The sequence below is a fragment of the Streptomyces sp. NPDC048415 genome, from assembly GCF_040651675.1.
Taxonomy (GTDB): domain Bacteria; phylum Actinomycetota; class Actinomycetes; order Streptomycetales; family Streptomycetaceae; genus Streptomyces.
The window spans coordinates 1-51,590 of record NZ_JBEZKJ010000060.1; the positions used below are offsets into that span (position 1 = coordinate 1).

A 51,590-nucleotide genomic window follows, 5' to 3' on the forward strand; every position below is an offset into this window, starting at 1 on the left:
ACAAACGCGACTACATCTTCAACGGCACCCTGGCCGTCACGGCGATCGTCATCTGGCTCCGCGACACCGTCCAAGAGCCATCAGAAACGGCCTAGGCCTTCACGCGTTCCCCAGATGCCGCGGACCTCTCGATGGCGGCGATCACCTCGTGGCGCCGGACGGCGTCGGCGAAGTCCGGCACGGTGTGTGTCCCGTTGTCGATGTCTGCCGCGAACGCGGCGTAGGCACGCCCGACGTTGTAGGCGGGGGTTCCTTGCAGGCCGGTGAGCGCGGGCCATTTCTGTGTCAGCGCCGCCGGGGTAGCAAGCTCGGCGGGCTCGCTGGGCCCGTGTGCTCCCGCGACGGTCAGGGGAAAGATCTGGGGGTGTGCGGCGTCGGCGGTGATCCGCAGTGTTCCCTCGGTTCCGTTGATCTCCCACAGGAACCCGGTACCGCCGGCCACTGCCTCACGGATGTGGATGCTGGCGGTCGCGCCGGACGTGAGGCTGCCGATGACCGCGACGTGGTCGGCCGCCGTTTTCACGATCTGCTCCCCGGTCTCCTCGATGGTGATCAGCGGCCTGCGAAGATCCGATACGGCCGACAGCTCGGCGAACTCACCCAGTACGTGGTTGAGGATGTCCAGGCTGTGACCGACGGAAATCGTGAGCAGGTTGGCCCCGTTCACCTTGTCGAGCGTGTAGGCGTTGGGCCGGCCCACCACGTCGCCCGGCATCGACAGCCCGACCATGGTCGTTGACAGGACCTCGCCGACATAGCCGTCGCGCAGCAATTCCTGGACGAACTCGATCGCCGGGGCCTGGCGGGCCTGCAACCCGACGACCGTGGGCACCCCCTGCTCGGCGGCGAGCGCGGCCATTGCTCGCGCGTCGTCGAGGTCGCGGCCAAGTGGCCACTCGCAGTAGACGGCCTTGCCCGCGGCGAGTGCGGCGGCGACGAGCTGTCGATGGTGCGGGACCTTGACCGTGACCGCGACCACGTCGATGTCTGGTTGAGTCACCAGCTGCTCGTGGTCTGCGAACACCGCGCTGACCCCGAACACGTCGCCTGCCGCACGCGCGGATTCCGCGCGCTGAGTGCCCGGATCTCGTAATTCGGCAGCGCGCGCAGTGCCGGGATGTGGGCGGTGGCGGCCCAGCCTCGGGCAGGGCTGACCCCGATGATCCCGACACCGAGCGTCGATTCAGGTACGGCCCGGGCTGATGTCACTGGGAACCTCCTGATGAGGGTTTGTACACGGGGTATCAGAGGCGAAGTTCTGCAAGGCGGCGGTGACGGCCGACAGGTCGAGCTCGCTGAGGTGGTTCATCATCTGCCGCCGCACGCTGGCCAGATGAGTGGGCCAGGCGCGTCGGAGCCGGGCGAGGCCGGCGTCGGTGAGAACGGCGTTCAAGCCACGGCGATCGGACGAGTCTCGCTGTCGCACTACGAGACCCTGGGCATCCAGGCGACTCACGATCCGCGACATGCCGCTGAGCGAGAGCGCACAGGCGGAGGCCAGATCGCTCATCCGCAGGCTTCGTCCGGGCGCCTCGGACAGGTGCATCAGCGCGGTGTACTCGCTCAGCGACATGTTCTGTCCGACGAGCAGGTCGGCGTCCAAGGCGCGAGGAACGGTGAGGGCCGCCCGCGACCACGCTCGCAGGAAGGCCTCCTCCTCCACTGCGCATTCCACGGAGAACCAGTCTCTCTACGACAACAGCCGGGGAGTCACTGACGTGCAATCGCGGGTCACACTGCCTGTGCTTCCCGCACGTGAGTGATCCGGCGCGCCAGCAGGCGGTAGAGCGTTTCGTACTCTTCGGCCATATGCGAGGTGTCGAACTGCTCGAGCACGCGTCTGCGGCAGGCACGAGGGGACAGTCCGTCGGCGGACCGGACGGCGTCAGCAAGTTGTTCGGGGCGGTCACAGATATGTCCAGTGACGCCGTCCTGCACGATCTCGGGGACCGATCCGCGGCGTAGCGCCACGACGGGCGTGCCGCATGCCATGGCTTCGATCATCACCATGCCGAATGGTTCTTCCCAGCAGATCGGGAACAGCAGACAGCGGGCGTGGGCGAGGAGGTCGAGTTTGAGGTGGCGATCGGCTTCCCCGACCCACTGGGCGTCCTCGCCGAGCCGCGGTGCGACCTCCTTGTCGAAGTAGGTCTGCTCGGCGGGGTCGTTGCACGTGCCGGCGATGATGATGGGTCTGCCCGCCCCGCGGGCGGCGTCGATGGCGAGATGCACCCCCTTGTCTGCGGCGATGCGACCGAGGAAGAGGACGCTGTCGTCCTTGTGCTCGTGGAAGGGGAAACTGGTGGTGCGGATGGCGTTGTGGATCTGGCCGTACCACGGGAGGTGGGGGGCCTGCTCCTGCTGGCTGCGTGAGATCGCGACCATGTGCACGGTCTGCCCGAGGGCCCGGTAGTAGTCACCGCTTTCGCCGGACACCGGCCCGTGGGCGGTGACAACCGTGGGAGCGTGGCGTTGGGGAGCCTGCAAGGGGCCGGCGGTGCTGTGGTCGTGAACGATGTCGGGGTGGAGGAAGCGGAGCATCTCCGCCGCCCGGGCGGCGTGCAGGACCTCCGGTCCGGCCCTGCCGAGACGTTCGGTACCTGCCGGTGTCGGGTCGGTGGCGAGGAACCGCCCTCGGGTGCCGTTGGTGCCGACGCCGATGACGGTCACCTGGTTCCCCCGTTCCACCAGGCCATCGACGAGGGCCGCACACATCGCCTCGATTCCTCCGTAGGCGTCGGGCGGGAGCTCGTACCAGGGAGTTGCGATCATGGCGATGTCCAAGGGCCGGTTTCCGGGCATGTCGTCACCTTCCAGGCTCTGCGGCGTCGGGCGGTTGCTGGTGGCTGAATGCGGCTGTCAGCGGGCGACGGGCCTGGTAGATGACTTCCACGTCGTCGTCCAGGCCGTCGAGGCGGATGGTTTCACCATCGAGCCGCAGATCGACGCGACCGCCGGCGAGCGGAAGGTTGTGGATGTGCAGGTCTCCATAGCGCTGGGGCCAGGCCGGGCAGACCCAGACCTGGCGGTGTGACATCCAGGGGTCTATCCGCAGCAGTGCCCGTATGAGCTGGACGGGGGTGGCCGCTGCCCAGGCCTGTGGGGAGCAGGATGTGGGAAACGGCAGCGGCGTGTCGTACTCGGTGCGGTCGAAACCGCAGAACAGTTCGGGAAGTCTGCCCCCGAACGCTTCGGCGGCGTCCAGGATCCCGGTCGCCACTCGCTGGGCCTGCTCCACGAAGCCGTAGCGCATGAGGCCGGTGGCCACCAGCGCGTTGTCGTGGGGCCAGATTGATCCGTTGTGATAGCTCATGGGGTTGTAGGCGCCCATGGTGGAGGCCAGGGTGCGCACGCCCCAGCCGGTGAACATTTCCGGTGACAGAAGGCGCTCCGCGACCTGTACGGCCTTGTCGTCGTCGACGATGCCCGTCCACAGGCACTGGCCCATGTTGGACGTCAGCGCATCGATGGGCCGTTTGTCCCGGTCGAGGCCGATGGCGAACCAGCCGCGGTCGGGGAGCCAGAACCGGTCGTTGAACGCTTGCTTGAGGGCGGCCGCCCGCTCCGCCCAGTGGTTGGCCGCCTGCATGTCGCCGGCTTCGTGGGCGAAGTGCGAACGGACAACGTACGCGGCGTACACGTACGCCTGTACTTCGCAAAGGGCGATGGGAGGCTCCGCCAATCGGCCGTCGGCGAAGTTGACGCCATCGAAGGAGTCCTTCCAGCCCTGATTGAGCAGCCCGTCGTCCGTCTTGCGCTGGTACTCCACGAAGCCGTCGCCGTCCCGGTCGCCGTACTTCACGATCCACTCCAGTGCGCGATCGGCGTTGGGGAGCAGAGCGTCGACCGCCTCGGGCGCGATGCCCCAGCGCCGTAGCTCGCCCAGCATCACCACGAACAGCGGTGTCGCGTCGGCCGTGCCGTAGTAGACGCTGCCGCCGCCGCGGGCGAGCGGGAAGTCCAGTCCGAAGCGGGTCTCGTGCAGGATCCGCCCGGGCTCTTCCTCCGTACGTGGATCGGTCTTGGTGCCCTGCGCGCGGGCCAGCGTCTGCAACGTCCCCAGGGCGAGATTCTGGTCCAGCGGCAGCGCCATGTACGAGGACAGCAGTGAGTCACGGCCGAACAAGGCCATGAACCACGGGGCACCGGCCGCGACGGCCACGTTCTCCGGATGCTGGGGGTCGAAGATGCGCAGAGCACCCAAGTCCTCAAGGCTGCGACGCAGAGTGCGGTGCAGCTCCGGGTCCTCGATCTCCGCGATCCGCGGGGCGGCCTCTCGCCAGGCCCGCATGCGCAGTGCAGGGGGAGACTCGCCCACCTCCGAGCCCACCGGGAAGGTTCCGGTGATCTGCTGGCCGTCGACACTGGGCTCGACCAGCACGGTTGTGCGCCACTCACCGCGCGGCTCCAGACGGACCTGAAAATACAGGCCGTCCTGCCGCGCCTCAGCGCCCCCGGCCTCCACCCGTACCCCCCGGTGTGCCTGTCCGGAGCGGAGGTCGAGGCTCAGGGCGGAGCCCTCATGTCTGGACGTCACCGCGCCGCGGCTTCTGACCCGGCTCTCCTTCACCTCGAACAGGTCAGCGAAGTCCGCCTCGACCTGGAGGGAAAGTGTCGCTGATACGGGCCGGTTGCCGAGATTGCGTAGGTGCAGGTCCTCGCGCATCCCCTCGCCGACATAGCGTCGGCGCTCCAGCAGCAGTTCGGTCTGCGAGCCGCGTGGCGGAACGCGGGCGACGAATGTCGTGCTGTACGGGTCGCGGGACAGAACCGTCAGCTGATAAGGGAGCCGGCCGTCCACCCGTAGGCGCCACCCGGAGATGATGCGGGTGTCCCGGAAGAACAGTCCCTGCGGGGATCCGGCGTCCATGTCGCCGGAGGTCGCCGAGACGCAGAACGTCGGCCCCTCGACCAAGGTCACCGTGGCTGCCGCGTGCACGGCCGGTTCGGTTTCGACGATCGTGCCGAGTGCCTCACTCATGCTTCCTCCCTCGGCCGAGGGGGCTCTCCATGGGCTCACAGACGTGGTTTGATCTCGAAGCGCGGTCCCATGTCCGGCATGTCGGATCCGGCGAGTTCGGTGACCATACGGTGGACCTCCATCAAGTCATGCAGCAGCGCTCGGGTGTCCTCCGGGGACAGACCAGCCGTCCGGGCGATCTCGTCCAAATAGACGGCTTCGCCGCCGTTTCCCTCCTGCGCAGCGGCCAGCGCACTGAGCACTTTCTCGTGCTCAGCGGTGTACTCGGAGCTTTCCCGGTCGGTGAACGTACGCTCCGGTCCCCGGGCCGCCGGATCCTTGACCTCCGCCTCGGCCAGGTCACCGACTCGCCACTGCTGCTTGCCCCGGTGCAGGCCTCCGATCTTCTCCTCATGTGTCAAGGAGTCCCGGTCGGGCAGGTGTGACCGTTGCTTGGACGCCCCGGTGGTCACCTGCCGGGCGCTGGGGGCCTCACCTGCCTCACGTGCCTCGCGAGCCGCCGCCCGGCGTTGTTCCTCGTCGCCTTCCACCTTCTTGCGCACCATGACGCCCTCCTGTCGTCATCACTTGTCACCGGTCAGTTGTCCAGCTCTTCCTCGATGGGAGGCTTCGGAACATCTCGCAGGTGCTGGGACTGCCCTGGCCTGCCACCTTTGCGGGCCTGTTCTGCGCGCTGGGCCGGGCTCAGGTCCAGGTCCGAGGCGGGGTCCACCCGAACCGAACGGGCCACCTGCTCCCGGTTGTCGTACTCCTCGGGCGGGATGCCGCGCAGCGCCGTGATCACCTCTTCGGAAGCGCCCGCCCGACGTGCCGCGTCGATCAGTTCCTGTTTGCCGGCAGGGAAGTCGACGTCATCCAGGGCCGCGACTACCTCACGGGCGCTAGTTGCTTGAGCCATGGCTCCTTCTTTCTGTGCGTCCGCGCCGCGTTCAGCCTGGTGAGCCGGCGAGTTGCTGAAACTCCTGCGGAAGCTGTGACATCACGTGCCGGAACTCTCCGCCGCTGACCGCATCCCTGATGGTGCTCAGTTCGGCCCGGACGCCTTCCTCCGCCTCCTGGGCACTGACGTCGGCGCGTTGGCTCACTCTGCTGATGAACTCGTCGACGCCGAACGGCTCGGCCTCCGGTGTCGGGGAGGTGAGTGGTTCCTTCAGCGGCTTGGGCAGTTCCGAGGCGAGATCCTGGGCCTCGCCCCGGGTGAGCCGTTCCGCCAGGGTCGCAAGCGTCGCGCGTGTCAGGTCCTCCGCTTTGTCCGGTGGGACGTCGGAGCGCTGGGACACGGTGTCGATGAATGTTTCGTAGTCCATGACTGGCCTTCTTCCCTGGTGCGTCTGCCATTCGTGTCTGGCCGCGCCCTTGAGGAGTGTCGCCAAGGGCCGGCCGGGTGTGTGGTGTATGGGGTGGCCTCCAAGGGGCGGATGTGGGGCGCGCCGGTATCGGCGTGCGCGGCTTGGAAACGCCGTCACAGGGCGGCGATCGAGCGGTAGAGCGCTGCCTGCTGCCTCAGCTGGCGGTCGTCGAGGAAGTATTCGAGGACGCGCCGCCGGGCTCCGGCACCGAGAGAGGTGGCCCGGCGGGGGTCGTCCACCAGGCCGGCGGTCTGAGCTGCGAAAGCGACGGGGTCCGTGGGGTCGCCGAGCAGGATGCCGTGGACGCCGTGATGGATCTGGTCGCGGATGCCGCCCACCGCGCTGGCGACGACGGGGCGGCCCTTCCACATGGCCTCGGTCACGGTGAGGCCGAAGCCCTCCGCGAGGCTCTTTTGGGTGATGACGGCGGCCTGGCGCTGCAGAGCGTTCACCATCACCGCGTTCTCTTCCGCGTCGGCCAGCGGCAGACAGGCGAGGTGTATGCGCGAACGGGCGCGGACGGGGAGGCGGTGCCACAGGTCGACGCACTGTCCGAACACGCGGCTGCCCTCCGGGTCGTCGCTCACCTCGCTGATGTCCGGGCCCACCAGGGCCAGATGAACCGGCGCCAGCGATTGACCTGCGGCGGCGAAGGCCGCCATCACGCCGGCCATGTCCTTCAGCGGATCCCACCGGGAGATCTGCACCACCAGGGGAGCGTCGGGGGGCGGAGGCGAGACGCTGTACAGGAGAGCGGGATCACGCCGCACGGCACCTGTGGAGCCGTCAGCGCGCCGGTAGAGGGCCGGAGCGCTCGTTCGTTCTCTGGCGCGCAGGCCGATGCGGCTCACGATCGCCGCAGCGGCCTGCGGCTCCAGCGGCCGATTCTTGGCGGACAGCGGATCGATGGACGGCTGGATGACGGCTACCGGTCGACCGGTGAGCCACTGGGGAACGTACTGGGCCCGGGAGAAGACGTACGCGTCCGCCGTGTCCAGAAACGGACGGAGAAACTCCCAAGCCAGGGCGGTGTACTCGTTGTCGACGTCGCTTCCGATGTGGCATCGCCAGACGACCCGCACCCCGGCCCGCCGCAGAGGAGCCGCGAGACCGGCAACCTGGGGATCATGGAGCGTGACGAGGTCGCCCGGCCGCACAGTGCCCAGGAGGGCCTGGGCGTTGCATTCGCTGATCGACGCGTAGTGGGCCGCGGTGCCGGGACCCAGGAGCGGTCCTGCGGCGTCGCGGCCATGAAGCAGATGGTGAAGGCGCTTGGTCAGGGCGAAGAAGGCGGAGTCGCCTTCGATCGTGAACCACCGGGCGTCAATGCCTGCGCCGCGGGCGTACCGCAGAACACGGTGCAGCATCTCTGCCACTCCGCCGCCCGACCTCGTCGAATTGACATCCACCATCAGGCGGGCCTCAAGGCGTTCCCGCAGGTCATGGAGGTCGGCATCCAGGACGGCGGAGCGCTCGGCGCCAATCGTGCCGCTCAACAGCGACGGCGTTTCCGGCGTGACCACCACCTCGGGCAGGGTTGCGACGGCGGTTGCCGGGCGGCGTGCGATGTCGATCTGCGTCATACGAATGCCCCGTGTCGCTCATGTCCGCCCGCTGGCGTACACACCGTGATGCCCCGGATGTCCGAGCATGCCGCCGTGTCGAGGCCACCGACATGAGGGTTATTGCCCGTTTTCCTCAGGGGCACCTGCCCTGCCGCAGTACTGGCATGAGCCGACAGAGCTCCGCCCGAAAAGAGCGATAAGCCCGAATGGCTCCCATGACGCCGGGTACCGCTTACGGAGGGGATGTACTCACGGGAGGCTTGCGTGCCCGACGTCAATCCCGCACCCCGGAAGAGGCAGCCCTTCGGGCAGCATCCGGAGGACGACACCGGCACGCCCCGATACGGCGTGGGCGCCAGCAGGGAGACTCTGGCGGACATCATCCAGTCCGCCCACGAGTTCATCGGCATCGCAGGTCCTGACTGGCGGCCCGTTTTCGTCAATGAGGCCGGTCAGCGCATGGTCGGACTGCACGGCATGGAGGACGTCCGGCGAACGCACGTGCTGGACTTTTTCAGCGAAGACGACCAGCCCTACGTCCGCGACACCCTGCTTCCCACGATCATGCGGGAGGGGCGCTGGGCAGGCGAACGCGAACTGTGCTTGCGACACTTCGAGACAGGCGCCCTCATACCGGTGCTGTGGGACGCCTTCCGTCTCGATGACCCGCGCACCGGCGAGCCGGTCGGCGCCGCCACCGTCACACGCGACATCACCGAACGAAAGCGTGCCGAAGAACAGCTACAGGCCGCGCACGAGCGCATCCGAGACGTGCTCGACAGCATCACCGACGACGTGGCCGCCGTCGACGATGCCTGGCGCTTCACCTACGTCAACGACCGAGCACTGGCCCGCTTCAGCCGTGAGACCGACCGCCCGCTGAGCCGACACGACGTCCTGGGAGAGGTGGCCTGGGACGTGTTTCCGGACCTGGTCGGCTCGCCGTTCTACGACGGTGTCGTGCACGCGCGTCATCGCGGCCGCACAACAGAATTCGAAGCCTACTTCCCACACAGCAGGCAATGGCTCGCTGTCCGTGCCTACCCCTCCCGCACCGGCCTGATCATCTACGCCCGCGACATCACCGACCGCAAAGCCGCCGAGTACGAGGTCCGGCGCCGAGCCCTCCACCAAGCGGTGATCGCCCGAATCGGGCAGCGTGCGCTCGAAGGGGCAACCGTTCCCCAACTGATGACTGAAGCCGTCGGTGCCGTGGCCCGCACCCTCGACGTGGCGTTCGTGCTCCTCGCCGAGCAGGCCAGCGACGGCCACCTCTTGGTCCGAGCCGGCCATGGCTGGCAGGGCCCGCTCAACGACGGGTACCTCTCCCCCGCCCGCCTGGCTGACACTCAGTGCGGAGTCACACTGCGGACCGGGGCGCCGGTCATCAGCGACGACACCCTGAGCGACACCAGGTTCCGGGCAATCGGCACTCTGCACCGTCACCACGTCGCCAGTTCCGCCACGGTGCTGCTGCCCGGCAGACACCAACCGTTCGGTGTCCTGGGCGTCTGGAGCACCACCCACCGGCACTTCCAGCCCGATGAAGTCGCCTTTCTCGAGGCCATGGCGCAGGTGTTGGCCACCGCCGTACAAAACGCCCGTATCGAACACCACGCCCGTGACAGGCGCACCTTCGAGCGCCAAACCTTCGCCCACCACCTTGCCGACGAGGCACTCAGCGAGCTGACTCACGCCCAGTCTCTCGCCACCGACCTGTCCCGCTCACAGCGCAAAGCCGACGCCCAGGACCACAGAGCACACCCAGAGGCCCTGACTGGGTCCCTCACCACGTTGCGGCGGCGTATCGAGTCAGTGGTGCACGACCTGCACGCCGCCGACGCCGAAGACGCCCCCCTCCACGAACTCCTGCGCCGCGCCGTCGAGGCCCAGCGCAGACTCGCGCCCGACATGGCGATCGACCTGCTCATCGGCGAGGAGATCCCCAGTCGGCCGCTGGGCCAGACCGGCCGCCAACTGTCCTGGATCATCACAGAGGCCATAGCCAACGCACGACGCCACTCCGCCGCAGACCACGTACGAACGTCCGTGAGCGTGACCCGCAACCACCTGGTCGTCGAGGTCACTGACAACGGCCGCGGCTTCCGCGCCGAAACGGCACCGCGACACAGCGCCGCCGGCTTGGCCACAGCCCGCGAACGCGCCCAGGGCATCGGAGGCGAACTCCATCTCGTCAGCACCCCAGGATCGGGCACCAGCGTACGCATCGTCGTTCCGCTTCCCAGCGTGCCCGCACGGCTGAGCAGCCCCACGCGCGTCCTGCTCGTCGACGACCACACCATGGTCCGCGAGGCAGTAGCCACCGCCCTGGCGAAAGAGCCCGACCTCACCGTGGCCGGCCAGGCCCACTCCCTCGCACACGCGCGTGAGCTACTGGCGGACACAGATGTCGCTGTCATCGCTCGCGGACTGCCCGACGGCTACGGCGGCGACCTCATCACAGAACTGCGCGCCATCAACCCCCACGCCAAAGCACTCATCCTTACCGCCTCACTCGATCGCCCCACACTGGCCCAGGCCATCGAAAGCGGCGCCGCAGGCGTTCTGGACAAGACCGCCCCATTGCACGAGATCATCAGCGCTCTGCGCCAACTGCGCACGGGACAGGCCCTCCTGCCGGCGCACGAAGTCATCGACCTGCTGCGGTACGCGGCCCACAACCGCGAACGAGCCCAGGAGGAGGGCCGGCTGTTCGAGCAACTCACGGCACGTGAACGCGAGGTTCTGCAAGCACTGGCCGAGGGTCTCGACAGCGCACAGACCGCCGCCCGCCTTCACATTTCGATACGAACAGAGCGAAACCACAGAACCAACATCCTCGCCAAGCTCCAGGTGCACTCACAGATGCAGGCACTCCTTCTAGCCCTCCGACACGGAACGGTACGACTGGGAGCTGTCCGGCCGATCATGTGACCGTTCGCCGGCTTCCGCAGAGCGAAGGCAGAGCCTGCCATCCGCCCAACTGGCCGTTGAAGACTGGGACATCGACATCTTCCTCACCGGTCTGCCCCGCCGCGCCCGGCTCGACACAATCAGCGCCGAGGTCGGCACATCTCACCGGATCGCCCCGCTCTCCCTCCCCCGCGCTGGGCTTCCGGCGACTTCGGCCGCGGGTGAAGCAGGCGGCTGTGGGAATCACGGCCCAGCCGCTGCCCGAGACGGAGGAGCATCACGACGAGCTCTCGGCGATCGGTCGCCGAGACGACGCACCGGGCAGCGACACCGGCCCCGACGGCCCACGGTCTCCCCGATCTCCCGGATAGGGAGATCCCGGCGTCCCGTGGATACGGCGCGGTGCTCCGGGCCGACGGGACCAGCGACACGGCGGAACAGACTGCGGCCGAGCCGCCCCCTTGGATCGGTGAGCCCGGGCACGGATGCGTTCATACGACAAGTGTTCGCCGGGTCGCCTCCGCACGTCACCGCCCGCCGGACACGCATCCCGCCACCAACTCGTTGGATCGGTGATCACCGGTCACTGGAGCGCGTGCACGGCCGCGGCGAACATGTGCGGCATGCGGCAGGCCGCCGGCACGATCAGACGGGCTGCCTCCCGTCGGCAACTGACCCGGACCAGCGCCTCGGTCAGCAGCCGGTGCCGAAGGGTGAGCCGCCGCCAGGCCCGGTCGTAGGCCTGCGGCCGCCCCGCCCGCAGGCAGCGCACCGCCGCCTCGGCCGACGCCAAGGCCAGGGCGATGCCCTCACCGGTGAGGGCGTCGACGTAGCCGGCTGCGTCACCGACGAGCAGGACCCGGCCGGCCACCCTGGCGCGCACCCGCTGCCGCAGCGGTCCGGCGCCGCGTACGCCGTTCACGATCGTCCCGTGCCGAAGCCTGCCGGCCAGCTCCGGGAACCGGTCCAGGTAGGTGTCGTAGGTGCGTCTCGCGGTGCTCAGTACAGCCACCCCGACCAGGTCGTCGGAGACCGGTGTCACATACGCCTCGCCGTCCCGGGACCAGTGCACTTCGACGAAGTCCGACCATGGGGCCATGCGGTAGTGCCGCCGCAGGCCGTAGCGCCGGGGCCCGCGGTGGGGCAGGTCCAGGCCGAGTCCGCGGCGGACGGGGGAATGCAGGCCGTCCGCCGCGACGAGCCAGCGCGCCCGTAGCCCCGCAGTGGTCACCGCGTCCGGGCCCTGCCGTACCTCGTCCACCTTCCCCGGCAGGATTCGCACGCCGAGTTCGGCGGCCCGCCGGGCCAGCGCGGCGCTCAGCACGGTGCGGCGTACGCCCAGGCCGGTGCCGTCACGGAAGGCGGCCTGCGCGCGGTGCGCGCCGTCCACATACCGGATGCCGCGCAACTCCTGGCCGGCCGGGTCGACGCCGAGGGCGCTCAGGGCGCGCACGCCACCCGGCATGACGCCCTCGCCGCACGCCTTGTCCACCGGGCTCGGGCGCGGCTCGATCACCACGGCCTCCATCCCGGTCAGCGTGGCGTGGATCGCCGTGGCCAGCCCGGCCGGCCCGCCGCCCGCCACGAGCAGGTCGATCACCGGGGTCCGCCGCTGGCTCCGGTCGTGGCCGGCATGGGGGACGGCGCAGCGGACAGCGCCCAGGCGAGCGCCGCATCCTCCCCGCGCACGCGTACGGTGAGCAGCGCGGCGTTGAACAGCGTGAAGAGCGCGGCGGTCAGCCAGGCCCCGTGCACCAGCGGCAGGGCGGCGCCCTCGGCCACTACCGCGACGTAGTTCGGGTGGCGCAGCCATCGGTACGGCCCCCCGGACACCAGGGCAAGGCCGGGCACCACGAGCACGCGGGTGTTCCAACGCGGCCCCAGAGTCCCCACGCACCACCACCGCAGCGCCTGGGCCGCGACGACCACTGCCAGCATGGTCCAGCCGAACCAGGGCAGGAACGGCCGCCGCGTCAGCCAGACTTCGACCAGGCAGCCGACGAGTAGCCCCGTATGGAGGATCACCATCACGGGGTAGTGCCGTCGGCCGAACTCGACGGCGCCGCGGGCCAGAGCCCAGCGTGCGTGACGACGGGCGACCACGAGTTCGGCGACGCGCTCCGCGCCGATCGCCATCACCAGCCAGACGTACCAGATCACGTTTCTCCGTTCTTCCCCGTCTTCCTCACCGGCTCCTTGCTACCAGCGCAGCAGGACCAGTTCAGTGCAGAATCCCGGCCCTATGGCGAGCAGTAGTCCCGTGGCTCCCTGGGGCGGTCTGGGTCCCGACGCCAGGGTGTCGCGCAGGATGTGCAGCACGGAGGCCGAGGACAGATTGCCGACCTCGGCGAGCGAGCGCCGGCTGACGTCGAGAGCGCCGTCCGGCAGTTCGAGCGCCTCCATGACCGCGTCGAGGACCTTCGGTCCGCCCGCATGGCTCACCCATGTCGTCACATCTCGCCGGGTGAGCCCATGGTCTGAAAGGAAGCTGTCGACGTCGCCGGCGAGGTTCTTGCGCACCACGTCCGGGACGGCCGGATCGAGGACGACGCGGAAGCCGGAACAGGTGATGTCCCAGCCCAGCAAGTGCTCGGTGTCCGGATAGAGATGGCTGCGGCTCGCTACCACCGTCGGCCCGTACGCCGCCGCTGCCGTCTGCCTTCGCGCACCACAGGCGACGACGGCGGCGGCTCCGTCGCCGAAGAGCGCGGTTGCGATCAGATTGGCCGGTGACGAGTCGGCGCGCTGGAAGGTCAGGGAGCACAGTTCGACCGAGAGCAGCACGGCGACGTGGTCCGGCCACCCTCGCAGATGGTCGTGCAGACGGGCGATGCCCGCCGCGCCGGCGACGCACCCCAGCCCGAACAGCGGCAGCCGTCTGACGTCCGGCCGCAACCCGAGCCGCCCGACGAGCCGGGCGTCCACGGACGGCGCGGCAATACCCGTCACGGAGGTGAACAGCAGCAGGTCCACGTCCCGAGGGGACAGGCCGGCCTCGTCCAACGCCCCCGCGACCGCCTCGGCACCGAGGTCCACGGCACCGGCGATGAAGGCGTCATTGACCGCGCCGAAGCCGTCCAGTGCGCCGTACCGGTCGAGTGGCAGTGCCGTATGGCGGGAGCGCACTCGCGCGCTGCGGTGCAGCCGGTCCAGAAGTCGCCGGTCGGCGTCGGCGGGCAGACAGTGACGGGCCACCATGTCGGTGATCTCGTGCTGGGCGTGCCGGTACGGTGCCAGAACTCCGTGTACAGCGGCGATTCGGGTCATCACAGCTCCATGTCGGCTCCACGGTGGGAGCAACGTGACCCATGTGTGCCCTCGTGCCGCGTGGTCGTACCAGGTGATCGCCCGGCTGCGCCTACGATCGCCGCGTGAACGCCACGGATCAGACCCGCACGGGGACGCGGGGCGCAGACACGGCGGCCGCTGCCGCAGACCGCGGTGTACGGCCGCGGCGGCTCTTGCTCGGCCTCGTGATGGCCTGTCACCCCGGCCCGACCGTGGCCGTCACCGTGTTCATGACTGCGCTGGCGGCATCGGCCGGCCACGACGGCCAGAGGTGTCTGCAGGTCGCCGCGGCGGTGCTGACGGGGCAGCTGTCGGTGGGATGGTGCAACGACGCCGTCGACGCCCGGCGCGACCGCGAGGCCGGCCGGTACGGCAAACCGGTGGTGTCCGGCACGGTCCGCGCCTCGACCGTAGGGGCGGCGAGTCTGGTGGCACTGGCGCTCTGCGTGCCGCTGTCGCTGGCCTGCGGTCTGCTTGCCGGAAGCGCCCATCTCGTGGGCGTCGGCGCCGCGTGGGCATACAACATGGGAGTGAAGGCGACGACGCTGTCCTGGATGCCGTACGCGGTGGGGTTCGCCGCACTGCCCTCTTTCGTCGTGCTGGGGTTGCCGGGGAGCCCGCGACCGGCCTGGTGGGTCGTCCTGGCCGGGGCGCTGCTGGGCGTGGGCGCGCATCTGGGCAATGTGCTTCCGGACATCGGCTCCGATCTGGCGATGGGTGTGCGCGGTTGGCCGCAGCGGCTCGGCCCGGCCAGGGTGCGGTTGCTGATGCCGGTCCCGCTGGTTGCCGCGTCCGCCGTGATCGTCCTCGGACGGCCCGGCCCCTTCGGCGCCGCCGGTCTGGTGGCACTGGCGGTGGCGGTATTGACGGCTGTGAGCAGCGTGGTCGTGGGCCGCCGCCGCGTCCGGGTTCCGTTCATCGCCGCCATCGTCGTGGCGGCTGTCGACGTGGCGATGCTGGTGTCGCGAGGCGGGGCGCTCACCTGACCGCTCCGACGGGGCGGCGACGGCCCCGGTGTCGGCATAGGCCATCCCTCGGTACGTCCGATCGAGCTTTCAGGAACAGAAGGGAGGCCGCCGGAAACCGGCTGCCGTTGGCGGCGCCTCACTCGAGGGCGACAGGCCCCGCTGGCCCTGGTCCACCTGTGGTGCGCGGACACCTGTGCGTGACTACGTCGGCAAGGCTGCACGCAGCGGCCAGTCTGCGCCGAGCCGCGTATTCGGCTCGCCGCTCGCTGGTGGAAAGGGGGCCACCCCGACGTCGCCACAAATGCCAGGGCGGGTGACCGGGGCGGGGGCGCCCGGCTGCCGGTCGAAGCTGCACCTCAGCCTTCGACGCCGGTGGCTTCGTGACTTGCGCCGACTGGCTTGGATTCGGGTGATCCGCGTTGCCTCAGGTAAATGGCGAGAATGGCCATGGAGGCGACGGCCAACAGTTCGGACTGCCAGTTCTGCAGTGTGCGGCTCCAAAAGTCCGCAGAGGAGACGTAGTCGGCCCAAGTGCTGGGGGCTTGGAGTTGCCGTAGTTGCTGTTCGTTGTAGGCGGCGACGCCGGTGATGGACTGGGCGAGCCAGGACAGCAGGAAGATGCATCCCATGACCAGGCCCAGGGAGCGCGAGTAGACGTATCCACGCCAGTCGGTCGCCGCGGCCCAGCGCGGGGAATCATGCTTGGCGTGCTCGCCGACCTTCTGGTCCTTGTCCGACTCGGTACCGGCCTTGTCGAGTTTCTTGGATTCCGGTGAGCCGCGTTGCAGCAGCCAGACAGTCGCGGAGATGTAGAGGAAGAACTGCAGGTACTCCGACTGCCAGTTCTCCGTGACGTCGACGGCGAAGTCCGACGACGTCACATAGGCGCCGAAGCTGATGGGTGCCATGCCGTCGGTGAGCAGCTGATTGTTGAAGTCCGCGTGGCCCGCCACGGCCTGGCCTGCCAGGGCGAGCAGGAAGGTGGTCAGGAAGAACAGACCGAGACCGTTGTCGCGCAGAAAGCGCCGCACTCGGTGCCGGGCCGGTGGGCCGGCCTTGCCTGCGTCCGGTGTGGGGCTCATCGGTGCATCAGTCCCAACGTCATGAAGTAGGCCAAGCCGACGGCGATCACCAGCAGTGTTGTAACGAACAACGTCTTCATGGCCTTTCACCCGCCCTTGATCTCGCACTGGTACGGCCGCTGCGGACGTGGCCGACAACCTGCGGCCGTCACTTTCCACCCGGCGGGGAAATGCGCCAGGAACACGGTGTCGTGCTCCAGCACGACCTGGGCCTGGTCGCCGTACACGGCCACGCCCCGTACGGCACCGGCCGCGGGAAGCTCCTGCTCGCCGATCGCCTGCTCGCACCGGCTCTTGGCCGACTGCTCGAGTTCCTCCCTGGTGGCGGGCGCGAGAGCGGCGCACAGTCGTTCGTGCTGTGCGGCGTGCAGCGCCTGCTCAAACCGGGTGACCTCCGCGGTGACGCCATCGCGCCGCTCGGACAGCGTGCCGCACGCGCTGACCGTGGCGAGGGCCACTACCACCACCACGAGGTCTGCCCGGTACCACCGCCCTGACATCGTGCCTCCCGCGTGGCCGGGCCGGATCGGCAAGCGCCCGGTCGATCATGTGCAATGCGGATACCCGCTCATAGGACATCCGCCCCTCCCTGTCCGCAACCCCAACCGGTTTCGCGGGCTTCTGCGCCGTACGGGGCTCTTCGCTGCGCCGTCCCGCGTGAGGGTCGCCTGGGTGCGGACGCCGTACGGGGCTCTCCGCTGCGCCGTCCCGCGTCAGGGTGCTGGGGTCGGGCCCCGGGAGAGCGGGGTAGTCGAACCTCATGAGCGACAGCACGCGCAAGGGACGGAGACAGCTGACGGCGAACAGCTCTCCACCAACCACTCCAGCGTCTCGATCACGGCCCCACCCTTTGGGGCCACAACTGCGCGCTCAGCTGACGGCAGCGCCGAACCACTTGGGCAGGTGGATGAGCAGGTCCTGCTGATCTTCACCGACCCACGCCACGTGGCCGTCGGGCCGCAGCAGCACCGCGGGCGCGTCCAGTTCGTCGCTGACGTCGACGACGTGGTCGACCCGATCTGCCCAACCCGTCACCGAAAGCCGGCCGGCCTGGTCGAGCAGCAGCCCGCGGCCGCCGTGCATCAGCTCGTAGAGGCGCCCCCGCTTCAGCCCCACGTCCCGCATCCGCCGACCGAGCAGTTCATGCCCCTCGCCGAAGTCGTAGCGGACCCCGACCGCGGTGATGAGCCCGGTCACGTACCGGTTCACCTCCTCGAAGTCCATGAGCTTCGAGAACAGTTCCCGCAGCGCGGTCGCACCCGGATCGGTCCCCAGCAACGTGATCTGCGCGCGGGTGTTGTCCAGCACGCGGGCGCCCACCGGGTGGCGTTCGGCGTGGTAGCTGTCAAGGAGACCCTCCGGTGCCCAGCCGTTGACCGCGGCGGCCAGCTTCCAGCCGAGGTTGAACGCGTCCTGCACGCCGAGGTTGAGCCCCTGCCCGCCGGTCGGCGGGTGGATGTGCGCCGCGTCGCCGGCCAGCAGCACGCGGCCGACCCGGTAGCGCTCGGCCTGCCGGGTGGCGTCGCCGAACCGGGACAGCCAGCGCGGCGAGTGCGCGCCGAAGTCGGTGCCCGCGACCGCCCGCAGCTGCTGCTTGAACTCCTCGAGGGTCGGCGCGGTCGCGCGGTCCTCGGCCACGCCGTCGGCGGGCACGATGACGCGGTACGTCCCGTCCCCGTTGGGGATGGTGCCGAACCGCAGTTGGGTCTTGCGGACTTCCGCGACGGCGGCGGCAACCGTCGCCGGATCGTCGGTCATCTCCATATCCCCCAGCAGCGTCTCGACCTTGGCGGGCTCGCCGGGGAAACCGACGCCGAGCCGCTTGCGCACCGCACTGCGGGCGCCGTCGCACCCGACGAGGTAGCGCGAGCGCAGATGCGTGCCGTCCGCCAGCTCGACGTTCACCCCGTCCTCGTCCTGGCTCAGCCCGACCACTTCGCAGCCGCGCCGGATCTCGGCACCGAGTTCGAGGGCACGCTCGTAGAGCAGCCGCTCGGTGACTGGCTGCAGGGTGGAGAGTCCGTACGGGTGCGCCGTGTCCAACCGCTCCGGCCATGGCTTGAGGATGCCGCCGAAGAATCCGCCGACCTGGAACTTCTCACTGACCGCGAGGAACCGGTCCAGCAGGCCGCGCTGGTCCATCATCTCGACGCTGCGCGTGTGCAGGCCGCGCCCGCGGGACTGCCCGGTCGGCTCGGCCAACTTCTCGAGTACGACCGTTCGCACCCCGGCCAGCCGCAGCTCGCTCGCCAGCATCAACCCGGTCGGTCCACCGCCGGCAACGATCACGTCGATCATCACAAACCCCACCTTAACGACGTTAAATTCCGGAAGCCGGTTCCCCGGGTTCCGGCTTCGGTCGGCGATTCTGCGGCACGACCCGGGCCTTGCCGCAAGCCCCCCGGTGCGCTATACGTTGAGAGTGGCGAGGAGCGGGTAATCAGCTCCTTGCCTTTGTCTTTTGTCGTCCGCTATGGACGGACAACCTCCTCGCCAAGCGGCGGTGCGCCGCGTACGGCGGTACGTCGGCCCAGGAGGGGCTCCCGGCACTTGAACTGCTTCTGGATCTCCTGGGCGTGCTCATACACCGTCGAGCACCGCTGCGGGTACGCACGAGGCGTGCTCGATGCCGAGCCGAGCGGCCGGGTACTCCACGGCTCGCCCGTTGGCCTTCCCGTCAACTCCCAGCGGTGCCCCCGGCAAGGGTCCTAGCCGACCATGATCAATCCCACCGGGATCCCCTGTACTTCAACTGCTCACGCCCGAAGTCGCGGAAGCCATCCGAATCGGCAATGCCACGCTGGACGACCTCAGTGCGGAGACCCGCCTTCGCGGCGCCGCGTGACGGCCGCCGCCAACCCTCTGGCGCAGGCCCGGGGCGTACCGACAACGGCGAAGGTACGCCCCTGCCCGGCATGACGACCGACGACGCCACCGGCGGCCGAACGCAGCGGCGCGTCGTCAGCGGGTACGGAACCCGGATCGCTCTCACCCAAGGTCTGCGCATTGGTCGGGCGCACCGCCATCTGACGGACTCCGCGCCCGCCCACGTCCCACGGCCCAGTTCCGGCCCGTCGGTCCGAACCAGCAGCGTGTCGATGTGGCGCTTCCGTGCCGCCTCAACCACGGCCGGTGCCGCCTCCACCGCGAGCGGAACGCGAACGGGGCGGGGCCGCGAGCGCGGCCCCGCCCCGTCGAGGGACTGGTCAGTCGGTGTTCTCCGGGCGTTCGCCTTTGGGGCCGCGGCCGCGTTCGGTGCGCGGGCCCCGGCTCTGGTGCTCCGGTTCCTGCTGCAGGGACTCGTTGGCCGCCGCGTTGGCATCCTGGTCGGAGATCCCCGACCGCTCCGCCTCTTTGCGCCGCCTCGCCCGCCGGGTGTCGTACTTCTTGCTTCCTGGTTCGGGCACCACGATCACCTCCTGCCACCGGGTGCCCCCTGCCCTCCAGAGACAAACGCTCAGGGCTCCGTCCAGCGGCACAACAGCCAGAACACCACGTACGGCGTCACGGCGGGACGACGGCGAACGCCCAGATCACACCGCCGGCCATCACTAACCACCGAGAAGACCGCCGCGCCCGTGCACACCCACCGGGGCACAAACTCACCGCCGGCGAAATGAGCTTCGCCCCTCAAAGCATCAGGAACTCGGACAGTCCCGTCAGGAGCCGGTCGACGTCCTCCGTGCTGTTGTAGGGCGCGAGGCCGATGCGGAGGCCACCGGTGTCACCGAGGCCGAGTCGGCGGGAGGCCTCGACGGCGTAGAAGGAACCCGATGGCGCGTGGACGCCGCGCTCCGCAAGGAAGCGGTATGCGTCCGTCGTGGTGCGGTCCTCGAACGTCAGCAGCAGGGTGGGAGTGCGGTCGGCCGCCTTGGAGTGGACTTTGACGCCTTGGAGCGAGGACAGCCCCTTGTCGATCTGCGTGCGCAGGATCTGCTCGTGTGCTTCGAGCGCGGCGAATGCCGCGATCAGGCGCTCTCGTCGCGTTCCTGTGGCGCTCGCGTCGAGGCCTGCGAGGAAGTCGACCGCCGCAGTGGTGCCCGCCAGGAACTCATAGGGCAGGGTGCCCAGTTCGAAGCGTTCGGGGACCGCGTCGGTGGAGGGCAGGAGCTTGTCCGGCCGCAAGGTGTTCAGCAGCTCCGGCCGGGCGGCGAGGACTCCGTGGTGTGGGCCGAGGAACTTGTACGCGGAGCAGACGAAGAAATCTGCGCCGAGCTGCTCCAGGTCGACCAGCGTATGGGCGGTGTAGTGGACGCCGTCGACGTAGCTGAGCGCACCGGCGCCGTGCGCCAGGCGGGAGATGGCGGCGATCGCGGGACGCGTTCCGATCAGGTTGGATGCGGCGGTGACGGCGACCAGCCGGGTGCGCTCGGACAGAACGGCGCGGATGTCGTCGACGGTCAACTTTGCGGTGGCCGGGTCGAAGTCGGCCCAGCGTACGGTGGCGCCGGCCTGGTCGGCCGCCTGGATCCAGGGACGGATGTTGGCGTCGTGGTCGAGGCGGGTGACGACCACCTCGTCCCCGCGCGACCACGTCTTGGCGAGGGTGCGGGAGAAGTCGTAGGCGAGCTGGGTGGCGCTGCGGCCGAACACGATGCCCGACGGGTGCGCCCCCAGAAGGTCGGCCATGGCCTGGCGGGTCTCCGTGACGATGCTTTCGGCGTTGCGCTCCCCCGGCACCCCATGGCCCCGGTTCGACAGGGGGTGTGCCAACGCGTCGCCGATGGCCCGGATGACGGATTGGGGGGTCTGGGTGCCGCCGGGGCCGTCGAAGTGGGCGGTTCCGGCGGTCAGGGCGGGGAACTGAGCGCGGATGGCGGCGATGTCGTACGTCACGAGCGGCTCCTGTGGGTGCCGGGCCAGGGCAACAGATCCTGCGCGATTGCCGACAGGGCGGCAACTGCCGCCACGAAGTCGCAGGTCAGATGGGGTTTCTTGGGGCAGGGGGCGGCCCGTCAGAGGCCCGGGGCGTCAGACGGGCCCAGACGGGCACCGGTGCCCGATACGCCCCTGGCGCGTGGGCTACGCACCCTGCCTCGATCGGCAGGACCGGCTCCGGGCGGGCACTTGGGCAGTGTCTGGCCGCCATCGACGGAGATGACCATGGCCCGTGAAGAGCGACGCCCGCTCGCTCGCTCGCGACGAACTCGATTGCGTCGGCGAGCTCCTGCGGCCGGGCGGGACGCCCGAGCGGGATCGTCGCCGCCGTCATCTGCGTGAGATACGTGAGACAGGCGTCTTCCCTGTCGTCGAGGCCCTCACCACATTGCCGGGGCCCACCCCGTTCCCCCCCGCCTGATCTCCCCCGTCGGGCTCGCTCCCCGGGCCCGCCGCCTCCTAGGAGCCGGCACCGCCGCCCGTGCCCTGCGCGTCGTGGACATCGGCGTGGCACTGGCCGGCTCGCGAGGCTCCCCGCTCGGATGATGCAACTCCTGGGCATCTTCGCCCGCACATGGACGCCGAAAAGGCGCCGTGGTGGCGCTGGTGGCGCTCCGACCGAAAACATCTGGCCGATCGAGATGAGGGCCGATACGATCACCGCGATGACGACTCACTCTGTTGGCAGATTGGGGGTCCCGTCCGCGCAAGGTGAGTGCTGATGCTCACTCAGACCGCGAATGGGGATTCCCGCCTTTCCTTCTGGCCGCGCGTGCGCGAGTTCGCCGTGCCGCCCTCCATGATCGAGACTGCGACCGCCCGCCGCCTTTCCGGCGACTGGGCGGGGGCGTGCGCCGCCGCAGGCATCGATGTCGATCTCGGTCTGCGTTCCGTGGCGCATACCCATGGCCTGGAACTCGCGGCCCACGTCCGGGCCGATCTCCGCCATCTGGCTCCCGACCTGTTGCGCTGGCACATGCCGAGGATCGCTCCGGACGGGTTGCTGCGCCCAGGTCTGACCATCGCTCTGGCTCGGTATGACGCTGCGGGGCGCAACGGCGCATGCCCAGTGCATCTCGTGGTCCGGACTCCGCCGGCCTGGGCGGATGCCGGTCAGCGGATCAGCCTCGCGCTGTGGGACGGATCCCACTCCGATGCCGGCGCCTGCCGTCATCCGCATCCCCATCCCAACCAGCGGTTCCGGCTCGACCTGCACCGCCACCTGTGGGACGCGCGCAGGACCGATGAGCTGCGGATCCGGTCCGGGGCCGAGCGGCCGGCCGCCGAGGGCCGTCCCGTGAGGGACTCGGATCTGCTGGGGATGGTGCCACAGAGGCGCCACTGTGCCGTTGACCGCTGGGCGGCCGAGGCGGGGATTCTGCTCCACGCCGAGGGGCGGCCCAGGTCCACCGGTACGGTCCTCGTGCGGCTCGGGGGCCGACATCGACTGGTCCTGGACCTGGTCGCGGACAGGGATGGCCTCGAAGAGCCCATAGTGCGCCTCGCCTCGGCGACCACACAGCGCGGCGCCTCCGCACTGCCGATTCTCCCCGACGCGGCAACCTGGGTACCACCCGACCTGGAACTGATCCGCACCGGTTCGATCGAGGTCGACCGGCTTCACCCACTGGTCGCCTCGGCACTGGTGGCGGACCACTCGCCGACCGGCCCGTCCCGGACTCCGGACCGGCCAGGACAACCGCACCTCGTGGAGTGCCGGGGAGCTCAGCACCGGATCGGCCTGGTCGACGGGGCGTTGGCCCCGCTGGACCACGACCCGGCCGAGATCCGGCGGGAGGAACTGCTGGTCGCACTCACCGGCACTCCGCTTCCCTGCCTGCAGGCAATCGACGCGGCGCACCGTCGCCCCGACTGCCTCACCGGTGTCCGCGAACGACTCGACCATGGCGACATCGCCGGTGCGCTGGCCGTCGTCGAGGGCCTGCTGGGCCCCGACGCACTGCTGCGCGACGGTCCTCTGCGAGACGAACTGGAGTCGGCCGCGCAGCGGCGGATCACCTACGGGCTGTTCAGGGCGGGACTGACCGGACCCGGAGCCGGACCCGCCCGCATCCGCCCCGCGGATCGTCGCCGTCCCCGCGACCGCCACTCGCACCCGCGCCACGCGACCTTCCGCTGACCCCGAGACCTCCTCCGCCCCGCTGACCGGGCCCCTCAGTCCCTCACACCCACTCACTCGGCTCACCACGAACCCAAAGGTGATCAAACATGCCTCCATACACCCCGTTCGCCACCACCGCCACACCCTCCGACCCCGCCCACGCCTCCCAACTCGACGTCGCCGGTGAGTTGTTGACCCTGCTGCGCGACGCAGCCACCGAACCGCGCCCGGACACCCAACTGGAGGCCCTCACTCTGGCCGTGGCCGCCGACCTGCCCGTGCTCCTGTGGGGTGAACCGGGGATCGGCAAGACCGCGGCGCTGACCCAACTCGCCGCGACCCTGGACCTTCCGCTGACCACAGTGATCGCCAGCGTGCACGAGCCGTCCGACTTCTCGGGCCTGCCCATCGTCGGAGACGATCCCGCGGAACAGGGTGTCCCGATGGCGCCACCGGACTGGGCGGTTCGGCTGGTTCGGGCCGGCCGAGGGCTGCTGTTCCTGGACGAACTGTCCACCGCGGCGCCGGCCGTTCAAGCCGCCCTGCTCCGTCTCGTCCTCGAGCGCCGAATCGGCTCCCTGCAACTGCCGCCCGAAGTCCGGATCGTGGCAGCCGCCAATCCGCGGTCCTCGGCGGCCGACGGCTGGGAGCTGAGCCCGCCCCTGGCCAACCGGTTCGTCCACCTTCAGTGGACTCACGACCACGAGGTCGTCGTACGCGGCCTCGCTGGGACCTGGCCCCGGGCCACCCTGCCACGGCTCTCCCCCGAAAAGCTGCCGCAGGCCGTGGACTTCGCCCGCCGCGCGGTGTGCGGGCTTCTCACCGCCCGTCCCAAACTCGTGCACCAACTGCCCAGCAACGAAACGCGCCGGGGCGGCCCCTGGCCGTCACCCCGAAGCTGGGAGATGACCCTGTGCCTGATCGCCTTCGCGACCGCCGCCGGCTCCTCCCGGGACGTACTCTCCCTGCTGGTCAGGGGCACCGTGGGAGACGGTCCGGGGCTGGAACTGCTGGCGAGCCTGGACCGGATGGACCTCCCGGACCCCGAGGAGCTTCTCGCCGACCCGGCGGGCGCCACCCTGCCCGAGCGGGGGGATCTGCGCCAGGCCGTGCTCGACGGTGTGGTGGCGGCGGTCCGCAAGCGTCCGGAGAAGTCCCGCTGGGACGCGGCGTGGGAGCTTCTGGTCCGGGCCGTGGAGACCGGAGCCCCGGACCTGGTGGTCGTCCCCGCGACCACCCTCGCCACGCTGCGCCGCGAGGACTGGAACGTACCGGCATCGATCGAGAAGCTCGCCGGAGCGGTGTCCCTTTCCCGACGAGCAGACCAGGCGGCGGCCCGGATCGCGGTCACCGCGAAGGCCGGCCGATGAGCCCGGACACGCCAGGGACACTGGACCTCGACAAGCTCTTCGCCGCCCGACTGCACGCCGCTCGGGTCCGGCCCTACTTGGCAACAGCCCTGTTCGCCCTGCACACCGTCGAGTCGCGGCAGGTACCGACGATGGCCGTCGACCGGCACTGGCGGTGCTACGTCTCACCGGTGTTCGTGGACCGGACGCCGGTGGAGGAACTGGCCGGTGTGTGGGTGCACGAGGTGTCGCACCTCCTGCGCGACCATCACGGGCGCAGCGACCGCGTCGCCCGGGAGCGCGGGCTGACCGGCCCGGGGGAACGGCTGCGAATGAACATCGCCGCGGACTGCGAGATCAACGACGACGTCTTCGGTGACGGGTTGGTCAGGCCCCAAGGCGCTGTCCGACCGAGGACCTTGGGGCTGCCCGAAGGGCAGCTCATGGAGGACTACCTGCGCCAGTTCCGGCTCGGACCACGTACGCAGAACCATGCCTGGCTGGACTGCGGCAGCGGCGCCGCCGGACCGGAACGGGAGTGGGACCTGGGCCCGGACGGCGCGCACGGCCTCAGCGCGCAGGAACGGGACGCGGTCCGGTTCCGGGTGGCGCAGGGCATCACCGGCCGTCCGGGGAACGCCTCTCAGGGGTGGCAGCGATGGGCGGAGGAGGCGTTCCATCCGCCGCAGCCGTGGCGGGAGTTGCTGGGAGCGGCGGTCCGCTCGGCAGCTTCCGGGCCAGGCGCGGGCGAGGACTACACCTACGGCCGGCCGTCGCGGCGCTCGGCCGGAGTGCCCGGCGTTGTGCTGCCGAGCCTTCGGCGCAGGCCGCCTCGGGTCTGCGTGGTCATCGACACTTCCGCGTCGGTCAGTGACGCCGAACTGGGCAGCGCGCTCCTGGAGGTTGCCGCGATCTCCCGAGCCGTGGGCGGCCGCCGCGACCTGGTCACCGTAGTGCCGTGCGACGCGGCGGCCCGCATCGCGCACCCGCTGTGCCGTGCCGAGGGAATACCCCTGGTGGGCGGTGGCGGTACGGATCTGCGCACGGGCTTCACCAAGGCGCTCCGAACCCGGCCCCGCCCCGATGTCGTCGTGGTCCTGACCGACGGCCAGACACCCTGGCCGGATACGCGGCCACCGTGCCGGACGGTGGTGGGTCTGTTCCCTCGGCAGTACGCGGCCGGATCGTGGGACGAGGACGATCCCGATTACGTGCCGGACTCGCCGCCCGCCTGGGCACGAGTGGTTGACATCGGGTAGGCCCCGCGGCTCGGTGAGCACGACGAAGTGGTCACGGGCAGCAACCGTGGGACTGGTCCTTGACGACGAGCGGCGCCGCCGTGCGGGCCGTGCGGCCTTGCGGAACTCGCGGCGGTTCACTCCCGGCCCCGTGCTCGACCAGGCGGAGTGCCTGTCCCCGAGCGGTCCCGGCGAGAAGGGCAGCGCGACAGGTCGCGCGCACCCCCTCCTGGTCAGCCAGGGCTTCGCCGCCCGCGACGCGTTGTCTCCTTCGACGTGAACCACCGTCCCGCGCCCACGCCTCCACCGACGCGCCGCACGTCCCGGCAGATTCCCCGGCCGGCCCCGACGAGCACTGCGGACACTCAGACAGGACTGTCCCACAGCACATGCAGAGCGGGGGGCTTTCGGAAGACCAGACCGTACGGAGCGGCGGGGCGGGCCGGGTCGAGGCGCAGGGCGGGGAGGTGTTCGAGGAGGCGCTGGAGGGCGATGCGGGTCTCCAGACGGGCGAGGTGTGCGGCGAGGCAGTGGTGCGGGCCCCGTGCGAAGGCCAGTTGGAGTCGCGCGTTCTCGCGGCGGACGTCGAACCGATCGGGGTCGCGGAAGACGGCCGGGTCGCGGTTGGCGCCCGCCAGGGAGACGGTGACCAAGTCACCCCGGCGAATCGTGGCCTGGCCCAGGACGGTGTCACTGGTAGCGTAGCGGTCCACGACCGCCGCACCGGGTTCGAGGCGCAGCGATTCCTCGATCGCGCCGTCCAGCAGGTCTGCGTCGGCGCGGACCAGGGCGAGTTGGTCGGGGTGTTGCAGCAGGCGCAGCAGCGCGTTGGTGATCATCGCCTCGGTGGTCTCGATGCCTCCGAACATCAGGACCGCGGCATTGGACGCCACTTCGGGCAGCGCCAGCCGGTCGGCAGCGGAGACGAGGAGCGAAGACGCGCCCCGGTCGGCGACGGTGGCTTCCACAGCTGCCCGTAGCCGCGCGTACGCCGCGGCACCGGCGGGCCCCGCCTCATGTCCGGCGGTGATCTCCGAGACCGACCGCACGATGGAGTCGTACCAGGAAAGCACCGTGGCCGCGGTTGTGCCGACCAGTCCGAGTGCCTCGGTCACGACGGTGACCGCGAGCGGGCCGGCGAAGGCTCGTCGCAGGTCGACGGCGCCCGCCGGTTTCAGTGCGGTGATGAGCCGGTCGGTCTCCCGCTCGATGAACGAGGCGAAGCCGTCGTACACCTGCCGAGGCCGGAAGGGTGAGGTGAAGGGATCGCGATGGCGAGCGTGCTGGACACCGTCCAGGGACAGCATGCTCGGCCCGACGACCTGTGCCGTGGAGAACCGGGGGTCGTCGACGGTGAAGGTCGCGGCGTCCCGCATCACGCTCAGCGCGATGTCGCGACGGGTCACCAGCCAGCCGTTCAGCTCGGGCAGCCACGACACGGGCTCGTGCGCGCGGAGCAGCGCCAGTCGCGGATGCGGATTCCCGGCGAGTTCGGCGAGCGTGGTCGCGGCACCGAGCGGGAACGAGTCGACGCCGCTCATCGCGAGCCTTGGCCAGACAGGGGGAATCCGATCACAGCCAAGGCTAACAATCACTGTGAACGCGAGGCGCATCGGCGTTTGCCCCGGCCGCTGGGACGCGCTGGGTACCGGCATCCGGTGTGTGCCGAGCGCGCGGCCGTCCAGCCAGGCCATCAGTAGGCCCTGCATGCCGGTGCTGTGAGCGAGGGCCACGGACGCGGCGCCGGTCGCGTTTCCCGGCCACCGTGTCCGCCGCCCGGTCCAGGTTCGCCAGGTCGGGAATCCACTGCAGCAGCTGCCGGGTGTGGCGCATCGGGACGAGCTTCGAGGTGACGCTGCGGGCTTCGTCGAGCGCGGCTCCAGAGTCGTACGACGTATGGGTAGTCACCCCAGTCCGGAGTGGTATCGGACGGCTACCGACAGCCATCGAAGGCGTACAGGTAGCGGCCCCACTCGCCCAACCACGACCAATGTCCCGCGGACCTCGGCTCGTCCCCGTCCTGCTACCGCTGCTTCACACGATCACCCGTGCGGGGGCCGGCCCATGACGAGCCTGATGGCGCTGATCGTGAGGTCGGGGTCGTGGACCTGGACGTAGTGGTCACTGCCCGTGGCGAGTAGGTGAGGGGTCTGCGGTGCCAGTTCCACCAGCGCCTGCTGCACCCGTGGCCAGGCCCGTTCCAGTCGTGTCAGCAACAGCTTCGAGGTTCCCTCGGCGGCGGCGAAGGGTTCGGTCTTGCTGATGACGGCCAGAGGCACCTTCGGTAGCGGACCGGCACGGTCGACCGCTGCCACAGCACCGTCGATGTCGAACCTCTCAAATGCGGGGTCGTCGTCGAAGGGCGTGCCGGGACGGTTGAGCAACCGCAGATACGCGGCCCAGTCCGTGCCGAAGAACCGCTTCATGTTCGTACCGAACGCGTCGACGAAGACGAGGCCGATGGTCCGCTTCGGATACTGCTGCGCATACAACCGAGTGATCATTCCCCCGAAGGAGTGGCCCACCAGCAGGTAGGGGCCGGGTACCTGTCCCGACGCCAGCACCTTGTCGAGGTCGCGCACCATGTCCGCGAGCGAACGCGTGCCGGTCACCGGGGTGCTCCGTGCGGTGAGGGCCGGGGGCTCGGTATAGCGGACTGTGCCGGGCCGGTCGTAGGTGCAGACGCGGGTGAACTCCGCGACGCCAGGGAAGACCGCAGGCGCCTTCGGCACCGGTGGGCGGGTGTCCGTAATGCTCCAGGTGTCGGACGAGTCGTGCAGGCCCGACTCGAGGACAACGATCGGGCTGCCGCTTCCGCGGCAACGCAGATAGATCTTCCGGCCACCGCCTATGTCCACCTGCCTGGACACGTCACCGGTCGTCGAAACCGCAGAGGTGGCCGCCGTGGCCGTCGCGGCGCGGCCGGCCGGGGCGGTTTGGCAAGCAGACAGCAGCATCAGCGCCGCCGCGATCGGCACCAGCACCCCGATAAGCCCACGTGGTCGCATGGCACAAACCTGGTTGGAGTCGCGATTATCCGCCACCGAGCCGACAGCGGGATCCGCGGCTCGGAGCCGCCCGCATGACACCCCCGCCGTACCGTCAAGCGCCACAAGCCTCCAGAGCGGAAGAGCACGACTCAGGCGCACTCGGTGATCGTCCATTGCACCCCGACATGGCTGAGCGTGCATGTGCGCATGCACGCTCAGCCCTGGCCCGGGCGTCTGGACCCGACGTCTGAAGCGCCTGTGCCGCGTGCCCACCTGATCTGTTTCGGCGCGCGGGACCCGGCCGGAGCTGATGTGCTGGTAGAGGGGCCGTCTTCCGCTTTCGGAGAGGTCCAGATGAGCACTTATCGAGCAGCGCAGGTGGCCGCCGCGGGCAGGCCGTTTGAGATCGTCGAGCGCGAGACACCGCGGCCGGGCCCCGGCCACGTTCGGGTCGCCGTGGACGCTTGCGGGATCTGCCACAGCGACTCCGTCTTCGTCGACGCCCTGTTGCCGGGCGTCCGGTTTCCGCTGGTCCCCGGGCATGAGATCGCCGGGCACATCGATGAGCTCGGCGAGGGAACAGACGTCAGCTGGCAGGTGGGCGACCGGGTGGCGGTGGGCTGGTTCGGCGGCAGCTGCGGCCACTGCCCGTCCTGCAGACGGGGCGACTTCATCGTGTGCCAGAACCTGAAGGTCCCCGGATGGGCCTACGACGGTGGTTACGCGGAGGCGGTGATCGCACCGGCCGACGCACTGGCCCGGATCCCCGACGCGCTGGCGGCGCCCGACGCGGCACCCTTGGCCTGCGCCGGAGTGACCATGTACAACGGACTGCGGCGCAGCTCCGCACGCCCGGGCGATCTGGTCGCCGTACTCGGCATCGGAGGCCTCGGTCACCTGGGAGTGAAGTACGCGGCCGCGATGGGCTTCGAGACCGTGGCCATCGCCCGCGGATCCGACAAGGCCGACTTCGCAAAGCAGCTCGGCGCACACCACTACATCGACAGCACGGCGGGCACCCCCGTCGCGGACGCGCTGCAGTCCCTCGGCGGAGCCAAGGCGGTGCTGGCCACCGCCGCCAACTCGGCCGCCATCACGGCGACCGTCGAAGGGCTCTCGCCCCGCGGCGAGCTGGTGGTCATCGGTGCGGACGCCGAGCCACTGGGCATCAGCCCGAACCAGTTGATCATGAGCGGCAAGATCATCCGCGGGCATCCGTCCGGCACCGCACAGGACGTGCAGGACACCATGGCGTTCAGCGCCCTCCACGGGATCCGGCCGATGGTCGAGATTGTGCCGCTCGACCAGGCCGATGAGGCGTATCAAAAGATGATGTCCGGCGCGCCCCGGTTCCGGATGGTGCTGACCACCCGCTGACGTGGTGGGTGCCGCCTGATCATCCACTTCCCGGCATCCACCGGAAGGTTCGCGGAACAGACGGTCGAGGCATGCGGAACTGACGGTGTCCGCCTGGACCGACTGCCAGTCGATCACGCCCGCACTCGGCTCGACGTCCCAGCCCGCCTCTCGCGGATCCTCCCGCGCAGCCGGGCGTCGAACTCCCGGACCAAGCCGTGGTCGCGCCAACGGCGGAAGGACGCGCAGACGCGGTCCCCATGCGGGAAGTCGGGCGTGACGGTCGGGCCACTTGACGCCGTTGTCCACCAGGGAGCGGAGCGCGTCCAGCATCGACAGAAGACCGCGGCACCGGGGCCTCCTGCTGCTCGGCGACTCGACACCAACGAGATGTTCAGGGGCCGAGCACCCGCCCGTTATGCGCCCAGCGCCCCGCGACCATCCCAAAGGGGACTCTTGTTGGACGCCTACCTCTCAAGATCGGAAAGGCAACAGCTGCTCAAGCAATGGCGCGCTCTGGCTGCTCGGTACGATCAGCTCGCGGTCACCTGCCGCGGCGGCGGTGTTCTCGCGGCGATCCTCGCGTGGCCGCGCTCTCCGGTCAGGCCGGGGCGAGCCGTGCGGGCGATGCGGAAGCGCCATGGTGAAGAACCCGCGACGGGGTGAGGAGTTCGTTGCGGCCCTGTTCGCCGCCGGCCGCGAGACCTCCGTGTGCGTGACCTGCCAGCCGCGCGCGGCGGCACCGTCAGCCCGTCGCCGCCGCCCGGTAGGGGCGGAAGAATGCGCGTAGCTCCTCCGCATAGAGTTCGGGTTCCTCGAACGGCGCGAAGTGGCCGCCGCGCGCGGGTTCGGTCACGCGCACGACGTTCGTCGTGCGCTCGAGCCAGGCCCGCGGTGGGCGGACGATGTCGCCGCGGAAGAGCGAGAAGCCGGACGGCACCTCAACCCTGCGGGCGTGCTGCGCGGGCGGAATCGCGGCGTTGGCGCGGTACATGCGCATCGACGAGCCGATCGTCCCCGTGAGCCAGTAGAGCGTGACGTTCGTGAGGATCTCGTCCTTCGTGAAGCTCCGCTCGACATCGCCGTCGCAGTCGCTCCACCCCCGGAGCTTCTCGACGATCCACGCGGCGAGCCCGGCCGGCGAGTCGGTGAGCCCGACGGCGGCGGTCTGGGGCTTCGTGCGGTGCATGGCGGCGTAGGCGCCCTCGGTCGCGCCCCAGGCCGCGGCGCCCTCGAACCAGGCGTGTTCCTCGGGCGCAAGGTCCGCCGGGTCGCCGGTGAAGACGGGCAGGCCCCCGTCGGTGCGGTGGACGGCCACGACCCGGTCGGGGTGGTCGAGACCGAGATAGCGGCTCACGTGGCTGCCCACGTCCCCGCCCGCCGCGCCGAACCGCGCATAGCCGAGGACGTCCATGAGTTCGGCCCACAGGCGGGCGACGGCGATGGAGTCGAGGGGCGGGCCGGTGGGGCGGTCGGAGTACCCGTAACCCGGCATGTCGGGCACAACCACGTCGAACGCGTCGGCGGGATCGGCGCCGTGCGCGGCGGGGTCGGTGAGGAGCGGGAGGACCTTCGTGTAGCGCCAGAACGAGTCCGGCCAGCCGTGGCTGAGGACCAGCGGCAGGACGGGCCCGGCCGGCGCGGCGGCCCGGACGTGTACGAAGTGGATCCCGAGGCCGCCGAGCGGGACGCGGAAGCGGGGGAGCCGGGCGAGCGCCGCCTCCTGCGCCGGCCAGTCGAACCCGTCCGCCCAGTAGGCGACGAGCTCGCGGAGGTATTCGAGGTCGGTCCCGAGCGACCAGCCGGCGTCCTCGGGCGTGTCCGGCCAGCGGGTCGCGCGCAGCCGCGCGCGGAGGTCCTCGAGCGCCGCGGGGTCGGTCTGCGGGGTGAACGGCTCAAGGCGGGGCGGCGCGTCCGGCATGGGACACATCCTACGCGCGGCGCCGCGTCGCTCGGCGAACGCGCTGAGCAGGCAGGGACCGAGCCGCCCCACCGAAACAGCCGTCGGCGCACCAGAATCAGCCGCTGCCGCACCGGAAGCGCGCCGCCTGCGCGGCGGGCACGACCGAGGCCGACCCTCCCCAGTGCCGCCTGCTCCCCGGCCGCCTCGCGCGCCTCGACGCGGCGAGAGCCGTGACGACTGCGGCTGACGTAAGCGCACGTGGAAGCGGCGCGCGACCAGCACGGAGACCCTGGCCAGTGCCCACCGCCGAGCCCTCACCCAGCCGTGTGCGCCGCCGGGCCGTGCTCCAACGTTCGCGCCGGCCACGTCCGCCAGGCCGACCTCAACAGGGACGCCACCCTCGAGGGCCCCTTGGACCGCAACGCGTCCACCCCGCCTCGCGCCACGCGGCGTGCCACGTGAACCTCGGCGTCGGAGACGGGCACGCCCGGGGCCATCCCGCTCCAGACCCTGAGTCGGGATTCTGACCATGTCCGAGCCCGAAAGGGTCCCGGACATGGGTCTCTTGTTTTCCCGTCAGACTTAGGGCGATGTGGCGCAATCCGGTTTCAATATCCGCCCCATTTGGTTGCCGATTCTTCACAGACCTCAATGGCGGACGGATTCGTTCAGAGACGGCGTACTCGCGAGGCAATGCCGTGCCCGATCAGCAGGTAGATCACCGCGGGCAGACCGTAGTTGAGCAGCACACGAAGGCCGTCTGTGTCCATGGTGAAAATATCCTGTGACCACCACGCCAGCCCGTCCGCGACGTTCTTCACGAACTCGACGAAAACATTCGCCTGGTTGGCGTCGAGCAAGTAGAGCAGGATCCACAGCCCCAGGAACAGGGCAGCGATGTCGGCGATAGTGTGGATGACCAGGGCTGCTCGCTGTGCGCCGGAGCCCTCTGCCGCTCCTCCGTAGCGGCGGCTGTGGCCCTGGTTGCGGTCATATTGCTGGTTTTCCTGCATGGGTTCGGCGTTATTCACGGGGTCCCAATCTGACGTGTGCACCGCTCCGGCGGTATGGAAGAGCGGTCAAGGCCGGAAGCCTCCCTCGTAGAAGAAATCCCGGGCCATGGCCGCTTAGGGGGCGCCCGCGCGCCCTTATATGAAACTGCGCCGCACGCGGATAGGGCGTTACACACGACCGCGATATGAAGGTATCCCGATGAGGCGCGCCCCGACCGCGGCGCAGTGGGCTCAGCGAGAGCGGGTGCGGGTACGGGTGCGTCGGCGACAGTTGAATCGGGGTTCTGGATCGCTTTCAGTGCCAGGGCCACGGATGGGCACCGAAACCGCGATCATGGACGGCCTGCACCTGATGCCCCTTGCCCGCACCACAACAGGGCCACGCACAATCCGACTCCAGCTCCCGCACACTCCGCGCAATAGCCCGTGCGGGTGGGCGATATGAAGACATACATCGTGATCGGGATCTCTTACTGACATAGTGCGGCCATGAAGATCGCGACCGCCCACAGGCAAGTCAGTCCTACGACCGGCAGCCCCGTGCGTGGATCGACCGGGAGCCCCGTACATGGATCGACCGGGAGCCCCGTACATGGATCGACCGGCAGCCGCGTCCGGCCGACCCGCAGCCGCGTCCGGCCGACGGGCAGCCGAGTGTGCCGACCGATCCCGGCAACCCGCGACGCCCACCGGATCCCCCGGTGAAGACGTGCTTCACGCGGTCTCCGCAGGAACCGGCCCCGAGGGGCCGGTTCCGCCGTGCCCTCCGTACCCGCCGCACGGCCCTCGCCGTCGCCCTCACCACTGTCGTCGGGATCACCGGCGCTGCCGTCCTCACCGGCACCCTCCCCTACTGGGGCCACCGCTCCCCCGGCACCCCCGCCCCCGGCACCCCCGCCCCCGGCCCCTCCGCCGGCACGTCCGGCACGGCCCCATCCCCCGGCGCCCCGGGCATCGGCGACCCGCTCATGCCGCTCGACGGCAACGGCGGCTACACGGTCCGGCACTACACGCTCGCCTTCGACTGGCGGGCGCCAAGGACGCCCTTCGACGCCAGCACCACCATCAGCGCCACCGCCACGCAGGCCCTGTCCCGCTTCGACCTCGACTTCGCGGGCAACACACTGCACTCGGTCACCGTCGACGGCGTACCGGCGACCGCTGTACGCCACGACGACGAGCTCGTCATCACTCCCGCGAAGCCGATCCCCCACGGCGGCACTTTCACGGTGCGGGTCGCGTACACCGCCGACCCGACGCAGCGACGGCACCGCGACGACGCGATCCAGGACTACGGCTGGGTGCCCACACCCGACGGCACTGTGCTCTATCCGCAGCCCAACGGCGCCAAGATGATCTTCCCGTCGAACGACCACCCGAGCCTGCGGGCGCCCGTCACCTTCCGCATCACCACCCCACCGGGGCTCAGCGCCGTGGCCAACGGCCGGCTCGTGGAACGTGTCCGGCGACCCGGTGGACGGGTCAGGTGGACGTACGACTCCGAGCAGCCGGTCGCCGCGCAGCTCGTCCAGGTGGCGATCGGTAAGTTCACGTTCGTCGACAGCACCGGCCCGCGCGGGCTGCCTGTTCGGGACGCGGTTCCGGACGGCCTTGTCACCGACACCCAGGTGTACCGCTCGCTGTCCGCTGAGCACCTGGCGTGGCTGGAACGGCGGCTCGGCCCGTACCCCTTTCGCCGCTACGGTGTGCTGGTCGGGGACACCGACCTGCCGGTGGCGCTGGAGACGCAGTCGCTGTCCGTCGTACCAAGGGCCGACCTGCTGGGTGACCGGGTCGACGCCGAGCGCAACCTCGTGCACGAACTGACCCACCAGTGGACCGGCGACAGCGTCGCCATCCGGCAGTGGTCCGATCTGTGGCTGAGCGAGGGCCACGCCCGCTTCTACGAACGCCTCTACTCCGCGACGCACGGCGGCGACAGCATGGAGGCCGCGATGCGGACGGCGTACGAGCAGCACGACCAGTGGCGTCAAGACGCCGGTGCGCCGGCCGAACCCACCGAGCCGGCTCTGTTCAAACAGATGCGGTACGACGGCTCGGCGCTGGTGCTCTACGCCCTGCGGGAGAAGGTCGGCGAGCAGACCTTCGAGAGGATCGAGCAGTCCTGGGTGACGAAGTACCGGGGACGGGCGGCCGGAACCCGTGACTTCGTCACGCTCGCGTCCAAGGTCACCGGCGAGGACCTGAAACCGTTCCTGACTCCTTGGCTGTACGGGGCGCGCACTCCGCCGATGCCGGGGCACCCCGACTGGCAGGTGGACCCGGTCCAGGACTGAGCCGGCACGCCGCCGGCGCCGGCCGGGAAGCGGCAGTACGGGCCTGGACCTGACGTCCCCCGTCGGAACGCACAGGCTGCCGCCGACCGGGTGGCCTCTGCCGGGCCGCTGGTCCACGCCAGTGACCCTTGGCGCGACGTGGCGTGGCGGGCACGGCAACGTACTGGGTGGCGTGAACGGCAACTCCTATGTCCTGGTGGCGACGAGCACGGTTGGAGACACCCGCAGTGAAAAAACGTTTTTCCCCTTGTGTCCCCAGTGCCGTGCGTAAGTACCGCCGCACGGTCTGCGCGACCGCGTCGACGGCGCTCCTGGCTCCGCTCCTGATTCCACTGCTGACCGGCTCGTCGGCCGACGGCACGGCTGCCGACCGTCTGGAGAACGACTTCGCGGCCGCCGCGGACGAGTACCACGTGCCGCGAAGTGTGCTCCTGGGCGTGTCCTACCTCCAGTCACGATGGGACTCCCATCACGGCGCCCCGAGCGTCGGCGGTGGCTACGGGCCGATGCACCTGGTGGACACCGCCCAGGCCCAAGCCACCGAGCCGCCGCATCACGGAAGTGCCAGGCAGAAACCGGCGACGGCGGGCTCGCCGACCTCGGGCACGGCCGACTCGGGCGGCCGCTCCGCGACGCCGGCGGACCTGCGGCAGGCCGCCCGCCTGACCGGAGCCCCGGCCGGGCAGCTGCGGACGGATGCCGCCGCCAACGTACGCGGCGGCGCGGCACTCCTGGCGGCGACGCAACGACAGCTCGGCAATCCGCTCAGCGCCGAACCCGGGGACTGGTGGGAGGCGGTGGCGCGCTTCCCCGGCACGGGCGACACCGCGTCGGCGGCGACGTACGCGAACGATGTCTTCCAGGTGATCCGCCAGGGCGCGCACCGCATCACCGACACGGGACAGCACGTCACACTTCCGGCCAGCCCGCGCGTGCGCCCCCACACCCCGCCCCCGCAGGGCGCACAGCGACGACAGGACGTCGAGTGCCCCGCGGAGCTGGCCTGCTCCTGGCTCGGCGCGCCGTACGCCGAGATCGACGACGACCGCTACGGCAATCACGACCTGGCCGACCGGCCCAGGGACCAGAAGATCGAGTACATCGTCATCCACGACACCGAGGCATCCCTGTGGTCCATGCTCAAGACCATCCAGGATCCGACGGAGTCCTCCTGGCACTACTCGGTCCGCTCCAGTGACGGCCACATCACCCAGCACATCAGGACCAAGGACGAGGCCTGGCACTCCGGCAACCAGTTCGTGAATGCCCGCTCGATCGGCATCGAGCACGAAGGATTCCTCACGCAGCCCGACGCCTGGTACTCGGAACAGATGTATCGGGCCTCGGCCCGCCTGGTGCGTTACCTGGCGAAGAAGTACGGCATTCCGCTCGACCGGCAGCACATCTTCGGCCACGACAACGTGCCGCCCCCGACAGCCGGGACCATCCCCGAGATGCACGACGACCCCGGCCCCTTCTGGGACTGGCGGCACTACTTCGACCTCCTCGGCGCGCCGCTGCGTGCCACGGGCGGACCGAAGAGCGGCATGGTGACCGTGCTGCCGGACTTCGCCACGTACAAACCGCGGTTCACGGGATGCGGCGGGGCCGGTAAGCCCTGCAAGCCGCACGGCTCCAGCGCCGTACGGCTGCACACCGAGCCGGACGAGAACGCCGCGCTGATCCAGGACCCGGGCCGACGCCCGGACGGCGACGACTCCACGGAGGACGTCAACGACCTGGGGTCGCGGGTGTCCGCCGGCCAGACCTACGCGGTCGCCGGGCGCAAGGGCGACTGGACGGCGATCTGGTTCCTGGGCCGGAAAGCCTGGTTCAGGAATCCGAAGAAGCACCCGACGGCCGTCAACGCGACCGGCCAAATGGTGACGCCCAAGGACGGCTTGAGCGAGATCTCGGTGTACGGGCGTGCCCTCCCGGAAGAGGACGCCTACCCGGAGGGAGTTCCGGAGCAGACCGAGTCGCCGCTTCCGTACAGCCTCCTCGCGGGCCAGCGGTATGCGACATCGTCCCGCCTCGTCGGCTCCTACACCGACCGGTCGTCCTTCAGTGACACGCCCAACCCGGTGGTCAAGGGTGGGGAGGAGTACTACGAGATCCAGTTCGGTTATCGGCTGGCCTATGTCCGGGCGAGCGACGTGGACGTGGTCGGCGCACCAGCCACGGCAGGGGCACCGTCAGCACCCGCGGCTCTGCCGCCCCGGAAGTGACAGCGCCGCAGCCGCAGGCGCCTGGCGAAGCCGTCGACGAACTCGAACGCGAAGGGCCCCCGGCGCTGCCTGCCGTGTGATCCGGTCCTGGTCCCACCCGACGGGACACTGCAGATACAGGGCGCAGACCAGAACGAAGGAGCCCAACGGGAACGTCTGCCCGAGTTCGTGGTGTACCCAGTCCGTCCGCTCACCCACTCCCGTGAGCGATCACGGGCCGACGTCGGCATCCGCTGCCGGATCCAGGCGCGGAGCGAAGCCCCGGGGTGAATGAACGGCGTGCGATCGCGTTGCCGTGTGCCTGCTGCCTCATCGGGGAGGTTTGCGCTCCCAGGACGCGAAACCGCCCCCTTCGCGCGGTACCCGGCTGCCCGTCACAGCTGTTTGCCTGGTAGCTGCGCACGAGGACCTTGCGCACCACCGACCGCTCCGCTCGCCCTTGTTCACCTCCCGGGAGGGAATGTGTCCGTACCGGAAAGCGCCACGGGTCCCGCCACCGACGAACCCGCCGCCGACGAATCCGGCGCCGGCCAACAGCTCACCAGTCTCGGCACCCATGCGGCGCGCAGGCTTGCCACGACCACCAAGTCCGCGCCGCAGATGCAGGCCATCACCTCCCGATGGCTGCTGAAGATGCTGCCGTGGGTGGACGTCAAGGGCGGCACCTACCGGGTCAACCGGCGTCTGCAGCTCAGCGTCGGCCGGGGCAGGGTGCAGTTCGAACAGAACGGTGGGGACGACATCAAGGTCGTTCCCGAGACACTGACCGAGCTTCCGGTCCTGCGCGGCTACTCCGACACCGCTGTCCTGAAGGAGGTCGCCAGCCGTTTCCGGGTCCGGGAAGTACGGGCCGGGCAGGTCCTGTTCGAGGCCGGGCAGCCGGTGACGGAGGCGTACCTGATCGCGCATGGGCGGTTCACCCGCTACACGGCCGGCAAATACGGCGAGGAGGAGGTCATCGGGGTCGTCACCGACGGCGACCAGATGGGGGACGAGGCCATCGGCCAGTCGGACCCGCTGTGGCTGAGTTCGGTCCGGGCCGAGACCGCGGGAACGGTGCTCGTACTCCCCTGGGACGTCGTCACGGAGTTCACCGAGCGGGCGCCGTCTCTCGCGGCGCACCTGGAAGCGTACGCCGAACTGCAGCAACGGCCCATGAACCGCAAGGGCGAGGCCGACGTCCCGGTACAGGCCGGCCACGTGGGCGAGCCGACGCTGTCGGGCGGCTTCGTGGACTACGAACTGGCGCCGCGCGAGTACGAGTTGTCCCTCACCCAGACGGTGTTGCGCGTCCACACCCGGGTCGCCGACCTCTACAACGACCCGATGGACCAGACCGAGGAGCAACTCCGCCTCACCATCGAGGAGATCCGCGAGCGACAGGAGTGGGAACTGCTCAACAACCGCGAGTTCGGGCTGCTGCACAACGCCGACTACGGCCAGCGCATCAGCACCTTCTCCGGCCCTCCCACACCGGACGATCTCGACGAACTGCTGTCCATGCGCCGCAAGACCCGGCTCTTCCTCGCCCATCCGAAGGCCATCGCGGCCTTCTTCCGGCAGTGCAACCGACGCGGTCTGGTGCCCGGCACCGCGAACATCGACGGGCACGAGGTGCCTGCCTGGCGCGGTGTCCCGCTGTTCCCCTGCGGCAAGATCCCGATCACCCCGCAGCACACGACCAGCATCCTCGCGCTGCGCACCGGGGAGGCCGACCAAGGAGTCGTCGGCCTCTACCAGACGGGCATCCCCGAGGAGTACCAGCCCGGCCTGAACGTCCGGTTCATGGGCATCAGTACCGCCGCGATCATCAACTACCTGGTCACCGCCTACTACTCGCTGGCGATTCTCGTCCCCGACGCGGCGGGGATTTTGGAGAACGTCCAGATCGGACGGACCGCCGAATGACGTCGAACCGCCGACGGGGTACGCAGTGAGCGCGCCGCCGAACTCCCCTTCCTCGTTCTCGCCGCCCGGACCGCCCAACCTGGCCCGCACCGTGCGGGCACGACGCGGCGGGGCGATCCCCGGGCTGCGTCACCGGCCCGCGGTCCCCGCCGATCCCGGGAAGGTCGAGGAGGTCGATCGCAGGCTGGAGGCCTGGGCCCGCGGCCTCGAGCTGTTCCCCGTGGCGTGGTTCGCGGACTTCGCGGGCTTCCAGTTCGGCCGGGCCGTGGTGCTCCAGCACCCGGGCGCGGCCGATCTGGAACGCCTCACCGCCGCGGGCAAGCTGCTGCTCGCCGAGAACGTCGTCGACGATTGCTACTGCGAGGACAAGGGCGGATCACCACGCGGCCTGGGCGGCCGGCTGATCATGGCCCAATCGGCGATCGACGCCTACCACGGCACCACCGAGGCGGAGAAGCAGTGGCGGCACGGCGTGCAGGCCGACGGACCGCTCCGCTCGTACCACTGGGCCGTACAGGAGTACGCCACCTTCGCCACGCCGAGCCAGACCGGCCGCTTCGTGCACGACATCGCCCGACTGCACCTGGGATACCTCGCCGAGGCCGCCTGGGCGGAGACACGGTACGTGCCGCGGGTGTGGGAGTACCTGGTGATGCGGCAGTTCAACAACTTCCGGCCCTGCCTGTCCATCGTCGACGCCGTGGACGGTTACGAGCTGCCCGAGGCGGTCTACGCCCGCCCCGAGATCCAGCGGATCACGGCGCTGGCCTGCAATGCCACCACGATCGTCAACGACCTGTACTCCTTCACCAAGGAACTGGCCAACGACCCCACGCATCTCAATCTTCCGCAGGTCGTCGCCGCCAACGATCGGTGCGGGTTGAAGGCCGCCTACCTCAAGTCCGTCGACATCCACAACGAGATCATGACGTCCTTCGAGGAGGAGTCCGCCCTTCTGTCCGCCACCTCACCTCTCGTCGAGCGCTACGCCGAGGGCCTCGCCGCCTGGGTGTCCGGCAACCACGAATGGCACGCCACCAACACCCACCGCTACCACCTGCCGAACTACTGGTAACAACTCCTGACCTGCCGTCAGATGCACCGCGAGGAGTCACTGTTGACCACCGCCCCCCACGCCACCCCGGCAGCGCCGGTCCCGACCCAGTCCACGTACCAGTCCCGCGTCGCCGACTACTGGAACACCGAGGAAAACCCGGTCAACCTCGAACTGGGCAAGATCGACGACCTGTACCACCACCACTACGGGATCGGGGCCGCGGACGACTCCGTACTCGACGAGCCCGACCCGGCCCGGCGTCACGAGCGGATCACCGCCGAGCTGCACCGCCTGGAACACGCCCAGGCCGAACTCCTCGCAGCCCACCTCGGCCCTCTCTCCCCCGCCGACCGGGTCTTCGACGCGGGCTGTGGACGCGGCGGCGGCAGTGTCGTGGCGCACCGTCGGTACGGCTGCCAGACCGACGGCGTCACGATCTCGGCGAAGCAGGCCGACTTCGCCAACGCGCAGGCCCGCAAGCGCGGCATCGATGAAAAGGTCCGCTACCACCATCGCAACATGCTCGACACCGGCCTGCCGACCGGCGCGTTCGCCGGGTCGTGGAACAACGAGTCGACCATGTACGTCGAGCTGGAGCTGCTGTTCGCCGAACACGCCCGGCTGCTCCGCCACGGCGGGCGCTATGTGGTGATCACAGGTTGCTACAACGACACCTACGGGCAGGCCTCGCGCGAGGTGTCCCTCATCAACGCCCATTACATCTGCGACATCCACCCGCGGTCGGCGTACTTCCGCGCCCTGGCCCGCAACCGGCTCGTACCCATCCACGTCGAGGACCTCACGGAAGCCGCCCTGCCCTACTGGGAGTTGCGCAGCCAGGCCGACGGTCTGGTCACGGGCATCGAGGAAACGTTCCTGACCGCGTACAAGAACGGCAGCTTCCAGTACCTGCTGATCGCAGCCGACCGCGTCTGAGGCCGGGGCGGCGCGAGCGCCTGAGCAGACGCACCCGCTCGGGACAGCGCCGTGGACTCCCGGCCGAGTTGTCGACGAGGACCGTTCCTGCCCCGCCGCGGACGGCGGGGCAGGAACATCCGGCGCCGAGGCGCCCGCGGTGTCAGCCGCCCAATGCCGCCGAGACCACGGCCTTCGCCTCCTCCTGTACCTGGCGGAGGTGGTCGGTACCGAGGAACGACTCGGCGTAGATCTTGTAGACGTCCTCGGTGCCCGACGGACGGGCCGCGAACCAGGCATTGGCCGTGGTCACCTTGATACCGCCGATGGGCGCACCATTGCCCGGGGCTTCGGTGAGCACCGCGGTGACCGCTTCTCCGGCAAGGGTGTCCGCGCCGACCTGCGCGGGCGAGAGTTTCGCGAGGAGGGCCTTCTCCTCGCGGGAGGCCGGGGCGTCGATGCGCTCGTACGCGGGCTCGCCGAAACGTGCGGTCAGCGCGGTGTAGTGCTCTGAAGGTGTCATCTCGGTCACCGCGGTGATCTCGGAGGCGAGGAGGGCCAGGATGATGCCGTCCTTGTCCGTGGTCCACACGGAGCCGTCGCGGCGCAGGAAGGACGCGCCGGCCGACTCCTCCCCGCCGAAACCGAGTGAGCCGCTGACCAGTCCGTCCACGAACCACTTGAATCCCACGGGCACCTCGATCAGCTGGCGGCCCAGCTCGGCGGCGACCCGGTCGATCATCCCGGACGACACCAGCGTCTTGCCGATCCCCGTGTCCGCGGGCCAATTCTCCCGGTGGGAGTACAGGTAGGAGATGGCGGCCGTGAGGTAGTGGTTGGGGTTCATGAGCCCGGCGTCCGGTGTGACGATCCCATGGCGGTCGGCGTCGGCGTCGTTGCCCGTGGCGATCTGGAAGCGGTCGCGCTGCGCGATCAGCGAGGCCATGGCATAGGGCGACGAGCAGTCCATACGGATCTTGCCGTCCCAGTCCAGGGTCATGAACCGCCAGGTGGGGTCGGTGAGCGGGTTGACCACGGTCAGGTCGAGCGCGTGCTGTTCGGCGATGCGTCCCCAATAGGCGACCGAGGCCCCGCCCAGGGGGTCCGCGCCGATACGCACACCGGCCGCGCGGATCGCGTCCAGGTCCAGCACGCTCGGCAGGTCGGCGACATACGCGCCGAGGAAGTCGTAGCGGCCGGTGCCGCGCGCGGCGAGCGCCCGGGAGTAGGGGATGCGCCGTACGTCCTTCAGGTCGCCGGCGATGAGCTCGTTGGCGCGGTCCTGGATCCAGGCGGTCGCCTCGGAGCCTGCCGGGCCTCCGTTCGGCGGGTTGTACTTGAAGCCACCGTCGGCAGGCGGGTTGTGGGAGGGGGTGACCACCACCCCGTCCGCGAGGCCCGAGGACCGTCCGCGGTTGTGGGTGAGGATCGCGTGCGAGACCGCCGGAGTGGGCGTATAGCCGTCCGCGCTGTCCAGGAGCACCGACACCTCGTTGGCCGCGAACACCTCCAGGGCAGTGACCTTCGCGGGTTCCGACAGCGCATGGGTGTCGGCGCCCAGGAAAAGGGGACCGTCGATGCCCTGCCGGTCCCGGTACTCGCAGATGGCCTGGCTCGTCGCGGCGATGTGGTCCTCGTTGAACGCGGTCGCCAGTGACGACCCGCGGTGTCCGGACGTGCCGAAAGCGACACGCTGGCCGGGCTCCGCCGGGTCGGGGTGCAGCGCGTAGTACGCGGTGACCAGCCGTGGGACGTCGACGAGATCCTCGGGACCCGCCGGACTGCCCGCTCGCTCATGCTGCATGGGCCCGCACCTCCACGTCGGTTGTTCGTCGCTTGTGGTCTCATACTTCCTCACCGGCCGCCGCCGCCGCACTGTGCCGCGACGATGATCGGAGCCGCGCTGTGCTGCGCGCCCGGCACAGCCTCCCGGTGTCACTGGCCGTCGTCGTCCAACGGCGGCGGCCTGGGTGAAGCGTTCCCGGCGGTGAGGTGTTCCAGGACTGCCACCAGTTCTTGACAGGCCAATTCCACGGAGCGTCTTGTGTTGCGCTGCTCAGTGATCACAGCGGAAAGGAGCAGAGCGGTCAGGGTCATGGATCCGTTGAAGGCCTGAAGCTTGACCATCACCTCGACATCACTCATACGTTCGAACGGACCGGCTCCGTCCGTGGCCGCGATGGTGGCCATCACGGAGGCGAAGAGAGCGCACAGGACGCTTCCCCCGTGCCGGAAACGCAGAGCTGCCCAGATCAGCAGCGGATAGACGAGGAACAGCAGGCTGAGCGAGCTGCGCGTGGCAAGCGGCACGAGGAAGCAGGCCACGAGGGCCAGTGCCGCGGCTTCCTTCCACCGCGACAGGCGCAGAGACCGGCGCGCCCCGTACAGCATGAGAAGGATCGGGGTGACGATCAGCACCCCCATCGCGTCCCCCACCCACCATGCCAGCCAGACCGGCCAGAAGCCGCCTGCCGCGAGCTTGCCCGCGAGGACCAGGATGCCGACGCCGACAGTCGCGCTGATCAGCATGCCGGCCAGGGCTCCCAGGAACACCAGTGCGAGGCCATCGCGCAAGCGGCTGAGGTCGAGCCGGAAGCCCACCTTGCGCAGCATGAGGTACGCGCAGACCGGAGCGGCGGTATTGCCCGCAACGATGCCGAACCCAGAGGGCTGGAACGAGGGGAGGGACAGGATGACGAGGAGGGAACCGAGTGCGATTCCGAGCCACGAGCGGATCCCGAAGATCAGCAGGCTGGCCACCGCCACGCCGGTGGGCGGATAGATGGGCGTGAACACCGCACCCTCGACAACCAGGTGCCGCAGGAGTCCCAGCCGCCCCGCCGCGTAGTAGCAGGCGGCGACTCCCACTGTCTGGAAAGCGACGACGGCCGGCCGGCGCAGCTCATGTGTACCCGCCACAGCAGTTATCAGACACCTCCGCCGCCCGGTCGGCGAGGCGAGAGACGTGACGTCCCTCCCTACGGCTGAAGGCTGGGCGCGTCGTGGCCGAACACCAGCACCGCCGCGTCGTCCTCGTGGCCCACGCGCTCGGCACCCTTGATCACCGCGGCGGCGAGCGAGCCGGCCGGCATGCCCGCCACGGCGGCGATGCCCGCGAGCCGCACCACCTGTTCGAGCCCCTCGTCGATACTCATGGAGGGTCCCTCCACCACGCCGTCTGTGAGCAGGACGAACATCCCACCCATGGTGAGCCGGTGCCGGGTCACCGGGTACTCCATGCCCACCTGTATGCCGAGCGGTGGCCCTCCTTCGTCCTCGGTGATGCCGGACTTTCCGTCCGCCGTCGCCCAGACGCAGGGGATGTGCCCGGCCCTGGCGCTCTCCAGCACTCCGGTGGACGGGTCGAGCCGCATGAAGGTACAGGTGGCGAAGAGGTCGCTGCCGAGGGACAGAAGGAGGTCGTTCGTCCGGGCGAGAAGTTCTCCCGGCTCGCCCGTGACGGAGGCGAGCGCACGCAGGCCGACCCGAACCTGGCCCATGATCGCGGCTGCCTCGATGTTGTGACCCTGGACGTCGCCGATGGAGAGCCCGATGCGCTCGCCGGGCATCTTGAAGGCGTCGTACCAGTCTCCGCCCACGTTGAGGCCGTGGCAGGCCGGGGCGTACTGGACGGCCACGCGGAACCCGGGGGCGGTCGGCATGACTCCGGGGAGCATTCCGCGCTGCAGCGCGATGGCCAACTCGACCTGTGAGCGCTGGGACTCCGCACGTTCACGCGCCTGAGCGGTCAGCGACCCGAGTCTGTCCAGCAGCTCGTCGCCGTCGCCCGTCGGGCGTTTGCGGGACATCGACCACCCCGGGTGCGAAGCTGCGCTATCAAGACAAAAGACCAGATTTGAGTCTTTATTGGATGATAGCCAAATAGGTGGCGGGACCCTACATCGGCGCATCACCCGGGAGAGCCTGGGCGGCATTCTCCTCGCAGCCGGCCTGGACTCATCGCCAGCCGGGGATCCCTCGACGCACCGTTGCCGGCGGCGCCTCCTAGGACGGACATCCCCGGCTTGTGATGGTTGATCACCGCGAGTCGTTTGCTCGTCGGCCGGCAGCACGCAAGCCCGAGACGGCGGACGACCCGAGAGGGGGTCTTCGACCGCGACCGTCATGCCCCGGACCGTCTCGTTCCATGGGATGCCCTGGACCGTCTCGCATCGTCTGGCGTGGTCGGGGGCGACGCGACGGCTCCTGTCAGCAACCGCCCGTCTTGCGCCCGCAGTTCTGCCCCCGCCGACCGGCCGCGCTGTTCAGGGGCTTGCCGCTGCCCTTGTTGCCTGGTCTTCTGTACGCCCGGTGATCGGTAACGGGTCCCCGTCCCCGGTCGCGGCGCGCATCCGGGCGCAGGGACGAGAACGAGGGTGGGAGCGGCGTGGAATCAGTGGCTGGGCAGGATGTACGGGCTTTGCCCGAGGGGCTTGGCGGGGCCATACGCGATACCGCTGAGGAGATCGCCGCGCTGCTGCGCCCAGACACCGACATGGGGCTTCGGATACCTGGGGCGCAGTGGAGTGTCGGGGAGGCGGCAGCGCATCTGGCGCTGGCCAACGAGCTGATGGCCGATATCGCGGCGGGACACGCGCGCAGTTACGGGGACGGTACGCCGCAGAGCCTCGCCGCGGCCAATGAGCGGGCGCTCGCCGAGTTCGGTGAGCGGGGGGCCGAGCCGCTGGCCGCGATGATCGTGGCGCAGGCCGACGCCTGTCTGAGAGCGCTCGAGGTGAGTGCCGCAAAGGGAACCGTCGTCACGCCGCTGGGCCCGATGAGCCCGGACGTGCTGGGGTCCTACCTCCTCACTCACATGCTCGGCCACGGGTACGACCTCGCCCGGGCCCTGGGGCGCGCGCACATGATCGATCGTGCGCGGGTCGAGCTGACCCTGCCGTTCCTGATGACGGCCATGCCGCGGGTGACCGACACCGCCCGCACGGCCGGACTGACCGCCTCCTACGCGATCCGCCTGTGGGGCGGCGGCCGGTTCGGCGTGACAGTGGCCGACGATGCGGTGTCCGTCGGCTCGCGGCCTCCGGCCCGGCCGGACTGCACCATCCTCATCGAGCCGGTCACCTTTCTGCTGATGGCACTCGGCCGCCGCGGCCAGGCGAGGGCCATCGCCCAGGGCCGCATCCTCGTCCGGGGCCGCAAGCCCTGGCTCGCCCCACGTTTCCCGGCTCTCTTCCAGGCACCCTGAGCGCGGCGGGCAGCGCCCGGCCGGACCACGTCACTCGACGCCGTACGTACGTACCTGAAGGGCCGCCACGCGCCTACGACGACCCGACGCTCCGGTCCGGCCCGACGTCGTACTGGAATACCCACGTCGCCGGCACCCGGGCATCCTCCGCGCCGTCCCCGAGGGGTGCGGTGGATCACGTCCCGGACCCGATCCGCGCTGGTGAAGGTGACGTCGGCGTTCCTCGCCGCTGCCGTGCCCTGCGCGGACAGCAGCACCATCCGGGGGCCGCCGCCAGGTGACCACCGACGCCGATACCGCGGCGGATGATCCGCAGCGGCAGTTGCCGCTCACCGTCATCAGAGTGTGGACGATCGCATCGGTCTCGGCAGGAGCGCGCCCGGTGCGTCGCGACTGCTGCCTACGTTGGCCGGTGCGGCCGGTCCTATCCAGCGCGGGTGATCGCGAACATGTAGCAGCCCCAGGCGATGTTGCGGCTGTGGACCTGCACTACGTCAGGCTCGGCGAGCAGTTGAGCGATCGCTTCCTCTGGATCGTGGCCGTCGTGCACGGTGGTCGCGTCGTGGATCCAGCCGCGGTCGTCATAGGCCCTCAGCACCTGCGGTCGTCCGCGCCAGTCCGGCGGATAGCTGTCGGCCTCGGCGGGGCCCGCGCAGGGTTCAGCATGTGCGAGTACGGCGCCGACCTCGCGGTAGGGGCTGGCCGGGAGCGGCGGCTGGTAACCGAAGAGCAGCAGGCCTTCGCCCGCCTCGGCGTTGCGCAGACAGCAGCGGAGGGGTTCGCCGCCCTCGGCGGTGATGCGCTCCGCGCGATTCCCGAAAGCGTCGACTCCACTGGCGCGCACACTGTCCAGCACCTCAGCGGAAAGCGCATGGACACGGAAAGCGACCATCGATGGTGTAGTCATGCACCCAGACTCTCGACTCAGCGTTGACCGCGCTGGCGGTTATCAGACGTCACGTTCAATCCAGGACGCCCACCCCCAACCCCGACCGCGAGGGCAAAGGGCTGTCTGACACGGCACTGGGTCGTCACGCCGAAGGAAAGACTGCGTTGACGCGGGCCAATGCACACGTCGACCGGGCACCTCAGCCGCGAGGTGCGGCTCGCTTACGGCGGGCCGCCGTCACTCGCTTCACCGAGTGGTCGGTATGCCGCCCAGCGCCTACCGGCGCCACGCGGCGCGGGTGACGGTGGGGATGCCGTCGTGCGTGGCGAAGCAGGTGACCAGACCGGTCAGGAATCGAGAAGCGCGGGTCACCGGGTCGCAGCTAGCGTGACCGCCATGGACATCACGATTCACGCGAGCTTCCTGCCGCACGACGATCCGGATGCCTCCCTGGCCTTCCATCGCGACACCCTCGGCTTCGAGGTCCGCAACGGCGTGGGATACGGCGGGATGCGCTGGATCACGGTCCGCCCCGCCGACCGGCCCGGCACGTAACCGATGAGTGCCGGGCCCCGCTCCCGCCCCCAGCGTCGTCACGACATCGGACATCGCCTCACCCACGACGAAGACGTCTGGGTGGCCAGTGCCTCGGCCGACAGTGCGCCGCACCTGGCGCCGCTGTCCTTCGACTGGGACGGGGAGGCGCTGCTGACGGCCACGCCGACGGACAGCCCGACCGGCAGGAACCTGGCCGCCACCCGGGCCGTTCGGCTCGGCCTTGGCCACACCCGCGGCGTGTCCATGATCGAGGGCGAGGTCGAGGTCCTCGAGATCTACACGCTGCCGCAGCAGCGGGGTGACCGGTTCGTCGCGCACACCGGCTTCGACCCGCGTGCACTGGCCAAGCCGTATCGCTGGTTTGTATCTCCCCGCGCCGCATCCAGGCTTGGCGCGAGGTGAACGAGCTGCCCGACCGGGAGCTGATGCGCGACGGCCGCTGGCTGGTCTGACGCCTCGGCCCGGCGCGCCGTGTGGCCCGGGCCCAGATGCCACGGGCCGAAGCGGCGTGGATGCCTTGGTGCTTGCGCCGAGCGCCACCCCGGCCGACCCACCGATCAGGTGGACAGGGACCGTTGCCGCGACCGCGCCGACGAAGTAGAACCAGACGTACTGCTCGAAGCTGGTCGGATCGAGCCAGGCGACGCCGACGGAGACCGCGAAGGCGGCCCCGCCCAACAGATGGAGAGACGATGAGCATGGTCACCACGACGGACACGCAGTCGCCTGCGCCGCACGTTGCCGACAGCCACGATCTGATCCGCGTGCACGGTGCGCGCGTGAACAACCTCAAGGACGTCAGCATCGAGATCCCGAAGCGCCGGCTGACGGTGTTCACCGGCGTCTCCGGTTCGGGCAAGAGCTCGCTGGTGTTCGGCACGATCGCCGCGGAGTCGCAGCGGCTGATCAATGAGACCTACAGCGCCTTCGTGCAGGGCTTCATGCCGACTCTGGCACGGCCCGAGGTCGACGTACTGCACGGACTGACGACCGTGATCACCGTCGACCAGCAGCGGCTGGGTGCCGACCCCCGCTCCACGGTCGGCACTGCCACCGACGCAAACGCGATGCTGCGCATCCTCTTCAGCCGACTCGGGAAGCCGTACATCGGCTCGCCCCAGGCGTTCTCCTTCAACGTCGCCTCGATCAAGGCGAGCGGTGCGCTCACGGTCGACCGCGGTGCCGACAGGACCAAGGCCGTGAAAAAGACCTTCACCCGCACCGGCGGCATGTGTACGCGCTGCGAAGGCCGGGGCGCGGTCTCCGACATCGACCTCACCCAGCTCTACGACGACTCCAAGTCGATCGCCGAGGGTGCGTTCACCATCCCCGGCTGGAAGTCGGACAGCTTCTGGACCGTGCGGGTCTACGCCGAGTCGGGCCTCCTCGACCCGAACAAGCCGATCCGCAAGTTCACCAAGAAGGAGATGCACGACTTCCTCTACCGGGAGCCGACCAAGGTGAAGGTCGAGGGCGTGAACCTCACCTACGAGGGGCTGATCCCCAAGATCCAGAAGTCGATGCTCTCGAAGGACAAGGAGGCGCTGCAGCCGCACATCCGGGCGTTCGTGGAGCGGGCCGTCACCTTCACCACCTGCCCAGAGTGCGACGGCACCCGTCTCGCCGAAGCGGCCCGGTCGTCGAAGATCAAGAAGATCAACATCGCCGACGCCTGCGCGATGCAGATCAGCGACCTGGCCGAATGGGTCCGCGGCCTCAAGGAACCGTCGGTGGCGCCGCTGCTCACCGCGCTGTGGCAGACCCTCGACTCGTTCGTGGAGATCGGCCTCGGCTACCTCTCGCTCGACCGGCCGTCGGGCACGCTGTCGGGCGGCGAGGCGCAGCGCGTCAAGATGATCCGCCACCTCGGTTCCTCGCTCACCGACGTCACGTACGTCTTCGACGAGCCCACCATCGGCCTGCACCCGCATGACATCCAGCGGATGAACGACCTGCTGCTGCGGCTGCGGGACAAGGGCAACACGGTGCTCGTCGTGGAGCACAAGCCGGAGACGATCGCGATCGCCGACCACGTCGTCGACCTCGGCCCCGGCGCCGGTACTACGGGCGGCACCGTCTGCTTCGAGGGCACCGTCGAGGGGCTGCGGACCGGCGGCACCATCACCGGCCGCCATTTCGACGACCGGGCAGCCCTCAAGGAGACAGTGCGCAAGCCCACCGGCACGCTGGAGATCCGCGGCGCGACGGCGCACAACCTGCGCGACGTCGACGTCGACATCCCGCTCGGGGTGCTTGCCGTCGTCACCGGCGTCGCCGGCTCCGGCAAGAGCTCGCTAGTGCACGGGTCGATCCCGGCCGGCGAGGGTGTGGTGTCGGTCGACCAGGGCGCGATCCGCGGTTCCAGGCGGAGCAACCCGGCGACGTACACCGGACTGCTCGACCCGATCCGCAAGGCGTTCGCAAAGGCCAACGGCGTGAAGCCGGCGCTGTTCAGCGCCAACTCCGAAGGGGCCTGCCCCACGTGCAACGGCGCCGGCGTCATCTACACCGACCTGGCGATGATGGCCGGCGTCGCCACCACCTGCGAGGAGTGCGAGGGGAAGCGGTTCGAGGCATCCGTCCTCGACTACCACCTCGGCGGCCGTGACATCAGCGAGGTGCTCGCGATGTCGGTGACCGAGGCCGAGGAGTTCTTCGGCGCCGGCGAGGCGCGCACGCCGGCCGCGCACGCCATCCTCGGCCGGCTCGCCGACGTCGGGCTCGGCTACCTCAGCCTCGGCCAGCCACTCACCACGCTGTCCGGCGGCGAGCGGCAGCGGCTCAAGCTGGCCACCCACATGGCCGAGAAGGGCGGCGTCTACGTACTCGACGAGCCGACGGCCGGCCTTCACCTCGCCGACGTCGAGCAGCTGCTCGGCCTCCTCGACCGGCTCGTCGACTCCGGCAAGTCGGTCATCGTCGTCGAGCACCACCAGGCCGTCATGGCGCACGCCGACTGGATCATCGACCTCGGCCCCGGCGCCGGTCACGACGGCGGCCAAATCGTCTTCGAGGGCACACCCGCCGATCTCGTCGCCGCCCGCTCCACCCTCACCGGCGAGCACCTCGCGGCCTACGTGTCCTGAGCGGGTCGGGAACGTAGGCCGGAGCAGACCTGGCCAAAGCGGACACGGACAGAGCTTCCCAACGCCACCTGATCCCTTTGGGTATCGGCCTTGTTGATCACTCTGCATCAGCGGCGGGGCAGGGGACGACGCCCTTGACGTCGTCCCCTGCCCTCGAGTTGGCTGAACTCCGGTCGGGCGCGGGCGAGTTGGTCCGTGAGCCGGTGATGGAGATCGCGCAACCGGGCGATGCGGGCCTCGCGCGGATCGGGCTGCCGGCCCGCGGATCAGGCGGCCGGCCGCCCCTTCTCGAACTCGTCCTTGAGATGGCCCCGGGTCCGGTGCGGGATGCGCGGGAGATACCCGCCTCGCGGGCGAGCGTCTTGACGCCGCAGGCGCCGCCGGGCGGGATCTGGCCGACCAGCTGCCAGCCGGTGCCGGGCGGTGCCAGCCGGTGCCGGGCGGTGCCAGC

At 69.8% G+C, this 51,590-nt stretch carries 39 protein-coding genes and 4 pseudogenes; 19 read left to right on the forward strand and 24 right to left on the reverse strand.

Annotated elements, in window-relative coordinates; genetic code table 11:
* Nucleotides 1-91: 91 nt before the first annotated feature.
* The 8 genes from AB0D27_RS30610 to AB0D27_RS30645 form a co-directional block, all read right to left on the reverse strand.
* A complete protein-coding gene (locus tag AB0D27_RS30610; RefSeq protein WP_362515309.1) occupies nt 92-1,042 on the reverse strand; it encodes a Gfo/Idh/MocA family oxidoreductase in 951 nt (316 codons plus the stop codon).
* Nucleotides 1,043-1,183: 141 nt separating this feature from the next.
* Nucleotides 1,184-1,603: a MarR family winged helix-turn-helix transcriptional regulator gene (locus AB0D27_RS30615; RefSeq protein ID WP_362515311.1), complete on the reverse strand. Its 420-nt coding sequence runs from the start codon at nt 1,601-1,603 to the stop codon at nt 1,184-1,186.
* A 128-nt stretch (nt 1,604-1,731) separates the two neighbouring features.
* On the reverse strand, nt 1,732-2,802 hold the full coding sequence (locus tag AB0D27_RS30620; protein ID WP_362515312.1) for a glycosyltransferase family 4 protein: 1,071 nt from the start codon (nt 2,800-2,802) through the stop codon (nt 1,732-1,734).
* 4 nt (nt 2,803-2,806) lie between these two features.
* Nucleotides 2,807-4,981, reverse strand: coding sequence for a glycogen debranching N-terminal domain-containing protein (locus AB0D27_RS30625; RefSeq protein WP_362515314.1), 2,175 nt, complete (start codon nt 4,979-4,981; stop codon nt 2,807-2,809).
* 35 nt (nt 4,982-5,016) lie between these two features.
* Nucleotides 5,017-5,526 (reverse strand): hypothetical protein, encoded by a 510-nt coding sequence (locus tag AB0D27_RS30630; RefSeq protein ID WP_362515315.1) that lies wholly within the window; start codon nt 5,524-5,526, stop codon nt 5,017-5,019.
* 32 nt (nt 5,527-5,558) lie between these two features.
* Complete coding sequence (locus tag AB0D27_RS30635; protein WP_362515317.1) at nt 5,559-5,879, reverse strand: DUF2795 domain-containing protein; 321 nt, start codon at nt 5,877-5,879, stop codon at nt 5,559-5,561.
* Between the two features lie 31 nt (nt 5,880-5,910).
* Nucleotides 5,911-6,288 carry a DUF2267 domain-containing protein gene (locus tag AB0D27_RS30640; protein ID WP_362515319.1) on the reverse strand — a complete coding sequence of 126 codons (378 nt, stop codon included), beginning with the start codon at nt 6,286-6,288 and terminating at the stop codon, nt 5,911-5,913.
* A 155-nt stretch (nt 6,289-6,443) separates the two neighbouring features.
* Nucleotides 6,444-7,913, reverse strand: a complete 1,470-nt coding sequence (locus AB0D27_RS30645) for a glycosyltransferase (protein WP_362515321.1) — start codon at nt 7,911-7,913, stop codon at nt 6,444-6,446.
* 246 nt (nt 7,914-8,159) lie between these two features.
* On the opposite strand from AB0D27_RS30645, the gene AB0D27_RS30650 reads away from it, so the two are divergent.
* Complete coding sequence (locus AB0D27_RS30650; protein WP_362515323.1) at nt 8,160-10,829, forward strand: LuxR C-terminal-related transcriptional regulator; 2,670 nt, start codon at nt 8,160-8,162, stop codon at nt 10,827-10,829.
* 562 nt (nt 10,830-11,391) lie between these two features.
* Here AB0D27_RS30650 and AB0D27_RS30655 read toward each other — a convergent pair.
* The 3 genes from AB0D27_RS30655 to AB0D27_RS30665 are packed head-to-tail and all read right to left on the reverse strand — an operon-like array spanning nt 11,392 to nt 14,075.
* Nucleotides 11,392-12,408, reverse strand: a complete 1,017-nt coding sequence (locus tag AB0D27_RS30655) for an NAD(P)/FAD-dependent oxidoreductase (RefSeq protein ID WP_362515324.1) — start codon at nt 12,406-12,408, stop codon at nt 11,392-11,394.
* Nucleotides 12,405-12,968: an isoprenylcysteine carboxyl methyltransferase family protein gene (locus AB0D27_RS30660; RefSeq protein ID WP_362515326.1), complete on the reverse strand. Its 564-nt coding sequence runs from the start codon at nt 12,966-12,968 to the stop codon at nt 12,405-12,407. Before AB0D27_RS30660 ends, AB0D27_RS30655 begins: the two co-directional genes overlap by 4 nt.
* A gap of 39 nt (nt 12,969-13,007) precedes the next feature.
* Nucleotides 13,008-14,075, reverse strand: coding sequence for a 3-oxoacyl-[acyl-carrier-protein] synthase III C-terminal domain-containing protein (locus AB0D27_RS30665; RefSeq protein ID WP_362515328.1), 1,068 nt, complete (start codon nt 14,073-14,075; stop codon nt 13,008-13,010).
* A gap of 104 nt (nt 14,076-14,179) precedes the next feature.
* On the opposite strand from AB0D27_RS30665, the gene AB0D27_RS30670 reads away from it, so the two are divergent.
* Nucleotides 14,180-15,082, forward strand: a complete 903-nt coding sequence (locus AB0D27_RS30670; protein WP_362515329.1) for a UbiA family prenyltransferase — start codon at nt 14,180-14,182, stop codon at nt 15,080-15,082.
* Between the two features lie 338 nt (nt 15,083-15,420).
* Here the strand turns inward: AB0D27_RS30670 and AB0D27_RS30675 are convergent, their stop codons facing one another.
* From AB0D27_RS30675 to AB0D27_RS30695, 5 genes are all read right to left on the reverse strand, one after another.
* Nucleotides 15,421-16,146 (reverse strand): DUF6766 family protein, encoded by a 726-nt coding sequence (locus AB0D27_RS30675; RefSeq protein WP_362515331.1) that lies wholly within the window; start codon nt 16,144-16,146, stop codon nt 15,421-15,423.
* Nucleotides 16,147-16,232: 86 nt separating this feature from the next.
* A complete protein-coding gene (locus AB0D27_RS30680) occupies nt 16,233-16,646 on the reverse strand; it encodes a hypothetical protein (RefSeq protein WP_362515333.1) in 414 nt (137 codons plus the stop codon).
* Between the two features lie 370 nt (nt 16,647-17,016).
* Nucleotides 17,017-18,444, reverse strand: a complete 1,428-nt coding sequence (rox, locus tag AB0D27_RS30685; RefSeq protein ID WP_362515335.1) for a rifampin monooxygenase — start codon at nt 18,442-18,444, stop codon at nt 17,017-17,019.
* Between the two features lie 908 nt (nt 18,445-19,352).
* Entirely contained in the window at nt 19,353-19,553 is a 201-nt protein-coding gene (locus AB0D27_RS30690) for a hypothetical protein (RefSeq protein ID WP_362515337.1), read from the reverse strand.
* 223 nt (nt 19,554-19,776) lie between these two features.
* Nucleotides 19,777-20,982 (reverse strand): cysteine desulfurase-like protein, encoded by a 1,206-nt coding sequence (locus tag AB0D27_RS30695; protein WP_362515339.1) that lies wholly within the window; start codon nt 20,980-20,982, stop codon nt 19,777-19,779.
* A 763-nt stretch (nt 20,983-21,745) separates the two neighbouring features.
* Between AB0D27_RS30695 and AB0D27_RS30700 the strand changes: the two genes are divergently transcribed.
* The 4 genes from AB0D27_RS30700 to AB0D27_RS30715 all read left to right on the forward strand — a co-directional run bounded on the left by AB0D27_RS30700 (nt 21,746) and on the right by AB0D27_RS30715 (nt 26,013).
* Complete coding sequence (locus AB0D27_RS30700) at nt 21,746-23,164, forward strand: hypothetical protein (RefSeq protein WP_362515340.1); 1,419 nt, start codon at nt 21,746-21,748, stop codon at nt 23,162-23,164.
* Between the two features lie 89 nt (nt 23,165-23,253).
* Nucleotides 23,254-24,516 (forward strand): MoxR family ATPase, encoded by a 1,263-nt coding sequence (locus tag AB0D27_RS30705; RefSeq protein WP_362515342.1) that lies wholly within the window; start codon nt 23,254-23,256, stop codon nt 24,514-24,516.
* A complete protein-coding gene (locus tag AB0D27_RS30710; protein WP_362515344.1) occupies nt 24,513-25,754 on the forward strand; it encodes a VWA-like domain-containing protein in 1,242 nt (413 codons plus the stop codon). Before AB0D27_RS30705 ends, AB0D27_RS30710 begins: the two co-directional genes overlap by 4 nt.
* A 46-nt stretch (nt 25,755-25,800) precedes the next feature.
* Complete coding sequence (locus AB0D27_RS30715) at nt 25,801-26,013, forward strand: hypothetical protein (RefSeq protein ID WP_362515346.1); 213 nt, start codon at nt 25,801-25,803, stop codon at nt 26,011-26,013.
* Nucleotides 26,014-26,098: 85 nt separating this feature from the next.
* Here AB0D27_RS30715 and AB0D27_RS30720 read toward each other — a convergent pair whose 3' ends face one another.
* Both AB0D27_RS30720 and AB0D27_RS30725 read right to left on the reverse strand, forming a co-directional pair.
* A complete protein-coding gene (locus tag AB0D27_RS30720) occupies nt 26,099-27,274 on the reverse strand; it encodes a cytochrome P450 (protein WP_362515348.1) in 1,176 nt (391 codons plus the stop codon).
* A 501-nt stretch (nt 27,275-27,775) separates the two neighbouring features.
* The gene (locus AB0D27_RS30725; protein WP_362515349.1) at nt 27,776-28,741 is read right to left on the reverse strand and encodes an alpha/beta hydrolase; all 966 of its coding nucleotides are present in this window, start codon (nt 28,739-28,741) and stop codon (nt 27,776-27,778) included.
* A gap of 336 nt (nt 28,742-29,077) precedes the next feature.
* Between AB0D27_RS30725 and AB0D27_RS30730 the strand changes: the two genes are divergently transcribed.
* Nucleotides 29,078-30,100, forward strand: coding sequence for an alcohol dehydrogenase (locus AB0D27_RS30730; RefSeq protein ID WP_362515350.1), 1,023 nt, complete (start codon nt 29,078-29,080; stop codon nt 30,098-30,100).
* Between the two features lie 474 nt (nt 30,101-30,574).
* Nucleotides 30,575-30,676: pseudogene (locus tag AB0D27_RS30735) on the forward strand (IS5/IS1182 family transposase); the annotation flags it as partial.
* A 148-nt stretch (nt 30,677-30,824) separates the two neighbouring features.
* Here AB0D27_RS30735 and AB0D27_RS30740 read toward each other — a convergent pair.
* Together AB0D27_RS30740 and AB0D27_RS30745 are read right to left on the reverse strand one after the other, a co-directional pair.
* Nucleotides 30,825-32,000, reverse strand: a complete 1,176-nt coding sequence (locus AB0D27_RS30740; RefSeq protein ID WP_362515351.1) for an epoxide hydrolase — start codon at nt 31,998-32,000, stop codon at nt 30,825-30,827.
* A 650-nt stretch (nt 32,001-32,650) separates the two neighbouring features.
* On the reverse strand, nt 32,651-33,013 hold the full coding sequence (locus AB0D27_RS30745; protein WP_362515353.1) for a hypothetical protein: 363 nt from the start codon (nt 33,011-33,013) through the stop codon (nt 32,651-32,653).
* A 683-nt stretch (nt 33,014-33,696) separates the two neighbouring features.
* On the opposite strand from AB0D27_RS30745, the gene AB0D27_RS30750 reads away from it, so the two are divergent.
* The 5 genes from AB0D27_RS30750 to AB0D27_RS30770 all read left to right on the forward strand — a co-directional run bounded on the left by AB0D27_RS30750 (nt 33,697) and on the right by AB0D27_RS30770 (nt 41,421).
* Entirely contained in the window at nt 33,697-35,292 is a 1,596-nt protein-coding gene (locus AB0D27_RS30750; RefSeq protein ID WP_362515354.1) for a M1 family metallopeptidase, read from the forward strand.
* A 188-nt stretch (nt 35,293-35,480) separates the two neighbouring features.
* Nucleotides 35,481-37,520, forward strand: coding sequence for an N-acetylmuramoyl-L-alanine amidase (locus AB0D27_RS30755; protein WP_362515356.1), 2,040 nt, complete (start codon nt 35,481-35,483; stop codon nt 37,518-37,520).
* A 462-nt stretch (nt 37,521-37,982) separates the two neighbouring features.
* Entirely contained in the window at nt 37,983-39,428 is a 1,446-nt protein-coding gene (locus AB0D27_RS30760; RefSeq protein WP_362515358.1) for a family 2B encapsulin nanocompartment shell protein, read from the forward strand.
* 25 nt (nt 39,429-39,453) lie between these two features.
* Complete coding sequence (locus AB0D27_RS30765; RefSeq protein WP_362515360.1) at nt 39,454-40,503, forward strand: family 2 encapsulin nanocompartment cargo protein terpene cyclase; 1,050 nt, start codon at nt 39,454-39,456, stop codon at nt 40,501-40,503.
* A 42-nt stretch (nt 40,504-40,545) separates the two neighbouring features.
* Nucleotides 40,546-41,421, forward strand: a complete 876-nt coding sequence (locus AB0D27_RS30770) for a geranyl diphosphate 2-C-methyltransferase (RefSeq protein ID WP_362515361.1) — start codon at nt 40,546-40,548, stop codon at nt 41,419-41,421.
* A 142-nt stretch (nt 41,422-41,563) separates the two neighbouring features.
* Here AB0D27_RS30770 and pgm read toward each other — a convergent pair whose 3' ends face one another.
* The 3 genes from pgm to AB0D27_RS30785 all read right to left on the reverse strand — a co-directional run bounded on the left by pgm (nt 41,564) and on the right by AB0D27_RS30785 (nt 45,209).
* Nucleotides 41,564-43,204 carry a phosphoglucomutase (alpha-D-glucose-1,6-bisphosphate-dependent) gene (gene pgm / locus AB0D27_RS30775; RefSeq protein WP_362515363.1) on the reverse strand — a complete coding sequence of 547 codons (1,641 nt, stop codon included), beginning with the start codon at nt 43,202-43,204 and terminating at the stop codon, nt 41,564-41,566.
* A gap of 131 nt (nt 43,205-43,335) precedes the next feature.
* Nucleotides 43,336-44,319 carry an MASE1 domain-containing protein gene (locus AB0D27_RS30780; RefSeq protein ID WP_362515364.1) on the reverse strand — a complete coding sequence of 328 codons (984 nt, stop codon included), beginning with the start codon at nt 44,317-44,319 and terminating at the stop codon, nt 43,336-43,338.
* Between the two features lie 59 nt (nt 44,320-44,378).
* Entirely contained in the window at nt 44,379-45,209 is an 831-nt protein-coding gene (locus AB0D27_RS30785; RefSeq protein WP_362515366.1) for a PP2C family protein-serine/threonine phosphatase, read from the reverse strand.
* 578 nt (nt 45,210-45,787) lie between these two features.
* Here AB0D27_RS30785 and AB0D27_RS30790 point away from each other — a divergent pair.
* Nucleotides 45,788-46,606 carry a maleylpyruvate isomerase family mycothiol-dependent enzyme gene (locus tag AB0D27_RS30790; RefSeq protein WP_362515367.1) on the forward strand — a complete coding sequence of 273 codons (819 nt, stop codon included), beginning with the start codon at nt 45,788-45,790 and terminating at the stop codon, nt 46,604-46,606.
* A 424-nt stretch (nt 46,607-47,030) separates the two neighbouring features.
* Here AB0D27_RS30790 and AB0D27_RS30795 read toward each other — a convergent pair whose 3' ends face one another.
* Complete coding sequence (locus tag AB0D27_RS30795; RefSeq protein ID WP_362515368.1) at nt 47,031-47,513, reverse strand: DUF1203 domain-containing protein; 483 nt, start codon at nt 47,511-47,513, stop codon at nt 47,031-47,033.
* 235 nt (nt 47,514-47,748) lie between these two features.
* Between AB0D27_RS30795 and AB0D27_RS30800 the strand changes: the two are divergent.
* The 5 genes and pseudogenes from AB0D27_RS30800 to AB0D27_RS30820 all read left to right on the forward strand — a co-directional run.
* A pseudogene (locus AB0D27_RS30800) lies at nt 47,749-47,886 on the forward strand (AraC family transcriptional regulator); the annotation flags it as partial.
* Nucleotides 47,887-47,891: 5 nt separating this feature from the next.
* Nucleotides 47,892-48,047, forward strand: a pseudogene (locus AB0D27_RS30805) (VOC family protein); the annotation flags it as partial.
* Between the two features lie 6 nt (nt 48,048-48,053).
* A pseudogene (locus AB0D27_RS30810) lies at nt 48,054-48,505 on the forward strand (pyridoxamine 5'-phosphate oxidase family protein).
* A 240-nt stretch (nt 48,506-48,745) separates the two neighbouring features.
* The gene (locus AB0D27_RS30815; protein WP_362515370.1) at nt 48,746-51,139 is read left to right on the forward strand and encodes an excinuclease ABC subunit UvrA; all 2,394 of its coding nucleotides are present in this window, start codon (nt 48,746-48,748) and stop codon (nt 51,137-51,139) included.
* 134 nt (nt 51,140-51,273) lie between these two features.
* Nucleotides 51,274-51,590: hypothetical protein (locus AB0D27_RS30820; protein WP_362515371.1), on the forward strand; the 317-nt coding region annotated here is incomplete at its 3' end.

What these genes read in the sequence shown, in the direction of transcription:
- AB0D27_RS30620 (WP_362515312.1), bottom strand. Translation starts at nt 2,802, where the DNA reads ATGCCCGGAAACCGGCCCTTGGACATCGCCATGATCGCAACTCCCTGG.
- AB0D27_RS30625 (WP_362515314.1), bottom strand. Translation starts at nt 4,981, where the DNA reads ATGAGTGAGGCACTCGGCACGATCGTCGAAACCGAACCGGCCGTGCAC.
- AB0D27_RS30630 (WP_362515315.1), bottom strand. Translation starts at nt 5,526, where the DNA reads ATGGTGCGCAAGAAGGTGGAAGGCGACGAGGAACAACGCCGGGCGGCG.
- AB0D27_RS30635 (WP_362515317.1), bottom strand. Translation starts at nt 5,879, where the DNA reads ATGGCTCAAGCAACTAGCGCCCGTGAGGTAGTCGCGGCCCTGGATGAC.
- AB0D27_RS30640 (WP_362515319.1), bottom strand. Translation starts at nt 6,288, where the DNA reads ATGGACTACGAAACATTCATCGACACCGTGTCCCAGCGCTCCGACGTC.
- AB0D27_RS30645 (WP_362515321.1), bottom strand. Translation starts at nt 7,913, where the DNA reads ATGACGCAGATCGACATCGCACGCCGCCCGGCAACCGCCGTCGCAACC.
- AB0D27_RS30665 (WP_362515328.1), bottom strand. Translation starts at nt 14,075, where the DNA reads ATGACCCGAATCGCCGCTGTACACGGAGTTCTGGCACCGTACCGGCAC.
- AB0D27_RS30675 (WP_362515331.1), bottom strand. Translation starts at nt 16,146, where the DNA reads ATGAGCCCCACACCGGACGCAGGCAAGGCCGGCCCACCGGCCCGGCAC.
- AB0D27_RS30680 (WP_362515333.1), bottom strand. Translation starts at nt 16,646, where the DNA reads ATGTCAGGGCGGTGGTACCGGGCAGACCTCGTGGTGGTGGTAGTGGCC.
- rox (WP_362515335.1), bottom strand. Translation starts at nt 18,444, where the DNA reads ATGATCGACGTGATCGTTGCCGGCGGTGGACCGACCGGGTTGATGCTG.
- AB0D27_RS30700 (WP_362515340.1), top strand. Translation starts at nt 21,746, where the DNA reads ATGCTCACTCAGACCGCGAATGGGGATTCCCGCCTTTCCTTCTGGCCG.
- AB0D27_RS30705 (WP_362515342.1), top strand. Translation starts at nt 23,254, where the DNA reads ATGCCTCCATACACCCCGTTCGCCACCACCGCCACACCCTCCGACCCC.
- AB0D27_RS30710 (WP_362515344.1), top strand. Translation starts at nt 24,513, where the DNA reads ATGAGCCCGGACACGCCAGGGACACTGGACCTCGACAAGCTCTTCGCC.
- AB0D27_RS30720 (WP_362515348.1), bottom strand. Translation starts at nt 27,274, where the DNA reads ATGAGCGGCGTCGACTCGTTCCCGCTCGGTGCCGCGACCACGCTCGCC.
- AB0D27_RS30725 (WP_362515349.1), bottom strand. Translation starts at nt 28,741, where the DNA reads ATGCGACCACGTGGGCTTATCGGGGTGCTGGTGCCGATCGCGGCGGCG.
- AB0D27_RS30730 (WP_362515350.1), top strand. Translation starts at nt 29,078, where the DNA reads ATGAGCACTTATCGAGCAGCGCAGGTGGCCGCCGCGGGCAGGCCGTTT.
- AB0D27_RS30740 (WP_362515351.1), bottom strand. Translation starts at nt 32,000, where the DNA reads ATGCCGGACGCGCCGCCCCGCCTTGAGCCGTTCACCCCGCAGACCGAC.
- AB0D27_RS30755 (WP_362515356.1), top strand. Translation starts at nt 35,481, where the DNA reads ATGTCCTGGTGGCGACGAGCACGGTTGGAGACACCCGCAGTGAAAAAA.
- pgm (WP_362515363.1), bottom strand. Translation starts at nt 43,204, where the DNA reads ATGCAGCATGAGCGAGCGGGCAGTCCGGCGGGTCCCGAGGATCTCGTC.
- AB0D27_RS30785 (WP_362515366.1), bottom strand. Translation starts at nt 45,209, where the DNA reads ATGTCCCGCAAACGCCCGACGGGCGACGGCGACGAGCTGCTGGACAGA.
- AB0D27_RS30795 (WP_362515368.1), bottom strand. Translation starts at nt 47,513, where the DNA reads ATGACTACACCATCGATGGTCGCTTTCCGTGTCCATGCGCTTTCCGCT.
- AB0D27_RS30815 (WP_362515370.1), top strand. Translation starts at nt 48,746, where the DNA reads ATGAGCATGGTCACCACGACGGACACGCAGTCGCCTGCGCCGCACGTT.